49 protein-coding genes, 1 tRNA gene and 2 pseudogenes (1 of these 52 cut by a window edge) are annotated in these 56,302 nt (G+C 67.8%); 34 read left to right on the top strand and 18 right to left on the bottom strand.

Annotation, left to right across the window (positions count from 1 at the left end; genetic code table 11):
• The 4 genes in view from CRT60_RS15030 to CRT60_RS15015 are tightly spaced (at most 10 nt apart) and all read left to right on the top strand, a layout consistent with a single transcriptional unit that may run on beyond the window.
• Positions 1 to 298 carry the 3' portion of a TRAP transporter small permease gene (locus CRT60_RS15030; RefSeq protein WP_098737241.1) on the top strand. It extends 212 nt beyond the left edge of the window, so 298 of the gene's 510 nt are visible here — the last part of the coding sequence; its start codon lies beyond the left edge, outside the window; it ends in the stop codon at positions 296 to 298.
• Between the two features lie 3 nt (positions 299 to 301).
• The gene (locus tag CRT60_RS15025) at positions 302 to 1,603 is read left to right on the top strand and encodes a TRAP transporter large permease (RefSeq protein ID WP_098737239.1); all 1,302 of its coding nucleotides are present in this window, start codon (positions 302 to 304) and stop codon (positions 1,601 to 1,603) included.
• A gap of 10 nt (positions 1,604 to 1,613) precedes the next feature.
• A complete protein-coding gene (gene pxpB, locus CRT60_RS15020) occupies positions 1,614 to 2,333 on the top strand; it encodes a 5-oxoprolinase subunit PxpB (RefSeq protein ID WP_098737238.1) in 720 nt (239 codons plus the stop codon).
• Positions 2,333 to 3,391 (top strand): 5-oxoprolinase subunit C family protein, encoded by a 1,059-nt coding sequence (locus tag CRT60_RS15015; protein WP_098737236.1) that lies wholly within the window; start codon positions 2,333 to 2,335, stop codon positions 3,389 to 3,391. Before pxpB ends, CRT60_RS15015 begins: the two co-directional genes overlap by 1 nt.
• Positions 3,392 to 3,415: 24 nt before the next feature.
• Here the strand turns inward: CRT60_RS15015 and CRT60_RS15010 are convergent, their stop codons facing one another.
• Positions 3,416 to 4,522: a GGDEF domain-containing protein gene (locus CRT60_RS15010; protein ID WP_244592512.1), complete on the bottom strand. Its 1,107-nt coding sequence runs from the start codon at positions 4,520 to 4,522 to the stop codon at positions 3,416 to 3,418.
• Between the two features lie 503 nt (positions 4,523 to 5,025).
• Here CRT60_RS15010 and CRT60_RS15005 point away from each other — a divergent pair.
• From CRT60_RS15005 to uxuA, 3 genes are all read left to right on the top strand, one after another.
• Entirely contained in the window at positions 5,026 to 6,399 is a 1,374-nt protein-coding gene (locus CRT60_RS15005) for an MFS transporter (RefSeq protein ID WP_098737232.1), read from the top strand.
• 151 nt (positions 6,400 to 6,550) lie between these two features.
• Positions 6,551 to 8,074, top strand: a complete 1,524-nt coding sequence (locus CRT60_RS15000) for a mannitol dehydrogenase family protein (protein ID WP_098737870.1) — start codon at positions 6,551 to 6,553, stop codon at positions 8,072 to 8,074.
• Between the two features lie 50 nt (positions 8,075 to 8,124).
• Positions 8,125 to 9,315, top strand: a complete 1,191-nt coding sequence (gene uxuA, locus CRT60_RS14995; protein ID WP_098737230.1) for a mannonate dehydratase — start codon at positions 8,125 to 8,127, stop codon at positions 9,313 to 9,315.
• A gap of 123 nt (positions 9,316 to 9,438) precedes the next feature.
• Here the strand turns inward: uxuA and CRT60_RS14990 are convergent, their stop codons facing one another.
• Complete coding sequence (locus tag CRT60_RS14990; RefSeq protein WP_161958059.1) at positions 9,439 to 10,551, bottom strand: PDZ domain-containing protein; 1,113 nt, start codon at positions 10,549 to 10,551, stop codon at positions 9,439 to 9,441.
• A 539-nt stretch (positions 10,552 to 11,090) separates the two neighbouring features.
• Positions 11,091 to 11,183 (bottom strand) — tRNA-Ser (locus CRT60_RS14980).
• A gap of 282 nt (positions 11,184 to 11,465) precedes the next feature.
• Between CRT60_RS14980 and CRT60_RS14975 the strand changes: the two genes are divergently transcribed.
• A complete protein-coding gene (locus CRT60_RS14975; RefSeq protein WP_098737227.1) occupies positions 11,466 to 11,702 on the top strand; it encodes a hypothetical protein in 237 nt (78 codons plus the stop codon).
• A gap of 49 nt (positions 11,703 to 11,751) precedes the next feature.
• Here CRT60_RS14975 and CRT60_RS14970 read toward each other — a convergent pair whose 3' ends face one another.
• Together CRT60_RS14970 and gatB are read right to left on the bottom strand one after the other, a co-directional pair.
• Positions 11,752 to 13,554 carry a PAS domain-containing sensor histidine kinase gene (locus CRT60_RS14970; protein WP_098737226.1) on the bottom strand — a complete coding sequence of 601 codons (1,803 nt, stop codon included), beginning with the start codon at positions 13,552 to 13,554 and terminating at the stop codon, positions 11,752 to 11,754.
• 165 nt (positions 13,555 to 13,719) lie between these two features.
• Positions 13,720 to 15,171, bottom strand: coding sequence for an Asp-tRNA(Asn)/Glu-tRNA(Gln) amidotransferase subunit GatB (gatB, locus tag CRT60_RS14965; protein WP_098737224.1), 1,452 nt, complete (start codon positions 15,169 to 15,171; stop codon positions 13,720 to 13,722).
• Positions 15,172 to 15,435: 264 nt separating this feature from the next.
• Between gatB and CRT60_RS14960 the strand changes: the two genes are divergently transcribed.
• Positions 15,436 to 16,158 carry a Clp protease/crotonase-like domain-containing protein gene (locus CRT60_RS14960; RefSeq protein WP_098737222.1) on the top strand — a complete coding sequence of 241 codons (723 nt, stop codon included), beginning with the start codon at positions 15,436 to 15,438 and terminating at the stop codon, positions 16,156 to 16,158.
• Here CRT60_RS14960 and CRT60_RS14955 read toward each other — a convergent pair.
• Together CRT60_RS14955 and fliN are read right to left on the bottom strand one after the other, a co-directional pair.
• Positions 16,139 to 17,458 carry a diaminopropionate ammonia-lyase gene (locus CRT60_RS14955; protein WP_244592511.1) on the bottom strand — a complete coding sequence of 440 codons (1,320 nt, stop codon included), beginning with the start codon at positions 17,456 to 17,458 and terminating at the stop codon, positions 16,139 to 16,141. The two genes, CRT60_RS14960 and CRT60_RS14955, sit on opposite strands and share 20 nt — an antisense overlap.
• Before the next feature lie 99 nt (positions 17,459 to 17,557).
• Positions 17,558 to 17,860, bottom strand: a complete 303-nt coding sequence (gene fliN, locus CRT60_RS14950) for a flagellar motor switch protein FliN (RefSeq protein ID WP_014188019.1) — start codon at positions 17,858 to 17,860, stop codon at positions 17,558 to 17,560.
• A 274-nt stretch (positions 17,861 to 18,134) separates the two neighbouring features.
• Between fliN and CRT60_RS14945 the strand changes: the two genes are divergently transcribed.
• A complete protein-coding gene (locus CRT60_RS14945) occupies positions 18,135 to 18,977 on the top strand; it encodes a sulfurtransferase (RefSeq protein WP_098737220.1) in 843 nt (280 codons plus the stop codon).
• A 229-nt stretch (positions 18,978 to 19,206) separates the two neighbouring features.
• Here the strand turns inward: CRT60_RS14945 and murJ are convergent, their stop codons facing one another.
• A complete protein-coding gene (gene murJ, locus CRT60_RS14940; protein ID WP_098737219.1) occupies positions 19,207 to 20,757 on the bottom strand; it encodes a murein biosynthesis integral membrane protein MurJ in 1,551 nt (516 codons plus the stop codon).
• Positions 20,758 to 20,888: 131 nt separating this feature from the next.
• Between murJ and CRT60_RS14935 the strand changes: the two genes are divergently transcribed.
• Positions 20,889 to 21,674, top strand: coding sequence for an alpha/beta fold hydrolase (locus tag CRT60_RS14935; RefSeq protein ID WP_098737217.1), 786 nt, complete (start codon positions 20,889 to 20,891; stop codon positions 21,672 to 21,674).
• Positions 21,675 to 21,821: 147 nt separating this feature from the next.
• Positions 21,822 to 22,250: pseudogene (gene eno, locus CRT60_RS14930) on the top strand (phosphopyruvate hydratase); the annotation flags it as partial.
• Here eno and CRT60_RS14925 read toward each other — a convergent pair.
• From CRT60_RS14925 to CRT60_RS14915, 3 genes and pseudogenes are all read right to left on the bottom strand, one after another.
• Positions 22,246 to 22,516: pseudogene (locus CRT60_RS14925) on the bottom strand (ATP-binding cassette domain-containing protein); the annotation flags it as partial. The pseudogenes eno and CRT60_RS14925 overlap by 5 nt on opposite strands.
• 113 nt (positions 22,517 to 22,629) lie before the next feature.
• Positions 22,630 to 23,856 (bottom strand): ABC transporter substrate-binding protein, encoded by a 1,227-nt coding sequence (locus CRT60_RS14920; protein ID WP_098737215.1) that lies wholly within the window; start codon positions 23,854 to 23,856, stop codon positions 22,630 to 22,632.
• A 40-nt stretch (positions 23,857 to 23,896) separates the two neighbouring features.
• Positions 23,897 to 24,637, bottom strand: coding sequence for an enoyl-CoA hydratase/isomerase family protein (locus CRT60_RS14915; protein WP_098737213.1), 741 nt, complete (start codon positions 24,635 to 24,637; stop codon positions 23,897 to 23,899).
• Positions 24,638 to 24,830: 193 nt separating this feature from the next.
• On the opposite strand from CRT60_RS14915, the gene CRT60_RS14910 reads away from it, so the two are divergent.
• Positions 24,831 to 26,465 (top strand): AMP-binding protein, encoded by a 1,635-nt coding sequence (locus CRT60_RS14910; protein WP_098737212.1) that lies wholly within the window; start codon positions 24,831 to 24,833, stop codon positions 26,463 to 26,465.
• A gap of 73 nt (positions 26,466 to 26,538) precedes the next feature.
• Here CRT60_RS14910 and CRT60_RS14905 read toward each other — a convergent pair whose 3' ends face one another.
• Positions 26,539 to 27,180 carry a TetR/AcrR family transcriptional regulator gene (locus CRT60_RS14905; RefSeq protein ID WP_098737210.1) on the bottom strand — a complete coding sequence of 214 codons (642 nt, stop codon included), beginning with the start codon at positions 27,178 to 27,180 and terminating at the stop codon, positions 26,539 to 26,541.
• A 274-nt stretch (positions 27,181 to 27,454) separates the two neighbouring features.
• Between CRT60_RS14905 and CRT60_RS14900 the strand changes: the two genes are divergently transcribed.
• Genes CRT60_RS14900 through CRT60_RS14880 form a run of 5 tightly spaced genes read left to right on the top strand, consistent with a single transcriptional unit; the run spans position 27,455 to position 31,764 of the window.
• Complete coding sequence (locus CRT60_RS14900) at positions 27,455 to 27,937, top strand: MaoC family dehydratase (protein WP_098737208.1); 483 nt, start codon at positions 27,455 to 27,457, stop codon at positions 27,935 to 27,937.
• Positions 27,934 to 28,881, top strand: a complete 948-nt coding sequence (locus tag CRT60_RS14895) for an SDR family NAD(P)-dependent oxidoreductase (protein WP_098737206.1) — start codon at positions 27,934 to 27,936, stop codon at positions 28,879 to 28,881. Before CRT60_RS14900 ends, CRT60_RS14895 begins: the two co-directional genes overlap by 4 nt.
• 17 nt (positions 28,882 to 28,898) lie before the next feature.
• Positions 28,899 to 30,101 carry an acetyl-CoA C-acyltransferase gene (locus CRT60_RS14890; protein ID WP_098737204.1) on the top strand — a complete coding sequence of 401 codons (1,203 nt, stop codon included), beginning with the start codon at positions 28,899 to 28,901 and terminating at the stop codon, positions 30,099 to 30,101.
• A 37-nt stretch (positions 30,102 to 30,138) separates the two neighbouring features.
• Complete coding sequence (locus tag CRT60_RS14885; RefSeq protein ID WP_098737203.1) at positions 30,139 to 30,585, top strand: acyl-CoA thioesterase; 447 nt, start codon at positions 30,139 to 30,141, stop codon at positions 30,583 to 30,585.
• A gap of 24 nt (positions 30,586 to 30,609) precedes the next feature.
• Positions 30,610 to 31,764, top strand: a complete 1,155-nt coding sequence (locus CRT60_RS14880; RefSeq protein ID WP_098737202.1) for an iron-containing alcohol dehydrogenase — start codon at positions 30,610 to 30,612, stop codon at positions 31,762 to 31,764.
• Between the two features lie 364 nt (positions 31,765 to 32,128).
• Here CRT60_RS14880 and CRT60_RS14875 read toward each other — a convergent pair whose 3' ends face one another.
• Positions 32,129 to 32,842, bottom strand: a complete 714-nt coding sequence (locus CRT60_RS14875; protein WP_098737201.1) for a TetR/AcrR family transcriptional regulator — start codon at positions 32,840 to 32,842, stop codon at positions 32,129 to 32,131.
• Between the two features lie 324 nt (positions 32,843 to 33,166).
• Between CRT60_RS14875 and CRT60_RS14870 the strand changes: the two genes are divergently transcribed.
• Genes CRT60_RS14870 through CRT60_RS14840 form a run of 7 tightly spaced genes read left to right on the top strand, consistent with a single transcriptional unit; the run spans position 33,167 to position 40,869 of the window.
• Positions 33,167 to 34,447, top strand: a complete 1,281-nt coding sequence (locus tag CRT60_RS14870) for an alpha/beta fold hydrolase (protein ID WP_098737867.1) — start codon at positions 33,167 to 33,169, stop codon at positions 34,445 to 34,447.
• A 47-nt stretch (positions 34,448 to 34,494) separates the two neighbouring features.
• Positions 34,495 to 35,370 (top strand): VOC family protein, encoded by an 876-nt coding sequence (locus CRT60_RS14865; RefSeq protein WP_098737200.1) that lies wholly within the window; start codon positions 34,495 to 34,497, stop codon positions 35,368 to 35,370.
• A 40-nt stretch (positions 35,371 to 35,410) separates the two neighbouring features.
• Complete coding sequence (locus CRT60_RS14860) at positions 35,411 to 37,081, top strand: AMP-binding protein (RefSeq protein ID WP_098737199.1); 1,671 nt, start codon at positions 35,411 to 35,413, stop codon at positions 37,079 to 37,081.
• Positions 37,078 to 37,575, top strand: coding sequence for an acyl-CoA thioesterase (locus CRT60_RS14855; RefSeq protein ID WP_098737198.1), 498 nt, complete (start codon positions 37,078 to 37,080; stop codon positions 37,573 to 37,575). Before CRT60_RS14860 ends, CRT60_RS14855 begins: the two co-directional genes overlap by 4 nt.
• Positions 37,572 to 38,726, top strand: a complete 1,155-nt coding sequence (locus CRT60_RS14850; protein ID WP_098737197.1) for an FAD-dependent monooxygenase — start codon at positions 37,572 to 37,574, stop codon at positions 38,724 to 38,726. Before CRT60_RS14855 ends, CRT60_RS14850 begins: the two co-directional genes overlap by 4 nt.
• Positions 38,723 to 40,093 (top strand): MFS transporter, encoded by a 1,371-nt coding sequence (locus CRT60_RS14845; protein WP_098737196.1) that lies wholly within the window; start codon positions 38,723 to 38,725, stop codon positions 40,091 to 40,093. Before CRT60_RS14850 ends, CRT60_RS14845 begins: the two co-directional genes overlap by 4 nt.
• Before the next feature lie 11 nt (positions 40,094 to 40,104).
• Complete coding sequence (locus CRT60_RS14840) at positions 40,105 to 40,869, top strand: maleate cis-trans isomerase family protein (protein WP_098737195.1); 765 nt, start codon at positions 40,105 to 40,107, stop codon at positions 40,867 to 40,869.
• Positions 40,870 to 41,025: 156 nt separating this feature from the next.
• Here the strand turns inward: CRT60_RS14840 and CRT60_RS14835 are convergent, their stop codons facing one another.
• Both CRT60_RS14835 and CRT60_RS14830 read right to left on the bottom strand, forming a co-directional pair.
• On the bottom strand, positions 41,026 to 44,118 hold the full coding sequence (locus CRT60_RS14835) for an efflux RND transporter permease subunit (RefSeq protein ID WP_098737194.1): 3,093 nt from the start codon (positions 44,116 to 44,118) through the stop codon (positions 41,026 to 41,028).
• A complete protein-coding gene (locus CRT60_RS14830; protein WP_098737193.1) occupies positions 44,118 to 45,242 on the bottom strand; it encodes an efflux RND transporter periplasmic adaptor subunit in 1,125 nt (374 codons plus the stop codon). Before CRT60_RS14830 ends, CRT60_RS14835 begins: the two co-directional genes overlap by 1 nt.
• A gap of 157 nt (positions 45,243 to 45,399) precedes the next feature.
• Here CRT60_RS14830 and CRT60_RS14825 point away from each other — a divergent pair, with 157 nt between their 5' ends.
• The 3 genes from CRT60_RS14825 (at position 45,400) to CRT60_RS14810 (ending at position 47,824) form a co-directional block, all read left to right on the top strand.
• Complete coding sequence (locus CRT60_RS14825; protein ID WP_098737192.1) at positions 45,400 to 46,215, top strand: oxidoreductase; 816 nt, start codon at positions 45,400 to 45,402, stop codon at positions 46,213 to 46,215.
• 359 nt (positions 46,216 to 46,574) lie between these two features.
• Positions 46,575 to 47,153 (top strand): TetR/AcrR family transcriptional regulator, encoded by a 579-nt coding sequence (locus tag CRT60_RS14815; protein ID WP_098737191.1) that lies wholly within the window; start codon positions 46,575 to 46,577, stop codon positions 47,151 to 47,153.
• 47 nt (positions 47,154 to 47,200) lie between these two features.
• Positions 47,201 to 47,824 carry a TetR/AcrR family transcriptional regulator gene (locus tag CRT60_RS14810; protein ID WP_244592574.1) on the top strand — a complete coding sequence of 208 codons (624 nt, stop codon included), beginning with the start codon at positions 47,201 to 47,203 and terminating at the stop codon, positions 47,822 to 47,824.
• A 31-nt stretch (positions 47,825 to 47,855) separates the two neighbouring features.
• Here CRT60_RS14810 and CRT60_RS14805 read toward each other — a convergent pair whose 3' ends face one another.
• From CRT60_RS14805 to CRT60_RS14795, 3 genes are read right to left on the bottom strand one after another with little or no spacing between them, the layout of a single operon-like run.
• Positions 47,856 to 48,278: a hypothetical protein gene (locus CRT60_RS14805; RefSeq protein ID WP_193548433.1), complete on the bottom strand. Its 423-nt coding sequence runs from the start codon at positions 48,276 to 48,278 to the stop codon at positions 47,856 to 47,858.
• 40 nt (positions 48,279 to 48,318) lie between these two features.
• Positions 48,319 to 48,660: a DMT family transporter gene (locus tag CRT60_RS14800; protein WP_098737190.1), complete on the bottom strand. Its 342-nt coding sequence runs from the start codon at positions 48,658 to 48,660 to the stop codon at positions 48,319 to 48,321.
• Positions 48,657 to 49,841, bottom strand: coding sequence for an SDR family oxidoreductase (locus CRT60_RS14795; RefSeq protein WP_098737189.1), 1,185 nt, complete (start codon positions 49,839 to 49,841; stop codon positions 48,657 to 48,659). The genes CRT60_RS14800 and CRT60_RS14795 overlap by 4 nt, the downstream gene beginning before the upstream one ends.
• 233 nt (positions 49,842 to 50,074) lie before the next feature.
• On the opposite strand from CRT60_RS14795, the gene CRT60_RS14790 reads away from it, so the two are divergent.
• The 6 genes from CRT60_RS14790 (at position 50,075) to CRT60_RS14765 (ending at position 56,266) form a co-directional block, all read left to right on the top strand.
• Positions 50,075 to 51,202, top strand: coding sequence for an ABC transporter permease (locus tag CRT60_RS14790; protein WP_098737188.1), 1,128 nt, complete (start codon positions 50,075 to 50,077; stop codon positions 51,200 to 51,202).
• 10 nt (positions 51,203 to 51,212) lie between these two features.
• Entirely contained in the window at positions 51,213 to 51,962 is a 750-nt protein-coding gene (locus CRT60_RS14785) for an ABC transporter ATP-binding protein (protein WP_098737187.1), read from the top strand.
• On the top strand, positions 51,949 to 52,950 hold the full coding sequence (locus tag CRT60_RS14780; protein ID WP_098737186.1) for an efflux RND transporter periplasmic adaptor subunit: 1,002 nt from the start codon (positions 51,949 to 51,951) through the stop codon (positions 52,948 to 52,950). Before CRT60_RS14785 ends, CRT60_RS14780 begins: the two co-directional genes overlap by 14 nt.
• Positions 52,947 to 54,392, top strand: coding sequence for an efflux transporter outer membrane subunit (locus CRT60_RS14775; RefSeq protein WP_098737185.1), 1,446 nt, complete (start codon positions 52,947 to 52,949; stop codon positions 54,390 to 54,392). Before CRT60_RS14780 ends, CRT60_RS14775 begins: the two co-directional genes overlap by 4 nt.
• Before the next feature lie 108 nt (positions 54,393 to 54,500).
• Entirely contained in the window at positions 54,501 to 55,190 is a 690-nt protein-coding gene (locus CRT60_RS14770; RefSeq protein WP_098737184.1) for a response regulator, read from the top strand.
• Between the two features lie 38 nt (positions 55,191 to 55,228).
• Positions 55,229 to 56,266 (top strand): ATP-binding protein, encoded by a 1,038-nt coding sequence (locus tag CRT60_RS14765; protein WP_244592510.1) that lies wholly within the window; start codon positions 55,229 to 55,231, stop codon positions 56,264 to 56,266.
• Positions 56,267 to 56,302: the final 36 nt, after the last annotated feature.

Here is a 56,302-nt window from a genome sequence, read left to right as displayed (position 1 = left end):
CGGCGTGCTGGTGGAGCGGCTGCACGGTGCCGCCCGCCGCGTCATGGAGCTGCTGTGCCTGGGCTTCGCCACCGCGCTCAGCGGCTATTTCGCCTGGTACTGGGTGCGCATGACCTATGAGTCCTACGATTTCGGCGATCTCAGCCAGGGCGTGCTGCCGGTCCCGCTGTGGATGCCGCAGGCGCTGATGGCGGTGGGTCTGGTGGTGCTGGTCATCGCCTTGATCGACGATCTGCTGGCCGTGCTGCAGGGGCGCGATGCCTCCTACCAGCATGCCGGCATGCAGAGCGAGGGCTGAGCGATGGATCAGACGACCGCATCCATCGTCGTCGTGGTGACGATGTTCCTGATGCTGGGGGCCGGCGTGTGGGTGGCTCTGGCGCTGGCCGGCGTCGGCTTCGTCGCCATGGCGCTGTTCACCGCAAGGCCCGTGGGCATGGTGATGGCGACCAACATCTGGGGGGCCAGCACCTCCTGGACGCTGACCGCACTGCCGCTGTTCATCTGGATGGGCGAGATCCTGTTCCGCACCCGCATCTCGTCCGACATGTTCAAGGGGCTGGCGCCCTGGACCGGCTGGCTGCCCGGCCGGCTGATGCATGTGAACATCATCGGCTGCTCGATCTTCGCCGCGGTGTCCGGCTCGTCCGCCGCCACCGCCGCCACCATCGGCCGCATGACCATCCCGGAGCTGAACCGGCGCGGCTATGACCCGATGATGACGCTGGGCTCGCTGGCCGGCGCCGGCACGCTGGGGCTGCTGATCCCGCCGTCGATCATCATGATCGTCTATGGCGTCGCCGCCGACGTGTCGATCGCGCGGCTGTTCATCGCCGGCGTCATCCCCGGCATCGTGCTGACCGGCCTGTTCATGCTGTATGTCGGCGGCTGGTCGCTGCTGAATCCCGGCCGGGTGCCGCCGCCCGAACCGCCGCAGAGCTTCGGAGAGAAGATCCGCGACACCGGCGCGCTGATCCCGGTGATGCTGCTGATCGCCGCGGTGCTGGGCTCGATCTATGTCGGCATCGCCACCCCGACGGAGGCCGCCGGCATCGGCGTTCTGGGCTCGCTGGTGCTGGCTCTGGTGACCGGCACGCTGAACTGGACGACCTTCCGCGACAGCCTGTTCGGCGCCGCCCACACCAGCTGCATGATCGGCTTCATCCTGGCGGGGGCCGCCTTCCTGACGGTGGCGATGGGCTACACCGGCATCCCGCGCCTGCTGGCGGAATGGATCACCACCATGCAGCTGTCGCCCGCCGCGCTGCTGATGGCGCTGACCGCCTTCTTCGTGGTGATGGGCTGCTTCCTCGACGGCATCTCGATGGTGGTGCTGACCACCTCGGTCATCCTGCCGATGGTGCAGCGGGCGGGCATCGACCTGCTGTGGTTCGGCATCTACATCATCATCGTGGTGGAGATGGCGCAGATCACCCCGCCGGTCGGCTTCAACCTGTTCGTGCTGCAATCGATGACCGGCAAGGACATCTTCACCATCGGCAAGGCCAGCCTGCCCTTCTTCCTGCTGATGGTGGTGATGGTGGCGCTGCTGTGGGTGTTCCCCGGCATGGTGTCGTGGCTGCCGTCGATGATGATCGGTTAATGAGGAAAACGTGCAAGTCCGCTTCACCAGTGCCGGCGATACCGCCTTCAATGTCGAGTTCGGCGAGGCCATCGACCGGGCGACCAACGCCCACGTCATGGATTTGCACGCCCGGTTGAAGGCCGCCCCGCCGCCGGGGCTGGTGGAGACGGTGCCGACCTTCCGCTCGCTGCTGGTGGTCTACGATCCGGTATCCACCGGGCGGCGGGAGATGCAGGCGGCGGTCGAGGCGGCGCTGGCCGGAAGCGGCACGGCACCGGCGGCGGGGCGGCTGTGGCGGCTGCCGGTCTGCTACGACCCCGACCTCAGCCCCGATCTGGCCGAGATGGCGGACCAGCTCGGCCTGACCGCGGAGCGGGTGGCGGCGCTGCATGGGTCGGTGGAGTATTTCGTCTATATGCTCGGCTTCATGCCGGGCTTCGGCTACATGGGCGACCTGCCGGCGGAGCTGGACCGGCCGCGCCGGACCGAGCCGCGGGTGCGGGTTCCGGCCGGCTCCGTCGCCGTCGCCGGGCGGCTGACCACCGTCTATCCGTGGGAGAGTCCCGGCGGCTGGCACCTGATCGGCCGCTGCCCAGTGCCGCTCTATGACGGTGGCCGGCCCGATCCGGTGCTGCTGGCGGCCGGCGACCGGGTGCGCTTCGAAGCGGTGGACCGCGCGGCGTTCGACGGGATCGCCGAGGCGGCAGCCGCCGGACGCTTCGACCCCGCCAGCCTGAGGGCGGCGTGATGGCGGCATTCCTGACGGTGGTCCGTCCGGGCCTGTTCGCGACGGTCCAGGATTTGGGACGCTTCGGCTTCCAGGAACTCGGCATGCCGGTGGCCGGCGCGCTCGACCCGGTGGCGCTGCGGCTGGCCAATGCGCTGGTCGGCAATCCGCAAGGGGCGGCCGGGCTGGAGATCGCCCTGCTCGGCCCTGCCCTGCGGGTGGATGCGCCGTCGGTCCGCATCGCCGCGGTCGGTCCGCTGGCCCTGACGCTGGAGCGCGACGGCGCTGCGGCGCAACCGCTGGAGCCCCACCGCAGCCATACCCTGCTTGCGGGCGACGTGCTGCGGCTGGGAGCGGTGGACAGGGCGTCGGTCGCCTGTCTGGCGGTGGCCGGCGGTTTCGCGCTGGCGCCGGTGATGGGCAGCCTGTCCACCTATGTGCGCGCCGGCATCGGCCCGCTGGGCGGACGGCCGCTTGCCGAGGGGGACCGGCTGCCGCTGGCGCTGGACGCCGCCCCGGATGGCCCGGACGTGGAACTGCCGCAGCCGCCCGACTATGGCGCCGGGCCGTTGCGCGTCGTCTTGGGCCCGCAGGAGGACCGCTTCACCGCGGCGGCGCTGGAGACCTTCCTGTCCGCCCCCTACCGCGTCGGCAAGCAGGCCGACCGCATGGGGCTGCGGCTGGAGGGGCCGGCGCTGGAGCATCGCGGCTCCGCCGACATTCCGTCGGACGGGCTGGTCACCGGCTCCATCCAGGTACCGGGCAACGGGCAGCCGATCCTGCTGTTGAACGACCACCAGACGGCCGGCGGCTATGCCAAGATCGCCACGGTGATCTCCGCCGACCTGGCCCGCGCCGGCCGCCTGCGCCCCGGCGACAGCCTGTCCTTCCAGCCCGTGGCGGTCGAGGACGCCGAGGCGATCCGCCGCCGTCAGGAGCAGGCCATCGCCGGCTGGATCCGCGCCATCCGCCCGGTGCGCCCGACCGGCGGCATCGATCTGGAGGCGCTTTATGGGGAGAATCTGATCTCCGGCACCGTCGATATCGTGAATGGCGGCAGCGACCTGCCCCTGCTGTGAGGTATCCGAACAGGACCGCTTCTGTCAGGAAACCGGCACCGGTTCCTTGACGGCAGCCTCCTGATGGCGGCAGACCCGGTCCCGGCCGCCCTGCTTGGCCCGATAGAGCGCCATGTCGGCCGCCTTGATCATGGCATCGGCGCGGTCGGTGCCGGCGGAGAGGGTCGACACGCCGATGCTGGCCGTCACATGCAGGACCGCGCCGTCCTGCGCAATGGCGAGATCGCGGACGGCGCAGCGCAGGCGTTCGGCAAGCAGGGACGCCCCGTCGATCGGCGCGTTGGGCAGCAGGATGGCGAATTCCTCGCCGCCGAAGCGCGCGACCATGTCGCTCTGCCGCACGCTGCGCTGGAGCAGACGGCTGAGCGCCACCAGAACCGCGTCGCCGGCATCGTGCCCGCGGCTGTCGTTCACCGCCTTGAAGTGGTCGATGTCCAGCATCAGCAGCGACACCGGCGTCTCGTGGCGCAGCGCGCCGGACACGGTGCGGTCGATGGCGGCGAAAAAGGCCCGGCGGTTCGCCAGACCGGTCAGCGGATCGCTCAGCGCCGCATCCCGCAGCATCTTTTCCGTATCGACGCGGCGGCGTTCGCGTCCCAGCATCGTGCCCAGCATCAGGATGCCCCCCACCGTGAACAGCGCGATGGGAAGACCGCCGTCAACGAAAATTGGCAGCGCCACCTCCCAGGGCAGCACGAAGATGCTGAGCGGATGGAGTGCGGCGACCGGAGCCAGGATGAACAGCGGCCTTGCGGTTCGCCAACCCGACACGGGGACCAGCCGCCGGACCAGCAACCCTGCGGCTCCGGCCGCGAGAATGCCGATCACACCCGACACCATGCCGGCGCCGCCGACTGCCACGCGGCCAGCCGACACCAGCCCGGCGGCCAGCACGGCGGCCAAGGGACCGCCGAAGGGGGCGGCCAGCGCCACCGGCACCGTCTTCACGTCCAGATAGATCCCCGGAAGGATCGGGACGGATTGCAGCATGGCCGCCACGCCGCCGGCGCCGAACATCAAGCCCAGGCAAAGCTGGCGCAGCCGGGGCCGATCTCCCAGGCGGTACAAGACTGTCCCGTAGATCAGGGTCATCAGCGCCAGCAGCCCGATGCCACCGGCAAGTGCGGTCACAATCGTTCCCGTGGCGCTGGATTCCTCCACCTTCGGCCCTTCCCTGTGGTCTGCGGTTGTAATCTATGCGGCCATTGAAATTCTGCCGATCATCCTCTTACGAACATCCTGAGACAGTACATTGGGGTTTGTCCCAAATGCCGTCCAGCCCAATCGAACATACCGAGGTAGGACTGCAGTCGGGCGGTCATCGCCTGACGATATGCCGCAGATGGTGCGGTTGACCAACGAGGGCCGGCGCAACTACCATACCAGCAACTGGAATGGTAGTATGCGACGCCATGAACGGTTGCCAAGCGGCACCGCTCCCGACGATGGCCTGACTGATCCAGGAAACAGTTCTGAAACGTGCGACCGCCGCCGGACGACGCTGTGGGGCTGCCGAAACACCGGCTCCCGCGCGAAGCCATCCGGCGCGCCCAAGCGATGAAGGCTCGATGCCTCAATGGGGCCGGTGTGCGAACACCGGGCGGCGGCGTGCGTCCTGGCTGGAGACGCCTATCATGAGCGAACAGATCATTGCCGACGCCGGACCCGGCCAGTCGGCGGAACCGGCCCACCGGGCCGGCGGCATCGGCCAAGCGGCAGGCAAAGCGGCGGTCACGGTGAGCAAGGCCATCGGCCGCTACCGCTGGACCATCTGCGGCCTGCTCTTCTTCTCGACCACCATCAACTACATGGACCGTCAGGTCCTGGGCCTGCTGAAGTCCACGCTGATGGGCGACATGGGCTGGACCGAGTCCGACTTCGGCGACATCGTCGCCGCCTTCTCGCTGGCCTACGCCTTCGGCTACATCGGCTGCGGCCGGCTGATGGACAAGATCGGCATCCGCATCGGCCTGCCGGCGGCGGTCGCCGGCTGGAGCTTCTTCGCCTGCGTCCATGCCTTCATGGGCAGCGTCTTCGGCTTCAAGATGGCCCGCGCCGGCCTCGGCCTGACCGAAGGCGGCAACTTCCCGGCCTCGATCAAGGCGGTGTCGGAGTGGTTCCCGGCCAAGGAACGGGCACTCGCCACCGGCATCTTCAACGCGGGATCCAACGTCGGCGCCGTCGTCGCACCGGTCCTGGTGCCGATCCTGCTGGTCGCCTATGGCTGGCAGGCCGCCTTCCTGGTCACCGGCGGCATCGGCTTCTTCTGGGTCATCGCCTGGCTGCTGATCTACCGCAAGCCGGAAGAGCATCCGAAGCTGACGGCCGAGGAGCTGGCCTATATCCGCAGCGACCCGGTGCTGCCGCAGGAGAACATTCCCTGGATCAAGCTGCTGAGCTACCGCGGCACCTGGGCGAACATCGTCGGCACCTGCTTCTCGGCTCCGGTGTGGTGGTTCTACCTGAACTGGGTCCCCGGCTTCCTGAACAAGCAGTATGGCGTGAACCTGTTCGGGGCGATGCTGCCGCTGATCATCATCTACACCATGGCCGATTTCGGCAGCGTCGGCGGCGGCTGGTTCTCCTCGCACCTGATCAAGCGCGGCGTGAAGCCCCTGCGGGCCCGCAAGCTGACCTTCCTGGTCTGCGGCCTGTGCGTCCTGCCGGTGTTCTTCGCCTCCACCGTGTCCAGCATGTGGGTCGCCGTCCTGCTGATCGGCATCGCCGCCTCCGCCCACCAGGGCTATTCGGCCAACGTCTACACCATCGTTTCCGACACCATGCCGCGCAACGCGGTGGGGTCGGTGGTCGGCATCGGCGGCTTCTGCGCCTACTTCGTCGGCATGTTCGTGTCGATGGGCGTCGGCCGCCTGCTGGATGCGACCGGCGGCAACTATCAGGTGCTGTTCGGCATCGCCTCGGTGCTCTACCTCGTCGGCCTGGCGATCATGCACTTCATCCTGCCGAAGACCGGGTCGGGCATGACCCCGGCCGGGATCGAGGTCTGACACTTCCACCCCACCACTCCGGGGCACCCTGCCCCGGAGTCCTTCCGAACCGTCCAAGCCTTACCGAATGACGGTGCACCGGCCCCCCGCGACCCTCCGCGACAGCGGAAAAACGGATGACCGCAGCGACCGCCGCGAACCGGAGCTTACCATGCCCGACGCGAACACCGCCCTGCTGGCGGCCCGTCCTTCCCGAACCCGCCTTTCCACCGCCACCCTCGACCGCCTGGCCCCGGCCGTCGAGCGCCCCGCCTACGACCGCGCCGCGGTGACGCCGGGCATCGTCCATATCGGCCTCGGCGCTTTCTGCCGCGCCCATCTCGCCACCTACACCGACGATGTTCTGGCGACCGGTGACAAGAGCTGGGGCATCGTCGGCGTCGATCCGCTGTCACCGGCGATCCGCGACGCGCTGAAACCGCAGGACTGCCTCTACACCCTGCTGGTGCGCGAGGAGAACCGCGACCGGCTGCGCGTCATGGGATCCTTCCTCGACGCCATGGCCACCGCCGACCAGCTGGACGAGGTGCTGGCGCTGATGGCGAAGCCGGAGATCCGCATCGTCACCCTGACGGTGACCGAGAAGGGCTATTGCCAGGACGCCGCCACCGGCGCGCTGGACGAGGCGCATCCGCTGATCCGTGCCGACCTTGCCGATCCCGCCAAGCCGCGCAGCGTGCCGGGCCTGCTGGCGGAGGCGATCCGCCGCCGCCGCGCCGCCGGGGTGGCGCCCTTCACCGTGCTGGTCTGCGACAACCTCGCCCAGAATGGCATCAAGGTGCGCGGCATCGTCGTCCGCTACGCCGAACTGTGCGATCCGGACCTCGCCGCCTACATCGCGGAGCAGGTCGGCTTCCCCTGCACCATGGTCGACCGCATCACCCCCGCCACCCAGGACGCCGACCGCGCCACGGTGGAGGAGGCGACCGGCTGCCATGACGAGTGGCCGGTGGTCAGCGAGCCCTTCAAGCAATGGGTGATCGAGGACCGTTTCCCGCTCGGCCGCCCGGCCTGGGAAAAGGCCGGCGCCATCATGGTCGAGGACGTCCACCCGTTCGAACTGATGAAGCTGCGCTGCCTGAACGGCGCCCATTCGCTGCTGGCCTACCTGTCGGTGGTCGCCGGCATCGAGACCATCGCCGGGGCGATGGCCGACCCGCAGCTGCCGGCCGTCGTGCGGCGCCTGTGGGCGGAGGACCTGATCCCCACGCTGCCCCCGGTGCCGGGAACCGACATCCCCGCCTACACCGCGGCGCTGGAGGCACGCTTCCGCAACCCCGGCATCCGCCACCGCACCCTTCAGATCTCCTCCGACGGATCGCAGAAGCTGCCGCCGCGCCTGCTGGAACCGGCGCGCGAGCTGTTCGCCGCCGGCAAGGTCCCGGCAGTGATCCCGCTGGCCGTCGCCGCCTGGATGCGCTTCCTGGCGCAGAAGGACGAGGCCGGTGCCGCCTATGCGGTCGCCGATCCGATGGCGGCACTGCTGACCGGCATCGCCGGCACCCATGGCGACGATGCCGGCGCGCTGGCGGCGGCGCTGTTCGCCGTGGAGGACATCTTCGACCCCTCACTGGTCGCGGAGGACGCCTTCCGCAGCGCGGTCGTCCGTCATCTCGACAGCCTGATGCGCGTCGGCGTCGCCAAAACGCTAAGCGGCTTCCTCGCGACCCTCTGACCGAAGGGCGGCTTCCGCCCACCCGCACCCCTATTCGAAAGGACATCATCATGCAGGAAACCTGGCGCTGGTTCGGCCCGGACGATCCCGTCACCCTGGAAAAGGCCCGTCAGGCCGGTGCCACCGGCATCGTCACCGCGCTGCATCACATGAACCAGGGCAGCGTCTGGACGCCCGAGGAAATCCAGAAACGCCGCGCCATGATCGAGGCCGCCGGCCTGACCTGGGACGTGGTGGAAAGCATCGGCGTCGGCGAGGAGATCAAGACCCGCACCGGCGACTTCCAGACCAAGATCGACAATTACAAGCAGTCGATCCGCAATGTGGCGCGGGCCGGCATCCCGGTGATCTGCTACAACTTCATGGTCATCACCGACTGGAGCCGGACCAACCTGATGCACCGGCTGCCGAACGGCGGCTATGCCCTGCGCTACGACAGCGTCGATTTCGCCGCCTACGACCTGTTCGTGCTGAAGCGCCGCAATGCGGAGGCCAGCTACGACCCCGCCCATGTCGCCGCCGCCAAGGCGCGGTTCGAGGCGATGACGGCGGAGCAGGTGGCGGAGCTGGAGCGCAACCTGATCGACTGGCTGCCGGCCCGCGACTTCGCCTATGACCGCGACAGCTTCCGCGGCATGCTGGAGCTGTACCAGGAGATCGGCGTCGAGGATCTGCGCGCCAACCTGATCGAGTTCCTGCGCGAGATCACCCCGGTCGCCGAGGAAGAGGGGGTGCGGCTGTGCATCCACCCCGACGACCCGTCCTTCCCCATCTTCGGCCTGCCGCGCGTGATGTCCACCGCGGAGGATGTGCGGGCGCTGTTCGCCGCCGTGCCGCAGGAGGCCTGCGGGCTGACCCTGTGCACGGGGTCCTTCGGCTCCAACCCGAAGAACGATCTGGTGGCGATGGCGAAGGAGTTCGCCCCGCGCATCCACTTCGTCCACCTGCGCAACACCACGCACGAGCCGGACGGCTCCTTCTATGAGGCCGACCATCTCGGCGGCGACACCGACCTGATTGGCGTCGCCACGGCGATCATCGACGAGGAGGCCCGCCGCCGGCAGGCCGGCCGCGCCGACGCCCAAATCCCGATGCGCCCCGACCACGGCCATCTGCTGGGCGACGACATCGGCCAGACGATGAACCCCGGCTATTCCTTCGTCGGACGCCTGAAGGGCTTGGCCGAACTGCGCGGCGTGATGCGCACCATCGAAGCCTTCCGCGACAAGCGGGTCGCCTGACCTGCTGTTGGGCCGGAAGCGGGACCTCTCTCCAGTGCGGGGAGGGAGGTCCCGCCTCCGTCCGGCCTTTCCCATTCATTCCTAATGAGAGACCCTACGGCGGTACCGCTCTTCCGTTCTGCCTCACGGCGTCGGCGGCGACCAAGCCAGTTCCGTCATCGGTCTGCTCTGTCTGAGGGACTCGTACACCTGCGCACCCTCCCCGCGCTCCGTCCGGCACAGCATCATCAGAACTTCCGAATCCGCATTGACCGAACTGCATGCCGTCGCGTCCCCAGTGCAGGTCGGCCGCATCTGTGGCGCCAGCCACCTGCCGGGCTGAGCCTTCTGTGCGGCCTGCAGGAAAGCCGCCATCGTCTTGGCGCTCTCCGCTTCGCTGCCAGTGTTGCGCACAGTGAACAGCGTCGAGCGCACGCCGCCGGCAAGAGCTCCCGAGGTCATCAGTTGAGCCACGCAGAAGCGCTCGCGCAGCGGGGCAGCCATCGGGGCCGGCGCATCGGCATAGACGGCGCCCGCCGGCAGCGCCGGGGTGTTGCTGGCGACCGGCCCCACGACCAGCTCGCGCAGTTGGCGTCCGCGCCACAGCTTGACAAGCACGCTCTGCCCATCCGGCACCAGGCCCAACACGCGGCGCATCTGCATCGGATCGCCCATCGCCACGCCACGGACCTCGAGAATCACATCGCCCGGCCGGATACCCGACACATCGGCCGCCTGCCCCGGCATCAGTTCCATCACCAACAAGCCGCGCGGAGCCTCCAGCCCCACCGCCTGCGCCGTCTGGGCCGTCACCGGGGCCACCGATATTCCCACCCTGCCCTGCGGTTCGCTCGCCGGTGCCGGTGCCGATCCGGGCGACGTGCCGACCGCGGTTCCTCCCAAGCCCGGCGATCCGGCGGCGGTGGCAGGAGGCAAGTGGGGGCTCGCTCCCGCCGACGCACCCGAACCGGAAGCCGGACAGCGCTGTTCCGTCATGACCTGGCGCAAGGCCTGGATGTTTACCGACATCGATTGGCGGTACTCCGGCGGTGTCGATGACAGGCTGTCGGTGTTCGTTTGCAGCAGCATCGCCAGCGCTTCACAGCTCGTGCCGCGATAGTATGACGCCGTCTCCGCCACCTGAGATGCCTGCGACGGCGCGCCAGCCGCGCCCACGGCACCTATCGCCAGCCCGACGGGATCGACTGCACAGCCCGACAGCATGCCGGCCCCCAAAGCCACCACAAGCGCTGCCATCCATACAGGAGCCCCTGTGCGAACACGCTGCATCGAAACGCTCTCCCCCGTGCATTCACTGAAGGTTTTTTGCAGAATCCCTGACCCAGCTGGATTTTCGAGATGGAGTGGCCAACCCGTCTATTCCGGGTTGCAGTGTGCCCGCTCGAAAGCGGTAATAAAAGTGGCGAATGACGCGAGTCACGTGGTCCAGCAGGACCGAAGCCGGCACGGTCAGCTTCATCGACACGACACAGGTTCGCGCAAGTTTCGGGCGAGTCTGGCGGGTCTGGGCGGGGACACAGCAGTCAGGCCCTTCCGCTGCTACGATCTGCGGCATGGCTTTGCGGTGCGGGCGCTTCAGAACGGCTGGGACAGCTGCGCGCTATCAAAGCAGCTGGTTCATAGCAATGTGAAGACACCGGACATTTATCTGGGGTATGTGCCAGACAGGGACAGCACAAAAACCGGCACAGATATAACGGTTCGCCAGGAGTTTCAGATCTCTGCGACCGCTAAGGCTGCCCACTAAGGTAATGATTGTTGTGGAAACCACGCGGTGGCGGAGGGGATGGGATTCGAACCCACGATAGGGCTTTAAACCCTATGACGGTTTAGCAAACCGTTGCCTTCAGCCACTCGGCCACCCCTCCAGCCAGTGCGGTTTCCCGTGGGTCACCGCTGGCGTGGGGAGGGTTCTAACGGCCGGCCGAACCCTTGTCAACGCTTACAAATCCAAAAAAACGCTTTTCCTGAAAATCGCAGAGAAGAGACAAATCTGTATAAAATTTTAGGTACTTTTTAACGGAAGGCGCTTATGATGCCACCATGAGCAATAAAAAGCCCGGGTGCCGAACGACTCGGTCGCGTGGGGACTGATCCCGACCAAGCCCCGCCGGTCAGTGACGCCGCACCCCGTCGCCGTGGAGGATGCCATGACCCTGTCACGCCGTTGCGCCGAAACGCTGATCGACCTCGTCGAGATCAAGCTGAGCTGCCTGGAAATCACCGACCGCGAAGACCAGCGCGAAAAAGAGCTGCTCCAGCGCTGCGTGCAGGAGCTGACCGCCGAGCTGCGCGGCGAGAACGGCGCGCTCGCCAACTTCGCGGCGCCGAAGCGTCGCGGACGGCGGCCCAAGCATCTGCAATTCCACGAACTTCACGTCGCCTGACCGAACCTGCGTCTGATCGGCCGCCCTGCCGCAGGGCTGCGCCACGGGTTCAGCCCAGGGCCGGCTCCGCCGCGACGGCCGGTTGCATCGCCGGGGCTTCGCGGGGCAGCTGGATGGTGAAGCGGGTCCCCTGCCCCGGCCAGGACTGGACGGACACGCTGCCGCCCAGCGGGCCGGTGACGGTGTTGAAGACGATGTGCAGCCCCAGGCCGGAGCCGCCCTGCCCGCGCTTGGTGGTGAAGAAGGGGTCGAAGACCTTGGACAGGTGCTCCGGCGCGATGCCGGCGCCGTCGTCGATGAAGTCGATCCGCACCCGCTCGGCCCCATCCGCCTGCGCGGTGATCCTGATCGTGCCGGCCGGCTTCTCGACCAGGCGGTCGCCGCCCCGATCGCCGCCCCGGTCCCCGTCGCCATAGGCATGCACGACGGCGTTGATGACCAGATTGGTCAGCACCTGCCCCAGCGCGCCGGGAAAGCTGTCCATCGTCAGTTCGTCGTCGCACTCCACCGCCACCCGCAGATTGGTGCGTTTCAGCCGCGGACGCAGCGAGAACAGCAGCTCCTGGATATAGCCGCCCAGTTCGAACACCCGCCGGTCGCCGGAGGACTGGTCGACCGCCACCTGCTTGAAGCTCTGCACCAGTGACGCGGCGCGGTCGATGTTGGCCATCAGCAGGCGGCTGCTCTCGCTGAGACCATCCAGGAACTCCAGGAACTCCGACCGGCGCAGCGCGTTGCCGGTGAAACGGTCCCGCAGGACCTGCGCCTGTTCGCCGATGTGGCTGGCGGCGGTCAGGCCGATGCCGATGGGTGTGTTGATCTCGTGCGCCACCCCCGCCACCAGCTGGCCGAGCGAGGCCATGGTCTCGGCCTGGATCAGGCTCTCCTGCGCCTCCCGCAGGTCGGCCAGAGCCTGCTCGGCCTCTTCCCTGGCCTGGATCATCGCCGACTCGGCGGCCTTGCGGTCGGTGATGTCGTAGAGCCAGGTCAGCAGCGCCGCTTCACCGTCCAGCTCGATGCTGTTCCACGAGGACAGGACCCAGACGACGCTGCCGTCCGGCCTGCGGAACCGGATCTCGGCATTGCGGAAGGCGCCCTCCCGGTCGAATCGGGCGATCAGCGCCGCGCGGTCGGCAGGTTCGGCATAGAGATCGGCCACCGGGGTTCGCATCAGTTCCGAACGGTCGCGGCCCATCAGCCGCACGGACTGGGCGTTGCAGAACAGCCAGCGGCCGTCGCGCGTGGTGACGTTCACCGCGATGGGGGCCGCCTCCATGATCTTCAGCAGCCGTTCCTCGCTGGACCGCAGCCGCTCTTCCTGCCGGCGGGCCTCGGTGATGTCGGTCATGATGCCGGCATAGCGCACCGCCCGCCCGGTGTCGTCGCGGAAGGCGCGGCCCTTGGCGGCGATCCACACCCAGCCGCCCCCCTCGTGCCGCAGGCGATAGCTGTAGGCGTAGGCCGAGGTCTCGCCGGCCAGATGCGAGGCGATGTGGGCGAGAACCCGTTCGCGGTCATCCGCGTGCAGCCGCCTTTCCCAGAAATCGGGCGGCATCGCCGGGCGCGTGCGATAGCCCAGCATGCGCGGGAAGGTGTCCGACCACCAGCAGGTGCCGGCCACCAGATCGGCATCCCAGACCGCGGCCCCGGTGGCCTCCAGCGCCATCTCCAGCCGTTCGCCGATGTCCGGTTCGTGGAGGGCATGCGCCGGCCGGGCGCCGGCAGGATCGGCGGGGTGTGGCGACGATGGATGGCGGACCGCCCGGCGACCGGCATACCGGCCCACCAGCACCCCGAGCAGACCGCCGACAGCACCAGCCGCCAGCGCCAACATCACCGGCTCCGCCGCCATGGTTCCTCCACCGTTTCCAGCACTGTGACGGCGGAAACCGGGAAAATTCAACTGCGGCTTTACCGTAACGGCGGGTGGCACCCAAGAAAAAAGCCCCTCCGCCGAACGGAGAGGCTTTCTTTCGGGCAAGACGGCAATTTCCGTCCGCCGACAGGGACAGGCAGATTAGCCTTTCAGTTTCTTCATCAGGATTTCGTTGACCATCGCCGGGTTGGCCTTGCCCTGGGTCGCCTTCATCACCTGACCGACGAAGAAGCCGAACAGCTTGTCCTTGCCGCTGCGGAACTCCGCCACCTTGTCGGGGTTGGCGGCCAGCACGGCGTCGATGGAGCCTTCGATGGCGCTGGTGTCGGTGACCTGACGCAGCCCCTTCTTCTCGACGATGTCGGCGGCCTTCTCGCCGGTCTCGAACATCGTCTCGAACACTTCCTTGGCGATGCGGCCGGAAATGGTGTTGTCGGCGATCAGGTCGATCAGGCCGCCGAGATTTTCGGCGGACACCGGGCTTTCCTCGATCTCCTTGCCGGCCTTGTTCAGATAGCCGAACAGCTCGCCGGTGACCCAGTTGGAGGCCAGCTTCGGATCGCGGCCCTTGGCGACCGCCTCGAAATAGTCGGCCTTCGACTTCTCCGAGACCAGCACGCCGGCGTCATAGACCGACAGCTTGTAGTCTTCGATGAAGCGGGACTTCTTGTCGTCCGGCAGTTCGGGCAGCGTCTTCTTGATGTCCTCCACCCACGCCGCATCGAGTTCGAGCGGCAGCAGGTCGGGGTCGGGGAAATAGCGGTAATCGTGCGCCTCTTCCTTCGACCGCATGGAGCGGGTCACGAACTTGGTCGTGTCCCACAGCCGGGTCTCCTGGTCGATCTTGCCGCCGTCCTCGATGATCTCGATCTGGCGGCGCGCCTCATACTCGATGGCCTGCATGACGAAGCGGATCGAGTTGACGTTCTTGATCTCGCAGCGGGTGCCGAAGGCGTCGCCCGGCTTGCGCACCGACACGTTGACGTCGCAGCGCATGGAGCCTTCCTCCATGTTGCCGTCGCAGGTGCCGAGATAGCGCAGGATGGAGCGCAGCTTGCGCACATAGGCGCCCGCCTCCTCCGAGGAACGCATGTCGGGTTCCGACACGATCTCCATCAGCGCCACGCCCGACCGGTTCAGGTCGATGTAGGTCTTGGACGGGTGCTGGTCGTGCAGCGACTTGCCGGCGTCCTGTTCCAGATGCAGGCGCGTGACGCCGACGGTGCGGCTGGTGCCGTCCGGCAGGTCGAGCACGATCTCGCCCTTGCCGACGATGGGCTGCAGGAACTGGCTGATCTGATAGCCCTGCGGCAGGTCGGCATAGAAGTAGTTCTTGCGGTCGAAGACCGAGTGCAGGTTGATCTCGGCCTTCAGGCCCAGACCGGTGCGCACTGCCTGTTCGACGGCATATTCGTTGATGACGGGCAGCATGCCGGGGAACGCGGCGTCGACGAAGCTGACCTGGCTGTTCGGCGCGGACCCGAATTCGGTGGCGGAGCCGGAAAACAGCTTCGCGTTCGAAATCACCTGGGCATGGACCTCAAGCCCGATCACGACTTCCCAATCGCCCGTTTCACCCTGGATGTACGACATCGTTCCGCTCTTCGACGTTCACGGCACGGGACGGGACGGGCATCGCCCTGATGAGGACGCCCCGGCCATACCCTTGGAATCCTGTTTCTTCTAGCGCCCTTTGCGGTCGCGCGCACGCTTTATCGCGCCGCATCCGTCCCGCCCCCATTCCGACCCCCGCTCCTCCCCCTCCTACCCCCATTGTGTGGCCCGCCACAGACATGCCGTTAACCCTCGGGCAAGCTTTGACCGCCACGCTGGGTGGAGCGAGCGCGGGAGGATGCGATGTTGGTGCGGAAGCTGCTGCGGAGGGTCGGGTTCGGTGCCGGTTTGGGCGCCCTGCTGATCGCGGGTGCGGCACTCGGCCATGCCGCGACCCAGCCGGACGGCCTGTCGCTCAACCCCGCCGCCTCCGCCCCGGCTGCCATCGGTCCCGTCACCGTCAATCCGGTGCCCGCGGCCCCGTCTTCGGAGTTCCCCGACGCGGCGATGTCCCGCAACGACCAGGGCGACGTCACTGTCCTGCGGCTGGACGGCATCATCACGCCGGGGGCGGAACGCAGCTTCCTCGACGCCCTGCACGCCCTGCCGGCCCGCCGCCCGCTGGTGATCGAGTTGTCCAGCCCGGGCGGCTTCACCGCCGCGGGCTACCGGATGATCGACGCCGTCCTGGCCGAGCGCAAGGGCGGACGGCCGGTCGCCACCCGGGTGCGTGACGGCGACTCCTGCGAAAGCATGTGCGTCGGCCTCTATCTGGCCGGCTATCCGCGCTACGCCGCCCCGCGGGCGGAGTTCATGGTGCATGCCCCGCGCATGGCGGAAAATGGCCGGATGACCCTGCGCTCCACCCAGATGATGGTCGAGCGGCTGGTGTCGCTCGGCGCCTCGCAGAGCTGGATCGAGCGGGTGAAGGCCGAGGGCGGCTTCTCCGGCGCCCGCGACCATCGCGAAACCGCCGACCGGCTGACCGCCGACGGCGCCAACATCGTCACCGACCTGCTGCGCTGAGCAGCCCGTCGGCGACCGCCTCCGCCGAGCGACCGACGATCCGCTCATAGACCTCCGGGTCGGTCGCCCCCTCGGTCCCGAACACCAGCACCCGCGCATCGGGAACGAGGCCCAGCGCCAGCCTCACCTCCTCGTGGGCGGCGGCGCAGAGCAGCCCGGCCAGCCCGGCGACGCCCGACTCACCGCCCACCACCGGACGGCCGCCATGCCCGCCGTCCGCCAGCTTGCGCATGGCGGTGACCGCCCCCTCGTCGGGAATGGTCAGGAAATCGTCGGCACCGCGCTCCAGGATCGCCCAGGCCAGCAGCGAGACCTCGCCGCAGGCGAGCCCGGCCATCACCGTGTCGAGGTCGCCCTCCGCACGCGTCGGCCGGCCGGCGACGGCGCTCCGGTACAGGCAGTCGGCATTGTGCGGCTCCACCACCACGAAGCGCGGGCGCTGGCGTCCCCAGCTTTCCCACAGATGGCCGCAGACCGCGGCGGGCAGCGCGCCGACACCGCCCTGCACGAAGACGTGGGTGGGCCGTTCGCTGGCGGGAAGCTGCGAGATCGCCTCCTCCACCATCACGGTGTAGCCCTGCATCACGTCGCGCGGCACATCCATATAGCCGGTGTAGGAGGTGTCGGAGACGACGAACCAGCCTTGTGCCGCCGCGTCGGCGGCGGCACGGCGCACCGCGTCGTCGTACGGCCCGTCCACCACCACCACCCGCGCCCCGTACGCCTCGATGGCGGCACGGCGGCCGGGCGTACAGGCGGCGGGCACATACACCACGCAATTGCAGCCGAACACCTGTGCGCCCCAGGCGACCGAGCGGCCATGGTTGCCGTCGGTGGCGGTGGTGACGGTCAGCGTCCGCGTCACCTTGGCATAGCGGCCGACGACCAGATCCAACGCTGTCACCGGCACGCCGGGCACCCGCGCCGTCACCTCCCGCGCCAGCAGCCGCAGCACGGCGTACGCCCCGCCCAGCGCCTTGAAGCTGCCGAGCGCGAAGCGGGCGCTCTCGTCCTTGTACCAGAGGCGGTCGATCCCGGTCTCCCGCGCCAGACCCGGCAGGGAGCGCAGCGGGGTGGGCGTGTAGCCGGGCCAGGCGCCGATCTCCGCCATTGCCTCCTCGAAGGCGGCACGGCTGAGGATCGCGCGTTCCGACGGGCCGTAGACCCGCTCATGGTCGGCATTGGGATTGGAAAAATGGCGCGGCAGGCAGGGGGAGACGACGGTGTGGGGCATGGCTTCGCTCTCCGGGCCGGCGACGCCGTCGGCGACGGCAGTTTCCACGACCGGATACAACGACACCAGAAGCCATCGCCCGCCGTCAAGACGCCAGCGCAAGCGGGGCTGCTACCGAATGAAGCATCGATTAAGGGAAGGCGCCGCAACGGAAAAAGGGCGCGGTCAGCGCTTCCATTCGCGGCTGGACTTGATGAAGTCGGTCAGGGTGACGCCGATCTTGTCGTCGATGATCGCAACCTCGCCGCGGGCGACCAGAACGCCTTCGACATAGACGTCGGTCGGGTCCTTCAGATGGCGGTCGAGTTCCACGACGGCACCGCGGCCCAGCTTCAGGAGGTCGCGGACACGGAGCATGGCGGTGCCGATGACGACCTTGATCTCCACCGGCGCGTCGCCGATGGCGAAGGACGAGGCGTCGCCGTCGTTGGGATCGGGCGCGCCGAGCAGGTCGTCGATGTTGGCCATGGCTGTCCAAGCTCCCGCGCCGGAAAGGGGCGCCTTCCTATACGAACGGGACATCCTACACCCCGGACGGGTTGGCCGGCAACGCCACCGACTGGCCGGGATTGCGACAAGATTGGGCTTTTCCCGCACCGCAGCTTCGCCCACACTGATTCGCCCATACTGGCAGCCCGCCCGCCGCGGGGGGCATCCGCCGGCCTGCCGGGCAATCCGTTGCGACCGAGCAACGATCACGGCAGGGCAAGGCAACCGACCAACCGGAACCGGGTTCACCCTGATGACCGACAGCAGCATTTCCCCGCTTGTGGACGCTTCCTGGCTGAAAAGCAGGCTCGACAGCCCCGGCATCGTCGTCCTCGATGTGCGAACTCCGCCCGCCGGCGGCTTCGTTCCGGGAGCGGTTCATTCCGACTACGCAACGGCCGGCTGGCGGACTGTGGTCGGTGGCGGGGCCGGGATGCTGCCGGAGCCGGGGGTTCTGGCGGGATTGATCGGCGGGCTGGGGATCGGCAACGGCGACCATGTGGTGCTGGTCGCGGCCGGTGCCAACGCGTCCGACATGGGCAACGCCACCCGCGTCTACTGGACCTTCAAGATGCTGGGCCATGACGCAGTGTCGGTGCTGGACGGCGGTTTCGCCGCCTGGGTGGCAGCCGGCGGGCCGGTGACGCCCGAACCGGCGGTGCACAAGCCGACCGGCTTCGTTCCTCACCCGCGCGCCGGCCTGCGCGCCACCGTGGAGGATGTCGAGGCCGCCATGAAGGCCGGGGCCGTGCCGCTGCACGATGCGCGGTCGGCCGAGCAGTTCGCCGGCAAGGCCAAGAGCCCGCAGGCCCGTGCTCCCGGCACCATTCCGGGCGCCGTCAATTTGGACATCGCCCCGCTCTTCTCGGCAGCCGAACACCGCTTCGCCACGCCTGACGCGGTGAAGGCGATGGCCGACCGGGCCGGCCTGCCCTTGCACGACCAGCCCATCACCTTCTGCAACACCGGCCACCTCGCCTCGGTGTCCTGGTTCGCGCTCAGCGAGATCGCCGGCGTGCCCGGGGTACGGCTCTATGACGGCTCGATGTCGGAATGGAGCGCCGATCCCGAGCGGCCTTTGCAGACAGAGGGGTGAGGCAGGAGGATACTTGGAGAGGAGCAGGCGTGTTCGGCAAGATCGACACGGATTTCACGGATTAAAACACGGATTTCACGGATCGCTTCACTGCAGCGTGCAGCCCCACCGCCAGCCCGCAGCGAAGCAAGTCAAAAAGAAAATCCGTGTAATCCGTGTCTAAATTCGTGACATCCGTGTAAATTTTGCCCGACAAAGCAACACGACGACAAAGCTCCATCCCCCCAACTCACGCTTTCGCCCGGCGGCGGCGCAGACGGCCAAGGTCGCTGCGCCGCACCAGCCCCAGCAGCACCGCAGCCACGGCATAGACCGTCAGCCCGACCGCCGCCAGCACAACCAGGCCGCCCAGCCGTTCCACCACACCGGCGGCACCCAGCCAGGGGGCGAGCCGCTCGGTCGCCAGCCACAGGGCGCCGGCCATGGCGACGGCGGCGATGGCCATGCGGGGCAGATTGCGGGTCAGCCGCGCATCCGCCCGGAACAGGCCGCGGCGGTGCAGCAGCAGCGCCAGCAGCCCGGCATTGACCCAGGCACCGACGGAGGTGGCGACCGCCAGCCCGACCTGGGCCAGCGGCCCCATCAGCGCCAGCTTCAGCGCCACATTGATGCCGACCGCCGCCAGCGCCACCCGCACCGGTGTCGCCGTGTCGTGGCGGGCATAGAAGCCGTTGACGAGGCTGCGGATCACCACGAAGGCCGGCAGGCCCAGCGCATAAGCTTGCAGGGTGAGGGCGGAGGCCGCGGCATCCGAGGGGCCGAAGGCGCCGCGCTGGAACAGCACCGACAGGATCGGCGTGCCCGCCACCAGGAAGGCGATGGCGGCCGGAAGGGTCAGCACCAGCGACAGCTCGATGGCGCGGTTCTGGCTGTCGACCGCGCCGGCCTCGTCGCCGCTCTTGATCCGCTTGGACATTTCCGGAAGCAGAACGGTCCCGACGGCGATGCCGATCACCCCCAGCGGCAGCTGGTTCAGCCGGTCCGCATAATAAAGGTAGGACACCGCCCCGGTCGGCAGGGCCGAGGCGATCAGCGTGTCGGCGAACAGGCTGATCTGCGTCAGGCCGGACCCCAGCGCCGCCGGCCCCAGAACCGCCAGGAAGCGCTTCACGTCAGGCGACAGGCGCGGCATCACCGGCCGCAGGGTCATGTCCGCCCGTCTTGCATCCCAGGCCAGATAGAGGAACTGCGCGACACCCGACGCCAGCACGCCCCAGGACAGCGCGTGCCCGGCCGTCGGCATCAGCGGCGTACCGATCACCAGCGCCGCGATCAGGCACAGATTCATCAGGATCGGTGCGGCGGCGGCCGAGCCGAAGCGGCTCATGCTGTTCAGCACGCCGCCATAGAGCGACACCAGCGAGATCAGCAGCAGATAGGGGAAGGTGATGCTGGTGAACAGAACGGCGAGCCGGAACTTCTCCGGCTCGTCGGCGAAACCGGGGGCGAAGACCGTCATGAATTGCGGCATGAAGGCCAGCACCGCCAGCAGCAGCACCAGCTGCACGATGACCAGCAGGGTCATCACCTCGTCGGCGAAGCGGCGGGCGGATGCTGCCCCGTCCTGCACCAGCTTGCCCGAGAACAGCGGCACGAAGGCGGAGTTGAAGGCGCCCTCGGCGAACAGGGCGCGGAAATGGTTCGGCAGCCGGAAGGCGACGAAGAAGGCATCGGCGACCGGCCCGGCGCCGAGCAGCGCCGCGGTCAGCACGTCGCGCAGGAAACCGAGCACCCGGCTGGCCAGGGTCAGGCCGCCGACGGACAGGATATGACGGAACACGATGGCAGGGTCGCTTCTGTGATGCGGATGATGCCCGGCGGCATCCTAGCGATGCGGCCGCGTTCGTCATAGGATCGCGGCCCGCATTCGTCCAGAACGCATCTCATTCCTCCACGGTCGAAGGCCCCGACATGCCGCAGCAGCAAGCCCTCCCCCTGACCTACCTGGAAGCCGGCGAAGCCAATGGCGGAACGCCGATGCTGGTCCTGCACGGCCTGTTCGGATCGGCCCGCAACTGGCAGACCCTGGCCCGCCGCTTCGGCGAATCGCGACGGGTCTATGCGCTGGACCTGCGCAACCATGGCGGCGCGCCCTGGGCCGAGGGCATGAGCTATCCGGAGATGGCGGCCGACGTGCTGCGCTTCCTCGACGACCGCGGCTTCGCCCGCGCCACAATCGTCGGCCATTCGATGGGCGGCAAGACCGCCATGGCGCTGGCGCTGGCTCATCCCGACCGGGTGGAGCGGCTGGTGGTCGCCGACATCGCCCCGGTCGCCTACACCCACACCCACGCCCCCTTCGTCGCCGCGATGAAGGCCGCGAAGCTGGAGGGCGCCACGCGTCGGCCGGAGGTGGAAGCCCAACTGGTCGATGCCGTGCCGGAGGCGCCGCTGCGCTCCTTCCTGATGCAGAATCTGGTGCTGGAGAACGGCGCCTTCTCCTGGCGGATCAACCTCGATTCCATCGGCGCGAACATGGGCAAGCTGATCGGCTTCCCCGATTTCGCCGACGCCCGCTATGATGGGCCGGCGCTGTTCATCGGCGGCGGCGCGTCGGACTACATCCGGCCGGAGCATCACGACGCCATCCGCCGCCACTTCCCCAAGGCGGAAATCCGCATGATCAACGGCGTCGGACACTGGCTGCACGCCGAACGTCCGGCCGAATTCGCCGCAATGGTGGAAGGATTTCTCTGATTTCCGGTTCGAATGCGCGCATCCGCGCGGGGTTGTAAGCCGAAGCAGATATTGCATCGCCCGGACGTCGGGGCTATCAAGCCTGCGCGCCTTAAAACGCGGCCTGCGAGACAACGCGGCTGCCATTCCTCGAAGGATCGACCGATCATGAGCGTCATCACCGAGATTCACGCCCGCGAAATCCTGGACAGCCGCGGCAACCCGACCGTGGAAGTCGACGTTGCGCTGGACAGCGGCGCCTTCGGCCGCGCCGCGGTGCCGTCGGGCGCCTCCACCGGCGCCCACGAGGCGGTCGAGCTGCGCGACGGCGACAAGTCCCGCTTCGGCGGCAAGGGCGTGCTGAAGGCGGTCGAATCCGTCAACGGTGAGATCTATGACGCGCTCGCCGGCCTGGACGCCGACGACCAGCGCGGCATCGACCTTGCGATGATCGACCTGGACGGCACGGAGAACAAGAGCCGTCTCGGCGCCAACGCCATCCTGGGCGTGTCGCTGGCGGTCGCCCGCGCCGCCGCCGAGGATGCCGGCCTGCCGCTCTACCGCTATGTCGGCGGCGCCTTCGCCTCGCTGCTGCCGAGATCTGGAAGGAGCGGACCAGCCCCATGCGCGATGTCGGCCGGCTTGGTGCGGGTGATGTCGCGGCCCTTGTAAAGGATCTGGCCGCGCGTCGGTGTCAGGAACTTGGTCAGCAGGTTGAACACCGTGCTCTTGCCGGCGCCGTTCGGGCCGATCAGCGCGTGGATGGTGCCGCGGCGAACCTGGAGGTTCACCTCCTTCACCGCCACGAACCCCTTGAACTCCTTCGTAAGGCCACGCGCCTCCAGGATGATGTCGTCGGTCATCGGCGATGCGGTCTCCTTGCCATTCGTCGGTCGTGCAGCCCCGGCCGCCGATTCCATGCGGGATCGCCGGCCGGGGTGTCCATTTCAGTCTCCGCCCGTCAGCCCTTCGCCCGTCAGCCCTTCACGAGGGGGCACTTGCTTTCGGACAGCGGCAGGAACGCGTCGTTGCCGGGGATGGTGCTGAGAATCTTGTAATAATCCCAGCGCCCCTTGGACTCCGCCGGGCTCTTGACCTCGACGAGGTGCATGTCGTGGACCATGCGGCCGTCGGTGCGGACCTTGCCGTTGCGTGCGAACATGTCCTCGATGGGCATGGTCTTCAGCTGGTCGACCACTGTCAGGCCCTTGTCGGTGCCGCTGGCGTCGATGGCCTTCAGGTAATTCAGAACCGCCGAATAGACACCGGCCTGCACCATGGTCGGCATCTTGCCCTCATGGCGTTGGCCGAAGCGCTTGGCGAATTCCCGCGTCCGCTCGTCGGTGTCCCAGTACCAGCCGGTGGTGATGATCATTCCCTTGGTCACGTCGAGGCCGAGGCTGTCGATGTCGGTCAGGAAGACCAGCATGCCGACCATCTTCTGGCCGCTCTGGGCCAGGCCAAACTCGTTGGCCTGCTTCACCGCATTGACGAAGTCGCCGCCTGCATTGGCGAGCGCCACCACCTGCGCGCCCGATGCTTGCGCCTGAAGCAGGAAGGAGGAGAAATCCGGCGTCGCCACCGGCGCCCGGACCATGCCCAGGACCTCCCCGCCGGCTTTCTTCACCGCGTTCGCCGTGTTGGTTTCCAGGCTGCGGCCGAAGGTGTAGTCGGCGGTGACGAAGAACCACGACTTGTTGCCCTGCTGGGTCAGGGCACGGCCGGCGCCATTGGCGAGCGCGTAGGTGTCATAGGTCCAGTGGACACCGGTCGGAGAACATTTCTCGTTGGTCAGTTCGGTGCTGCCCGCGGTGGAGTTCAGGTGGACCCGTCCGGTCTCGCGCGTCACCTCCTGCACCGCGAGCGCCGCGGCGGAGTTGCCGACATCGACGATCACATCGACCTGTTCGCGGTCGATCCACTGGCGGGAGACGCTGGCGGCTATGTCGGCCTTGTTCTGGTGGTCGGCGAAGACGACCTGGACCGGCGCGCCCTTGACCTTGCCGCCGAAATCCTCCACCGCCATCTGCGCGGCCACCACCGAACCGCGGCCGGCGAGGTCGGCATAGATGCCGGTCATGTCGTCAAGCACGGCGATCTTCACCACATTGTCGGAGATCTGCGCCTGTGCCGTGCCGGCCGATGCGCCGATCGCGGCGAAGGCGGCGATACCCGCGAGCAGAGCGGTCTTGAGCGTCTTCATGCGTTTGTCCTCCCGGTTCCGGTTGATTTGAAGAGTCGTCTCAGCCTTTGGCCGCCGCCGCGTCACGCAGCAGGCGACCGAGCAGGAACTGGTCGCTGTCGCCATGGGCCAGCCTCGTCTGGTCGGCCTGGGCGTCGATGGCCCGCTTGGTCATGCGCAGGGCCAGCGGCGGGACCACCGCCGCGTCGCGCGCCATCCGCAGGCTTTCGCCGACCGCGGCGCCATCCTCCGCGACGAGGTCCGCCAGCCCCCAATCGAGCGCCAGCGCCGGATCGACCCGCAGGTCGGTGAACAGCAGCCGCTTGGCCCGCGCCGGACCGACCAGAGAGACCAGGCGCGGCAACCCGCCCCAGGCGAGGTTGAAGCCGAGCCGAGCCTCCGGCAGCCGCAGATGCGCGCCCCGTCCGAAGACCCGCAGGTCCAGCGCCAGCGCCAGCACGCCGCCGCCACCGACCGCCGGCCCCTCGACGGCGGCGATGGTGAGTTGAGGAACCGCCGCCCAGGCGTCGCACAGGGCGCGTCCGCGCTCGACCGCGGCGTGCTGTTCCAGCACATCCGCACCGGTAGGCCAGAGCAGCGGATCGGACAGGTCGATTCCGCCGGAAAATACCGTGGCGGTGCCGGTCAGCACCACCGCCCGCACCGTGGTGTCGGCACGCAGGCGGTGGGCGACGCCGGTCAATTCCTCCATTGCCGATGCGCTCAGCGCGTTGGCCCGCCCGCCGCGGTCGTAGCGGACCAGCGCCACCCCGTCCGCATGCTCGATTGAAACGAGACTCATCCCGTTTGCTCCTCCCCATCAGGGCTTCGCCAGCCCCGCCGGCCGTTGTCGTCGATGTCTCCTGCCTAACATTCTACTGAGTATGTTGCAATCTTTTGATTGGCGGTGCAAACATATCGACGGCAGCCGCCATCACGGGCGCGAGGCCCGTGGTCCGGACAGGGTTTGACAAGAACAGGGAGGGTTTTCGGCGATGCACGGCGATGATTGGGTGCGGATCCCCACGGCGGACGAGTGCGTGCTGCGCAATCTTCTGGAAGGTCAGGCCGCGCGGCAGCCCGACGCGCTGTTCGTCGCCTTCTGGCGGGGCGAAAGCTGGAGCTATCGCGAGACGCTGGAGCGTGTCCGCCGCCGCGCCGCGGCCCTGCGGGCGCAGGGGGTCCGCCAAGGCGACCATGTTCTGTGCTGGATGGGAAACGGGCCGGATCTGCTGACCGCCTGGTTCGCCATCAACTATCTCGGCGCGGTCTATGTGCCGCTCAACACCGCAAGCCGCGGGCGCCCGCTGGAGCATATGCTGGACAATGCCGGGGCCTCGATCCTCATCGCCCATGCCGCCCTGATCGGCCGTCTGGCGGAGATAGATCGCGGGCCGCTGGTCAGGATCCTGACCGTCGGCGCGGCGGATTCCGACCCGCCGGAACTACCCGGCGTCACCGTCGCGCCGCTGGTCGATGCGCCGGCCGATGCCGATCTGACCCTGGCGCTCGACCGGCCGATCCAGCCCTGGGACCCCCATGCGATCATGTACTCGTCGGGCACCACCGGAGCCGCCAAGGGTGTCGTGACCTCCTACGTGCAGATTTACACAATGGGGCCGGACGCCTTCGACAGCATCGCGGCAGACGACCGCTGCATGATCTGCGGGCCGATTTTCCATTGCGGCAGCACGCTTTACGTCTATTGCATGCTGGGCAAGGGCGGGTCCCTGGCAATGGTTCCGGAGTTCCGGACGCCGGACTTCTGGGGGTCGATCCGCGACTCCGGCAGCACGGTGGTCCTGCTTCTGGGCATCATGGCGAATTTCCTGCTGAAGGCGCCGCCGGATGCGCGGGACCGCGACCATACTCTCAAGAAGGTTTTCATTGTCCCGTTCGGCGAGGACGCGCCCCGATTCGGTGCGCGCTTCGGTGTGGAACTCCACACCGTCTACAACATGACCGAGATCGCCAGCCCCCTGACGGCCGGGCCGCGGACCGCCGGGCCGGACGGGATGGTGCCGGGCCTGTGCGGCCGCGCCAGACCCTGCTTCGAACTGCGGGTGGTCGACAGCAACGACGCCGAGCTGCCGCCGGGCACGGTCGGCGAACTGATCGTCCGCTCGCACCGGCCCTGGGCGCTCGGCTCCGGCTATTACCGGAACCCGGAGGCGACGCTGGCGTCCATGCGCAACGGCTGGTTCCACACCGGCGACGCCTTCCGCATGGAGGCGGACGGCCGCTTCTTCTTCGTCGACCGCCTGAAGGACGTCATCCGCCGCCGTGGCGAGAACATCTCCTCCTTCGAACTGGAGGCGGAGATCTGCGCCCACCCGGCGGTGCGCGAGGCGGTGACGGTCGCCGTGCCCAGCGATGTCGGCGAGGATGAGGTTCTGGCGGTCGTCGCCCCAATCCCCGGCGCTGCGATCGACCCTGCCGAACTGGTCGGTTTCCTGGCAGCCAGGGTGGCGCACTACATGGTGCCGCGCTATGTCCGCGTGGTGGAGGAGCTGCCCAAGACGGCCAGCGGCAAGCTCCAGAAGCACATGTTGCGCGCCGACGGCCTGACGGAGGATTGCTGGGACCGCGAGGCCGCGGGCATCCGCCTCAAGCGCGAAAGGCTCGGCTGAGAGGCGGTCGAACGCATCGGGTTTTCGAGGATGGCGGAGGCCCCTTCCCCCATGATGGGTAAGGGGCTTTCCCTCATGCCGGCGCGTTCAGTCCCTGCATGATCGAACCCACGATCTTGTCTGCGAGGATCTCGCGGTCGTCACGGGTCTCGGCCGGGCGGGGGCGGTACCAGATCGACAGCCAGTTGATGGCGCCCAGCGCCACCTTGACCGCCACCGACACGTCGCTGGTGCGGATCGAGCCGTCCTCGACCCCCTCGTAGGCGACCCGCTTGAACAGGCTTTCGAAGTCGTTGCGCACGGTCATCAGCTCGGCCAGCGTGCGGCGCTGCTCAGGCGTCGTGGCGCCGAAGCGGTGCATCTCGACCCCCTGCACGACCACCGCCTCAAGCGCGAGATTCTCCATCATCGACAGGGCGTGCTGGCGGAACATGGCGCTCAGGCGCTTGGCCGCCGGCTCCGGCCCCTTCATCACCGGGGTGACGGCCTCGAAGTTGCGCCGCATTCCCTCGCGGTGAACGTCGAAGAACAGCTCCGTCTTCGAGCGATAATAATGGTAGATGCGCCCCTTCGTTGCACCCAGACGCCGTGCCACATCGTCGATGCTCGTCGCGTGATAGCCCTGCTCCATGAAGCATTCGGCGGCGGCAATTAGAATATCGATGTTCCCGGTCTTGTCGATGCGGGGTGACAGCTGGCTCTTTTCACTGCTCATCGTCCAGTTCCAACTCGATTATTTCGTCGGCGGTCAACCCGCTCCGTCCACATCGTCCCTTCGCGGCACCCCGGCAATGGCCGCTCACGCGAAGCTAGGACCAATCCATCCCACAGGCAACATTTCTGCCTGGACAGAGCGGGCGGGCTCACATACTACTTGGTAGGTTTTTTGTGCGTGACGCAAGCAAACTTTGCGGCGAGCGCACCCGACCGAAGGCCAGACGGATATGGCCCACACGACCACGGCCCAAACGAACATGGGAACGCGCCCAATGAACGAAGCCATTCCCGCCGGGGATCTGGAACTGCGCGTCGGCGGCGAGATCGGTGTGTCGCGCTGGTTCGCAATCGACCAGACGCGCATCGACTCCTTCGCCGACGTCATCGACGACCGCCAGTTCATCCATGTCGATCCCGAACGGGCAAGCCGCGACACTCCCTTCGGCGGCACCATCGCCCATGGCTTCCTGTCGCTGTCGCTGCTGACCGCGATGGGCGAGGGCGTGCTGCCGACGATCGCCGGAGAGGCGATGGTCATCAATTACGGCTTCGACCGCGTCCGCTTCCTCGCCCCGGTCAAGTCCGGAGCGCGGGTCCGTGCCCGCTTCGTGTTGAGCGAGGCGACCCGCCGGTCGGATCGGGAACTGGTCGCGCGCTATGCGGTGACGGTGGAGATCGAAGGCGGCGGAAAGCCGGCCCTGGCGGCAGACTGGATCATCCTGACCCACTTGAAAGAACAGGTGAACGCAGCATGAGCATTCAATCGAACGGAATCGGTCCCGACGGCATCCGCTTCGACGGGCGGGTCGCCATCGTCACCGGGGCGGGGAACGGGCTGGGGCGCGGCTACGCGCTGGACCTGGCGGCGCGCGGCGCCAGGGTGGTGGTCAACGACCTGGGCGGCGGGCGCGACGGACGCGGCGCCCCCGACAACGCCGAGACCGCCGCCGAAACGGTGGTCGCGGAGATCCGCAGCCGGGGCGGCGAGGCCATCGCCGACGGCGCGAATGTCACCGACCCGGCGCAGGTCGCCGCCATGGTCGAGCGCACCGTCGGCCTGTGGGGCCGCATCGACGTGCTGATCAACAACGCCGGCATCCTGCGCGACAAGAGCTTCGCCAAGATGGAGCTGGAGGATTTCCGCTCTGTCGTCGACGTGCATCTGATGGGGGCGGCCAACGTCACCCACGCGGTCTGGCCGATCATGCGGGCGCAGGGCTATGGCCGTGTCCTGATGACGACCTCGACCTCGGGCGTCTACGGCAATTTCGGCCAGTCGAACTACGGCGCGGCGAAGGCCGGGCTGGTCGGGCTGATGAACGTCCTGCATCTGGAGGGCATCCGCAACGGCATCCACGTCAATGCGGTCGCCCCGACGGCGGCGACCCGCATGACCTCCGACATCCTCGACGAGACGGCGCTGGCCCGGCTGAACCCGGATTTCGTCACCCCGGCGGCGCTGTTCCTGGTGTCGGAGCAGGCGCCGAGCCGCACGGTGATTCTCGCCGGCGCCGGCACCTACGCCCGGCTCGCCATCGTCGAATCGGACGGCGTCTTCCTGCCCGAGGGCGAACGGACGCCGGAGGCCGTGGCCGCCCGCTTCGCCGGGATCGCCTCGCTCGACCGCCAGCACGAGATCGACGCCGGCCTGAGCCATGTCGACCGCATCCTGAAGCGCGCGGCGGACGCCGCCGGCTGACAGTGGGGAGAAGACCGGTGAGAGAAGCCGTCATCGTATCGACCGCCCGCACGCCCATCGGCAAGGCCTACCGCGGCGCCTTCAACGACACCCAGGCGCAGGCGCTGGGGGGACACGCCATCGCCCATGCCGTCTCCCGCGCCGGGATCGATCCCGCCGAGATCGACGACGTGGTGATGGGGGCGGCCCTGCAGCAGGGCGCCACCCACATGAACATGGCCCGGCAATGCGCGCTGCGCGCCGGACTGCCGACCTCGGTTGCAGCGCAGTCGGTGGACCGGCAATGCGCCTCCGGCCTGATGGCCATCGCCATCGCCGCCAAGCAGATCGTCGTCGACGGCATGACCGTCGCGGTCGGCGGCGGGCTGGAATCGCTGTCGCTGGTGCAGACCGACCGCATGAACGTCGAGCGTTGGCGCGATCCCTGGCTGGTCGAGCACCGCCCCGACGTCTACATGGCGATGATCGAGACGGCGGAGATCGTGGCGGCGCGCTACGGCGTGCCGCGCGAGGCGCAGGACGCCTACGCCGCCCGCTCCCAGGCGCGCACCGCCGAAGCGCAGGACGCCGGGCGCTTCGACGCGGAGATCGTGCCGCTCACCACCGCCATGACCCGCCTCGACAAGGCGACCGGCGAGACCACCCGTCATACGGTCACACTGGACCGTGACGAGAGCAACCGGCCGGACACCACCTTGGCCGGGCTGTCGGCGCTGAAGCCGGTGTTCCGCGACGGCCAGCAAATCCGGGAAGGGCGCTTCGTCACCGCCGGCAACGCCTCGCAATTGTCGGACGGGGCGTCGGCCAGCGTGCTGATGGAGGCGGCAGAGGCCGAGCGCCGGGGCCTGCACCCGCTCGGGCTCTACCGGGGCATCGCGGTCGCCGGCTGCGACCCCGACGAAATGGGGATCGGCCCGGTCTTCGCGGTGCCGAAGCTGTTGAAGCAGCACGGCCTGACCGTCGACGACATCGGGCTGTGGGAGCTGAACGAGGCCTTCGCCGCGCAGGCAATCCACTGCCGCGACCGGCTCGGCATTCCCGACGAGCGGCTGAACGTCAACGGCGGTGCCATTGCCGTCGGTCATCCCTATGGAATGTCGGGCGCCCGCCTGGTCGGCCACGCCTTGATCGAGGGCAGGCGCCGGGGCGTGCGCCATGTCGTCGTCACCATGTGCGTCGGTGGCGGCATGGGCGCCGCCGGCCTGTTCGAAGTCGCCTGAGCCCCCGGAAACGAACCAGAGACAGGGAGGAACCCTCATGGACCGCAAGCACGACACCCGCGCCTCCTACCCCCATTTCCAGATCGTGCCCACCCGGTGGATGGACAACGACGCCTATGGCCATGTCAACAACGTGGTCTATTACAGCTACTTCGACACGGTGGTGAACCAGTACCTGATCGAGAACGGCGCGCTCGACATCGAAACCAGCCCGGTGATCGGCTTGGTGGTGGACACCGGCTGCAGCTATTACGCGCCGGTCAGCTTTCCCGACCGGGTCGAAGCCGGGCTGCGCGTGGCGCGGCTGGGCACCAGCAGCGTCCGCTACGAAGTCGGGCTCTTCCGCAACGACGATCCCACCCCGGCGGCCTGCGGCCATTTCGTGCATGTCTACGTCGATCGCGAGACGCGCCGCCCCGCAGCACTGCCGGAGAAACTCCGCACGGTGCTCGGGCGGCTGGTCACGCCGGCCGAAACCGCATGACCCCTTTCCGGTGAGGACCGAGAGATGATGGACTTCGTGTTCGAAACCACGCGCAAGCTGGTGTGCGAGGTGGGGGCGGCGGCCCGGCTGGGTGAGATGGCCAAGGAGCTGGGCATCCGCCGCGCGCTGATCGTCACCGACGCCGGTCTGGTGGCGGCCGGGTTGCTGGAGCCGGTCGAGGCCGGTTTCAAGACCGCCGGCACGGCATGCACCCTGTTCTGCGACGTGCTGGCCGACCCGCCGGAAGAGTCGGTGGCGCTGGCGGTCCAGGCGGCGCGCGCCGCCGGAGCCGACGGGGTGATCGGCTTCGGCGGCGGCAGCTCGCTCGACACCGCCAAACTGGTCGCCCTGCTGGCCGGCACGCCGCAGGACCTGCCGGATATCTACGGCATCGGCCTCGCCAAGGGGCCGCGCCTGCCTCTGATCCAGGTGCCGACCACCGCCGGCACGGGATCGGAGGTGACGCCGATCGCCATCGTCACCACGCCGACCAGCGAGAAGAAGGGGGTGGTGTCCAGTCTGCTCTACCCCGATCTGGCGGTGCTCGACGCCCGTCTGACGCTCGGGCTGCCGCCGCGGGTCACCGCCATGACCGGCATCGATGCGATGGTCCACGCCATCGAGGCCTACACCACCCGCCACAAGAAGAACCCGCTGTCCGACAGCCTCGCGCTGCGGGCGCTGGGCTTGCTGGGCGGCAACATCCGTGCCGTCATCGCCGACGGGCGCGACGTCGCCGCCCGTGCTGCGATGCTCCAGGGCTCGCTGCTTGCCGGCATCGCCTTCGCCAATGCGCCGGTCGGGGCGGTCCACGCCCTGGCCTACCCGCTGGGGGGCCATTTCCACGTGCCGCACGGACTGAGCAACGCGTTGATGCTCGGACCGGTGCTCGAGTTCAACCGGCCGGCGGCCGGGGAGCTCTATGCCGAACTCGCTCCGGCGATCATGCCCGGCCGCTCCTTCGCCACACCGGACGAGGCGGCGGCTGCCTTCATCGACGCCATGCGCGATCTCGTTGCTGCCATGCCGATGGAGCAGCGGCTGGAACAGCTTGGCGTGCGGCAGGACGATCTGCCGATGCTGGCGGCTGACGCCATGAAGGTGCAGAGGCTTTTGATCAACAATCGGCGCGATGTCCGCTACGACGATGCCTTGGATCTCTACAGACAAGCATGGTGAAGAGGCGGTTCCAATCGGGCGGCATTGTCACATCAACTCGATTGCGACAACGAAGGCGTCCAACCTGACCCGCTTTCCCAAGCTGCTGGCGGCGGCATGATTACGTCCGGTTGCTGTTCCGCGAAGTCGGCGGGCGATACCAGTCCACTTATGGCCAGGTGACGGCCAGCCTGACGGGCCGGCCGGCCGGCCGCCGGTGGACTCCGCTCTCACGCCGAATTGCGCGCCAAAGTCAACGGAACCCGTCACGCTCCCAGGGCAATCGCATTTGAGATTTCAAGCGGCGACATCGCGCTGCGAATGCCCTTCTCCCCTTGCGGGAGAGGGGCTTGATCAGCAACCCAATCCAAATGCGATGACCCCGTCACGCTCCCCCATCCTGCCGCTTGTAGAGGAGTTCCAGGCAATCCAGATTCTCGTGCAGCTGGCGAAACAGATTGCCGGGATCGCTGACCGCCTTGCGCTGATCGTCCGTCCGCAAAAGGCTATGCACCGCCAGATCCGCCAGAATCCCGGCGACCTCCCTGGCCGTCTTGCGCCCGCCTTCGTGAAACCACCATGTCGTCCAGCTGCACATGCCGATCAGCGCGAAAGCGGCGACGCGGGGGTCCACCGGACGGAACAATCCCTGCTGGATCCCTCGTGCGATTTGCGTCGTGAAATGGTCGAGCACGGCCCGTTTGGAGCGCTCATGCACCGCGCGCAGGTCGTGGGGCAGTTCCACCTCGGTCCGATCGACGACCCGGAACTGAAGGGCGTGCGAGAGGAGAAGCTCCACATGGCCGCTCACCATGGAGCGCAGGACCTCGACCGGATCGTCGTCGGTCCGGGCTGAGAGCATGGCGGATTGCCGATCGCTGACGACGGTGACCTCCTCCACCAGCGACGCCAGCACCTCTTCCTTGCTTTTGAAATAGTAATAGAGCGCCGTGCGCCCGACGTTCAGCGCGTCGGCTATATCCTGGAAGCTGGTGCCTGCGAAGCCGCGTTCGGCGAACAGCTTTGCCGCCGCGTCGAGCACGCTCTGGCGCAGCAGCGCCTTCCGGCCGGTTTCCGCTTTGGCCGATGTCCTGCCCACCCCGTCCTCCTATCCGGTTTCCCCACGCCGCAGGATGGGAGGTTTTGACGGGAACGTCAAATTTTTGAAGCGTTGCCGGACGAGGCTTCCCAATCCCAAGGGGCATCGAAGGCTTTGAAAACATTGCCCTGAACGGCAATGACCACACCACGGGTGCGACAAAGCGCGCCTTGACAGGAATTTCCACCTATTGACGGTACCGTCAATTATTCGTCACCATGTCAAATATGCAGAGCGGCCGGCATCGATCAATAGCCCTGCCGCCCTGCCTCAAGACCAACATACGGGCGGATCGCGCCGCCCTTCGTAAGGGAGACGATGGACATGCCGGTTTCGGGCACACCCGCGCCTGCCGCACATCAGTCGGCGGATCAGGCGGCGACGGCGGGATTTCTCAACACCGACTGGAACCCACGCGACCTTCCCGACGGCACGCTGACCCGCAACGTGGCGCTGCGCACGGCCGACCGGGCGGCGACGGGGGGCACGCTCTATGTCCGCGGGCGCAGCGACACGGTCGTGTGCATCATGCACCCGCGGGAATTCATGGCCTGCCATTACCTTGTTCCGGACATCGTGGAGGCCGGCTTCGCCGCCTGGTCCCAATCGCCGCGCTCCGTCGGCAACGACAGCCGGCTTGAGCACGAGACGGCTCTGTTCGATGTCGCCGCCGGGCTGTCCTTCCTGCGCGCCCAGGGCTTCCGCCGCATTGTCCTGCTCGGCAACTCCGGCGGCGGCAGTCTCTACACCTTCTACATGCAGCAGTCGCAGTTGGCGCCGGAGCGGCGGATCGCCCGCACGCCCGGCGGGCGGCCGACCAATCTCGCGTCGCTCGACATGCCGGTGGCGGATGGGCTGGTGCTGGTCGCGCCACACCCCGGCCAGGGCATGCTGCTGATGGGATGCATCGACCCGTCGGTGACCGACGAGGATGACGCGCTGTCCGTGAATCCGGCGCTCGACCCCTTCAGCCCGGCGAACGGCTTCGCGGAGCCTCCGGGACCGTCCCGTTACTCCCCGGACTTCGTCGAACGCTACCGCTCCGCGCAGCAGGCCCGGGTCGTGCGGCTGGACGAACGGGCGCATGCCCTGATCGCGGAACGGCTGGCGGCGCGCAGGCGCGCCAAGGAGACCGGCAGCATCGACGACCGGCGGCGCGGCGCCCACACGCCACTCATGACCGTTTGGCGGACCGATGCCGACCTGCGCTGTTTCGACCCCAGCCTCGATCCTTCCGACCGCGGCTATGGCTCCCTGTGGGGGCGGGATCCCTTCGCCTCCAACTACGGCGCGGTCGGCTTCGCCCGCGTCTGCTCCCCCGAGGCGTGGCTGTCGACCTGGTCGGGCCTGTCGTCGAACGCCGCCCTGCACAAGACCGCGGCAGCCATCGAACAGCCGTTGCTGCTGGTCGAGTACACCGGCGATGTCTCGACCTTCCCCTCGACTGCCGCGGCGCTGTTCGACCGCTTCGCCACAGGACGCAAAACCCATCTGCGCATCCGCGGCGATCACCACGGCCGCGCACTGACCCCGGACGAGGAGCCGGGGCGCTACGCCGCCGGCCGGGCGGTCGGCGGGTGGCTGCGCGACCATTTCGGCGGCTGAGCGCCCCAATCAACTGGAATTCAACGATACGAATTCAGGAGACCAGCATGCTTGACCAACCTGCGACCAGGCTCCGCCTGCGCGGCGTGGACCATACCGCCCGCCCGACCTGGAAACTGCGCGAAACCGTGGAGTTCTACCGCGACAAGCTGGGCCTGCCGCTCGTCCATGTCATCTCGGCACGCGGCTGGGGTCCGGCCACCCATCCCGACTTCCTGCATTTCTTCTTCGACAGCGGCAACGGCAGCACCATCGCCTTCTTCTATTATCTCGGGTCCGACCAGCCGGAGGCGCTGGAAGGGCGCGCAGCGATGCCGCCGCTGCCGGACGACCACGTCTTCGATGCGACCCACACCGCCTGGCTCGTCGACAGCGAGGAGGAACTGAAGGACTGGAAGCGGCGCCTGGAAGCCGAAGGTCTGACGGTCTCGGTGGAGACCACGCACGAGGTGATCGAGTCCATCTACGTGCGCGATCCCAACGGCTATTTCGTGGAGATCACCCGCAAGCTGCGGCCGCTGAACGCCATCGATGCCACCGACGCCGCCCTGACCCTGCGGGCCGCCCTGGACGCCGAAGACGCCGCATCCGCCGAAGGCCGGCGCGTTGTCGCCATCGACGAGATCTGGACACGGAAGTCCAGGTTGCTCGATACGGACGGCGGTCCCGCCGCGGCGGTCAGCATCTTCGTGCCGCGGCTGGAGGAATTCGCCAGCCTGACCCGCACGGCCCGCGGGCGCGGCGACTGCACCGTCACCGCGCTGGACACCCACGACCGGATCGACGCCGCCGGGCCGGTCGAGTTCCGGCGTCGTGCACTCGGGCTGAAGCCGGCGGTCTGGTACGGACTTTTCACCGGCGGCATCCGCGGCCGGATCGAGGTCTTCGACCGCGACCGCGTCGTCATCGCCCCCGCTGCTTAAGGCGGCCCGCGCATCAGAACGCATCGAGGGGAGGACAGAGATGACAGGAATCCGCAATCCCATAAGCGGAGTCGTCTACACACCGGCCGATCGGGCCGAACGATACCTTGCCGACGGAGCCTGGATCCCGTCCACCGTCGGAGACGTGCTGCGTGCCACCGCAGCGCGCCATCCTGACAAGCCGGCTCTGATCGGCGACGAGCGGACCGTGACCTTCGCCGAACTGGACGGGTCGAGCGACCGGTTGGCCGCGGCGCTGCTGGCGCTGGGCCTTGCCGCCGGCGACCGCGCGATTTTCCAGATGGGCACGACGATCGAGACGGTGATCGCGCTCGCCGCCTGCTTCAAGGCGGGGATCGTCCCCGTCTGCACGCTGCCGCAGCACCGTGAGGTGGAGATCGGCGAGCTGGCCCGGCAGAGCGGCGCCCGCGGCTACTTCGTCCAGGCGGATTTCAGCCGCTTCGACCTCGTCGGGTTCGCCGTGTCCATGATGGAACGGCACCCCGGCCTGCAACATCTCGTGGTCGCGCGGGGCGGGCGGTCCGCCGGACTGGCGCTGGAGGACCTGATCGCCGCCGTTCCGGCGGAAACGGCGCGCGACCGGCTGGCCGGCATGCCCTTCGGTCCGCAGGACGTCCTGACCTTCCAGCTGTCCGGCGGCACGACCGGACTGCCCAAGATCATTCCGCGCTTCCATGCCGAATATCTCGGTCATGTGCGGCACCTGATGGGGCTCTACGGGATGACGGCGGACAGCCGCATCCTGTGGTCGCTGCCCCTGCTGCACAATGCCGCCCAGGTCTATGCGCTGGTGCCGATGATGCTCGGCGGCGCGACCGTCGTCCTGATGCCGAAGGTCGACATCCGGCGCATGCTGGAGCTGATCGAGGCGCACCGCGTCACCCACGCACTGTCGGTCGGCCCCATCGCACCGCAGCTGATGGGCTACGCGGACATCCGGCGGCACGACCTGTCCTCCCTCCGCCTGTTCGCGACGATGAGCCGTGCCGACACGCTGGAGGAGCACATCGGCGTGCCCTGCTCCAACCTTTACGGCATCACCGAGGGGTTGCTTCTCGGCTCGCCGGCGGACGCCCCGACCGAGCGGCGGCACCGCACGCAGGGCACCTCCGGCTGTCCGTTCGACGAGATCCGGCTGCTCGAACCGGGAACCGAGACCCCGGTGCCTCCCGGCCAGATGGGCGAGCTGTGCTTCCGCGGCCCGTCCAGCCTGCGCGGCTACCTCGACAGCGCGGCGGCGAATGCCGGGGCCTTCACGTCCGATGGCTTCTACCGCACGGGCGACATCATGACGGCCCATGTCGTGGAGGGGCAGACCTGCTACGCCTTCGAAGGGCGCCTGCGCGACAACGTCAACCGCGGTGGCGAGAAGATCGGCTGCGAGGAGGTGGAGGCCTATGTCAGCCGCCATCCCAGCGTCGCCGACGCCAAGCTGGTCGCCATGCCCGACCCTGTCTATGGCGAGAAGGGCTGCATCTTCATCATCACCCGGCCCGGCATGCCGGCTCCGGACGTGCAGGAGCTGGGCGCCTTCCTGACCGGTTGCGGGCTTGCGAAATACAAATGCCCGGAGCGCGTCGAAGTGCTGGACGAGTTCCCCCTCACCCGCGTCGGCAAACTGAACAAGCCGGCGCTGAAAACACTGATCGCCGACATGGTGGCGGCTGAATCCACGGCAGGTGCGGCATGACGCCCAACGACTTCACAGCAACCGAATACATCGTCGGCACCAACCCCCTGGTGATCCGCCGCCGCGTGAAATGGGGGGAATGCGACCCGGCCGGCGTCGTCTATACCGTCACCTTCAGCGAATACGTCATCTCGGCCGCGGAGCTGTTCTACGGCAGCCTGTTCGGCACCACCCCGCAGCGTGCCAAGGACGAGCAGGGGTTCGGCACGCCCACCCGCGCGCTCGACTTCGACTTCCGCCGGTCGCTGCGGCCGGACGAGGAGTTCGAGATGACCGTCACGGTCGGGGAAATCCGGAACCGGACCTACGTGCTGCGGATCTGCGCCCGCACGCTCGATGGCGACATCGCGTTCCTGGCGCATCTGACCCCGGTCTGCGTCGCCCGCGGCGAACGCCGCTCCATCGACATCCCCCCGGCATTCCGGCAGGCGCTGGAACGCTACCACAACGCCTGTGCGGCAGAAGGCTGTGCGGCGGAAGGAGGCCCGGCATGAAGATCACCATCATCGGAGGCGGGCCCGCCGGCCTTTATTTCGCCCTGCTCGCCAAGAAGCACGACCCGGCGCACGACATCCAAATCCTGGAACAGAACCCGCGGGGCGCCACCTACGGCTGGGGTGTCGTCTTTTCCGATGTCGGCCTTTCCTTCCTGAAGGAGGCGGACCCGGATTTCTTCGCCGAATTCACCGCCGGGCACGAATGCTGCGACTACATGGAAATCGTGCACCGCGACACCCGCGTGCAGATCCACGGCAATCACTTCTCCCGCACCGCCCGGCTCGCCATGCTGGAAACGCTGGAGCAGGCCTGCCTGCGGGTGGGTGTGGAGATCCGCCACGGCGAACGCATCACGGACATCGACGCGCTGGCGCGTGACGCCGACCTGCTGGTCGGGGCCGACGGCGCCAACAGCGCGGTGCGCCTGCACTACGCCGAACAGTTCCGCCCCAGCTTCGAACGGCGACGCAACAAGTTCGCCTGGTACGGCACGCGCCAGCGCTTCCATCCCGTCTCGCTGATCTTCCGCGAAACCGCGGCGGGCGTATTCATCGCCCACAGCTACCAGTACAGCCCGGAATTCAGCACCTTTCTGGTCGAGGTCGATCCGGAGACGTGGCTGCGCGCCGGCTTCGACCGGATGAGCGAGGAGGAGAGCAGCCGCGCCTGCGCGGAAATATTCCGTGCCGACCTCGGCAGCAACCCGTTGCTGACCAACCGGTCGCACTGGTTCGAGGCGAACATCGTGCGCAACGAGCACTGGTACCACGGAAACGTCGTGCTGCTGGGCGACGCGCTGCGCACCGTGCACTTCTCGCTGGGGTCCGGCACCCGCATGGCCATGCAGGACGCCATCGCGCTTCACCACGGGATCGTCGACCATCCCGGTGACCTGACCGCCGCCTTCCAAGCCTTCGAAGCGCAGCGCCGCCGGTCCTCCTCCAGCTTCCAGGGAGCCGCCGCCCGCAGCCTGGACTGGTACGAGACGGTCGCCGGCAAGCTCCATCTCGACCCCGTCGGCTTCGCCTACGACTACATGCGGCGCACCGGGCAGGTCAGCCACGAGGATTTGCGCCGCCGCGATCCGCATTTCACCGCCGCCTACGAGGCGCAGAACACCGACGAACCCCTGGGGAGGACGGCATGAACACGGTCAGCGTCTCCGACGTCATCGGGCGCAGCCGGTTGGGCGGCCTGCAGTTGCGGGTCGTCGCGCTCTGCACCCTGTGCATGATCGTCGACGGTTTCGACGTCCAGGCCATGGGCTATGTGGCGCCGGCGATCATCGGCGACTGGGGCATCCGGAAGGCGGACCTCGGCACCGTATTCGGTGCCGCGTTGCTGGGCATGACCCTGGGCGCCCTGGTCATGGGCATGATCGCCGACCGGTTCGGCCGCCGTCCGGTGCTGATCGCCGCCATGCTGTGTCTGGCACTCACCAGCTTCGCGACCGCGCAGGCCGCCAGCGTCGAGGAACTGCGATGGATGCGCTTCCTGACGGGCCTGTGCATGGGTGCGATCGTTCCGAACGCCGTGGCCCTGGCCGGGGAGTTCAGCCCGGCGCGGGTGCGCATCACCCTGATGATGGTCGCCTCATCCGGCTTCATCCTCGGCGGCGCCTTGGGCGGGGTCGTCGCCGGCCTGCTCATCCCGGCCTATGGCTGGCATGCGGTGTTCCTCGCCGGTGCGGCCGCCCCGCTGCTGCTGGGCGTGGCGATGCTGGCCCTGCTGCCGGAATCGCTGCAATACCTGACGGTGAGGGGGCGGAAGCTGGAGCAGGTGCGACGCTGGCTTGTCCGGATCGAGCCGGACCTGCCCATCCACGACGACACGATCCTGGCTGCGGCCGACCGTCCGGCGCGCGGTGCGCCGATCCTGGAGCTGTTCCGCGGCACGATGGCGGTGGCAACGCCGCTGCTGTGGCTGCTGAACTTCATGAACCTGCTCGCCGCCTATTTCCTCGCCAACTGGCTGCCCGTGATCATGACGGAGGCCGGTCATCCCGCCTCGGCAGCGGTGATGGTGGGAACGATCTTCTGGGTCGGCGGGCTGGTCGGCAACCTGCTGCTCGGCTGGCTGGTCGACCGGCACGGCTTCGGCCCGACCCTGGCGATCAATCTGCTGGCCGGCGCACTCGGGGTGGCGCTGATCGGACAGGTCTCCGGCTCGCTGGGGATCGCGGGCGTGGTGATCGCGGTGGCCGGCTTCTGCATCCTGGGAGGACAGTCCGCGTTGAACGCGCTCGCCGCCGCCTTCTACCCGACACCGGTTCGCTCGACGGGTGCGGGCTGGGCGCTTGGCATCGGCCGGCTGGGATCGATCTTCGGGCCGGTCATCGGCGGAGAACTGATGCGGCTGAACTGGTCCACCGCAGACCTTCTGGTGGTGGCCGCCATCCCGTGCCTGATCGCGCTGGCCGGCAACCTGCTGCTCTGGGCGCTTGGCCGGCTGCCGCGCACAGCCGGCAGCACGGCCGGCGCGCTTCCCCCGCAACCCGCCCGATCCCGCAGCTGAGGAACCGCATCATGACCCGCACCCACCGTATCGGGCAGATCGTGCCCAGTTCCAACACGACCATGGAAACCGAAATCCCGGCCATGCTGCGCGCCCGCGAGGCGGTGCTGCCGGAGCGCTTCACCTTCCATTCCAGTCGGATGCGCATGCACCGCGTGGTGAAGGAGGAGCTGGAGGCGATGAATCGTGAAGGCCTGCGCTGCGCCGCCGAACTTGCCGACGCCCGCGTCGACGTGATGAGCACGGCCTGCCTCGTCGCCATCATGGCGATGGGCCTCGGCCACCACCGCACTGTGGAGCGCGAACTGGCCGAAGTCGCCCGCGCGAACCACTGCGCGGCGCCGGTGATGACCTCGGCCGGCGCGCTGGTCGAGGGGCTGAAGGCGCTCGGCGCGCGCCGCATCGCCCTGATGGCGCCCTACACCCGTCCCCTGACCGAGCTGGTGGTGGCTTACATCGAGCATGAGGGGATCGAGGTGATCGACTGGCGCTGTTTCGAGATCGCCGACAATTTGGAGGTCGGCCGCCGGGACCCCATGCGGCTGGTCGAGGACGTGCGTTCGCTGAAGACGGCTGGGGCGGACGTCGTCGTTGCCTCGGCCTGCGTGCAGATGCCATCCCTGCCGGCGATCCGCCCCATCGAGGAGATGCTGGGCATCCCGACAGTCTCCACCGCGGTCTGCACCGTGTACGGCATGCTCACCCGTCTGGGCCTGATCCCCGCAGTTCCTGGCGCCGGGGCGTTGCTGGCGGAAGGCGGATCGATCCCGCGCTGACTGGCTGTGATATGACGCCCTGGGGCACTGTCACACCAAAGATGGCGGCTCGGCGGCTGTGACGGCATTCACATCGAATGAACCGATCACACTCTATCCGTTGCCGGACGAGCCATAAGGTGGCCCCTCTTGTCGAACGACCACCTCGAAAGCCCATCAGATTACTCCCAGACGGGCATGGGAGCTTGACGTGTCGCTGACAGCCGCCGGCTTGATGCGGAACCATGCCGCATAGAGAGCCGGGAGGAACAGCAGGATCAGCACCGTGCCGACCGCCGTACCACCGATCAGCGTGTAGGCCATCGACCCCCAGAAGACGGAATGCGTCAGGGGGATGAAGGCCAGCACCGCGGCAAGGGCGGTCAGGATCACCGGCCGCGTCCGCTGCACCGTGGCTTCGATGACGGCGTGATAATCGTCGAGGCCGGCCGCCTGGTTCTCCTTGATCTGTTCGGTCAGGATCAGCGTGTTGCGCATCAGGATGCCGGCCAGGCCGATCAGCCCCAGGATGGCGTTGAAACCGAAGGGCTGGTTGAAGGCGAGCAGCATGGGCACGACGCCGACGACGCCGAGCGGTGCGGTCAGCAGGACCATCGCCATCATCGAGAAGGACCGCACCTGCAGCATGATGAAGACCAGCATGGCGGCGATCATGACGGGGAAGACCTTGCCGAGTGCCGTGTTGGCCTTGACGGATTCCTCGATCGATCCGCCCATGTCGATGCGGTAGCCGGCCGGAAGCGAGGCGATCAGCGGCTGAAGGGCCGTCATGATCTGCTTGGAGACCTCCGGCGGCTGGGTCGCCTCGTTGTAGTCCGAGCGGATGGTGATGACGGACGTCCGGTCCCGGCGCTTCATCATGGGTTCTTCCAGACGAATCTCGGCATGGCCGATCTGGTCGAGCGGGATCTGCTGGCCGGTCCGGCTCGTCAGCGAGAAGTCGGCCAAGCGCGCCGGGTCCAGGCGTTCGCCGCCGGCGCTGCGCGCCACGATGGGGACATTGCGGATGTCCTCGCGCACCTGGGTGACGGCGATCCCGGTGAGAAGGAACTGGAGCTGCTGCCCGACCTCGGCCGGTGAGAGGCCGATGAGGTTCAGGCGATCCTGGTCGGGCGTGAAGCGGAGCACCGGCGTGCGGTTGCCCCAATCGCGGTTGGCCTGCCGGACATCGGGCACGCTGCGCATGATGGCGAGGGCCTTTTCCGAAATGTCGTAGAGCTTTGCCGGATCGGGGCCCATCACCCGGAATTCGACCGGGAACGGCGTGTAGGGTCCGAACACGAGCTGGGTGACACGCACGTAGGCCTCGGGCGCCAGTCCCTGCGCCACACTCTGCCGCAGCCGGTGCTTCAGGGCCTCGCGCGTCTCGGCGTCCGGCGTCAGCACGACGATCTTGGCAAAGGCCGGATCGGGCAGTTCGGGCGACAGGGCGATGAAGAAGCGGGGAGCGCCCTGCCCGATATAGCTGGTGACGATCTTCGCCTCCGGCTGATCGGCCAGCCAGCGTTCGATCTTTTCGACCGAAGCCGTCGTCGTCTCGATGCTGGTGCCTTCCGGCAGGCGGACCTCCACCAGCACCTCGGGGCGGTCAGAGGTCGGGAAGAACTGTTGCTTCACGCCGCCCATGCCGACGATGGCGGCGGCGAAGGCGAGGCCGACGACCCCGCAGGTCACGAACCTGTGGCGCACGGCGAAGCTGATGATCCCCCGCAGGCGCCGGTAGTTCGGGGTGCCGTAGATCGCCTCGTGACCGCCGGGGACCGGTTTGATCGCCGGCAGCATCCTGACGCCCAGATAGGGCGTGAAGATCACTGCCACGATCCAGGAGACGATGAGGGAAAACCCGACGACCCAGAAGATGTTGCCGGCATATTCGCCGGCGGTCGAACGCGCGAACCCCACCGGCAGGAAGCCGGCGATGGTCACCAGCGTGCCGGACAGCATCGGTGCCGCCGTGTGGCTCCAGGCATAGGCCGCCGCCCTGATGCGGTCGACGCCCTCCTCCATCTTCACCACCATCACCTCGATGGCGATGATGGCGTCGTCCACCAGCAGGCCGAGCGACAGGATCAGCGCGCCGAGCGTGATGCGGTCGAAGAAGCGGCCGGTTTCCAGCATGATCAGGAAGACGACGGCGAGCGTCAGCGGCACGGCGGCGGCCACGACGATGCCGACGCGCCAGCCGAGGCTGAGCAGGCTGACCAGCAGCACCACGCCCAGCGCCATGGCGAATTTGATCATGAACTCGTCGACCGCCGAGGTGATGTTGACGGCCTGGTCGGTCACCTTGTCGAGCGTCATCCCGAGCGGCAGCGACCGCGCGATGCCGGCCGCCCGCTCCTCCAGCGCCTTGCCGAGCGCCAGGCCGTCCCAGCCCTCCTGCATGACCGTCGCCAGCATGACGGTGGATTCGCCCTGGTGGCGGATGATGTAGGTCGGCGGATCCTCGTAGCCGCGGCGGACCTCCGCGATGTCCGACAGCTTCAGCGTCCGTCCGGCGGCGGCGATGGGCGTGTCGGCAATCGCCTGCACCCCGTCATAGGCGCCGTCGATCCGGATGAAGACCTGCGGTCCCTGGGTGTCGATGGAACCCGACGGCGTGACGGTGTTCTGCCGCTGCAAGGCGGCGATGATGTCCTGGGCCGACACGCCGAGGGTCGCCAGCCTGGCATAGGAGAACTCGACGAAGATCCGTTCGGGCTGCTCGCCCAGGATGTTGACCTTCTTGACGCCGGGCACATGCAGCAGGTCCTGGCGGATCGTCTCCGCCTGCCGGGCCAGCTCGCGCATCGGCAGGCCCTTGGCCTTCAGCGCATAGAGGGCGAAGCTGACGTCGGAATATTCGTCGTTGACGAAGGGGCCGAGCACGCCGGGCGGCAGGTTGCGCGTCTCGTCGCCCATCTTCTTGCGGGCCTGATAGAACTCCTCCTGTACCCTGGCCGGCGGCGTGCTGTCCTTCAGCGTCAGCGTCATATAGGCGTAGCCGGGCCGCGTGGTCGTCTCCACCCGGTCGTACCAGCTCAGTTCCTGAAGGCGCTTCTCCAGCGGTTCGGCGACGAGATCCTGCATCTCGCGCGCGGTGGCGCCCGGCCAGACGCTGGTGACCGTCAGGGTCTTGATGGTGAAGGAGGGATCCTCCGCCCGTCCGAGCATGAGGAAGGCGAAAGCGCCTCCCGCCGCCAGCAGGAGGATGAAGAACAGGGTGACGGCCCGTTCACGGACGGCGATGGCGGAAAGATTGAGGCTCATCACTGGACCCCGCTCTCGGAAGCCGTCCTGACAGCGGCCCCATCCTGGAGAAGATGGGCGCCGAGCGACACCACCGGGTCGCCGAGGCCAAGCCCGGAGATCACGGCGGTGTCGCCGCTCACCCGGACCAGCCGGACCGGCTGGAATCGCACCGTCGAGCTGGCGCGGTCCAGGGTCCAGACACCGGTTTTCCGGCCGTCGTCCAGCACGGCTCCCAGCGGCACCTGCATGTTGTCCGTCTGGCCCGTCCGGTTTGCCATCTGGCCGGTCAGCCTGATGGTGACCGTCGCGCCGAGCGGTGCTGAGGCGGCGTCACCGTCGAGCACATAGCGCGCCTCGTAGGTGCGGGTCTGGGCATCGGCGGCGTCCGACAGCTGGCGCAGATGCGCGCCGTAGCGCTGCCCGGCGGCACCATAGAGGCTGGCTTCGGCCGAAGAGCCGATCTGCGGCCGGATGGTTTCCGGCAGCGCCACCACCGCCTCGCGCGGGCCGGCCTGGGCAATCCGGACGACGGTCTGGCCGGCGGCGACGACCTGTCCCGGCTCGCCCAGCGTTTCGACCACCGTTCCATCGCTGTCGGCCACCAGGACCGAGTAGGTCGCCTCGTTCTCGGCGACCCGCGCATCGGCTTCCGCACTGGCGAGCTGCGCCCTGGCGGTGTCCAGCGCGGCCTTCGCCTGTTCATGACGCTGCCGGGTGGCCCAGCCGTCGTTGACCAGACTGGCGTAGCGCCGCTCGTCCGCCTGGGTCTGCACGGCCGTTGCACGCGCCGCGGCGACCGCGTTGCGCTTTGCCGTGAGGGCGAGGCGCAGGTCGGTCTCGTCGATGCGCATCAGCGGCTGGCCGGCCTTGACCGGCTGCCCGACCGTCGCCAGCCGCTCGATGATCTTGCCGGGGACGCGGAAGCCGAGATTGCTCTGCACCCGCGCCCCGACCACTCCGGTAAAGCCGCGCTCCGATTCGGCGACCGGAACCGCCGCGGCAAGCCGGACGACCGGCGCCTCCTGCCGGGGGTCGCTCACCGCCGACGCCTCTTGTGTGTGCATGGAAAGCGTCACGGCGACGGCGGCGCCCAGCGCCGCCGTCAGAACGCCACCCGCCACGACAATGGGTTTCTTTTTCATGCCCGCCGCCCCGATCAATTTAGATTGCGTACGACATCTATATTGGTTATAGAGTTCGAACGCAATCTAAATTGATCGGGGCGCTCTCGCATGGCGGCACCGCCATCGGCGGCGCTTCCGGGGCCGATCACGACACAAGGAAGAAAGAGAGAGTTCGATGGCAAAGATCGATCGCGGCATCGCCCTGGTGACGGGCGCGTCGTCCGGCATCGGCCACGCGGCGGCCAAGGCCCTGCAAGCCGCAGGGTTCGATGTGTTCGGAACCAGCCGTCACGCGGATGCCAAGGGCCCCGAGGGCGTCACCATGCTGACCTGCGACGTCACCGACGACGCCTCCGTGGCCGCCCTGGTCGATGAGGTGCTGGACGACGCCGGCCGCATCGATCTGCTGGTCAACAATGCCGGCGTCGGGCTTTTCGGCGGTGCGGAGGAGTCCTCGGTCGCCCAGGCACGGGCGCTGTTCGACGTGAACATGTTCGGCGTCATCCGCATGACCAACGCCGTGCTGCCGATCATGCGGCGCCAGAAAAGCGGCAGGATCATCAATCTCAGTTCGGCGCACGGCTTCATTCCGGCCCCCTATTTCGCGCTCTACGCGGCGACGAAACATGCGGTGGAGGGCTACTCCCAATCGCTTGACCATGAACTGCGCACGCTCGGCATCCGCGTCACGCTGGTCGAGCCCGCCTATACCCGGACCTCGTTCGACGGGAACCTCATCAAACCGGACCGCCCGCTCGGCGCCTATGCGTCCGCGATTGCCGGCGTGACCGTGGCCGTCGAGGACGCGATCAGGAAGGGTGACACGCCCGAGGCCGTGGCCGAAACCATCGTCAAGGCCGCGACGGTGTCCGAACCGAAGCAGCGCTACCCGGCGGGGAAACTCGCCCGGCAGGTCAGCCTGCTGCGCCGATTCGTCCCGGCCGCCGCCTTCGACAAGAGCCTGCGCAAGATGCTGCGGCTGCCGGTCTGAGCCCGTTTCGGGAGCAAACCCGTCACATCCGCTGCAAGGAAGGAGATCCCATGACCGCCCTGTCCCGTCGGGAGGATCCGGCGGCCCCGGTGCCCGCCTACAAAGTACCGCCTTCATCGGCTGGGCGGCGGTCATCTGGTTCGATGCCGGGCTGTCGACCCTGTTCCAGATCACGGCCCTGGCAGCGGCATCTTACGGACTTCTGACGGCCGCCGCGATGATGGGTGGTGCCTGGGGCCGGCATCACGCGTCCCATCCGCTACCTCGGAGACGTCCTGCGGAGTAGGTCGGGGTGGAGAATTGTGTCGGTCATCCATATCTCCTATAGAGGTTGATCGAAATCTAAAGAGGGGCATATCATGCGTGTGAGTCGCGTTCAGGCTGAGGAGAACCGGCAGACTGTGATCACCGTGGCGAGCCGTCTTTTTCGGGAGCACGGTTTCGACGGCATCGGTCTCAAGGATTTGATGGAGGCGGCAGGCCTGACCCAGGGCGCCTTCTACAAGCAGTTCGAGTCGAAGGAGGATCTGGCGGCTCAGGCTTCGACGCGGGCGCTGGAAAGCGCCTACTGCCGATGGACGGCGGCAGCCACCGCAAATCCGGAGGATCCGCTTGGCCCGGTGATCGGCTTCTATCTCAGCGCCGGGCACCGCGAGGAGAAGACCGACGGTTGCCCGATCGTCGCGCTCGGTTCCGATGCCGCCAGACACGGCGTCGCGGTGAAAGCATCGTTCGAAGCCGGGATCAGGACGCATCTCGACGTCCTCGAACGCCTGATTTCGGAAACGCAGGGCGAAGAGTTCAAAAGCAAGGCGATGGCGATTCTTTCCCTGATGGTCGGTGCGCTGACGCTCTCGCGTGTCGTCAACGATCCCGGCCTTGCTCAGGCCTTTCTGGATACGGCCGCTGCACAAGTTCGAAATATTGCAGCTGCCTGAATGGACGTGACCACAATGGGAACCGGTCGATCGGAGGGTGCTTGACCATGCCAGCAGGTACATCCGTCCGGCGGACCGCAATCCTGACGATTGCCGGCCGGACCTTTCTTCGACAGGGCTATGCCGAGGCATCGATGGATGGTATCGCCGCCGAGGTGGGCGGCTCCAAAAGCACGCTCTATCGTTATTTCCCGTCCAAGGCAGCGCTGTTCGCAGCCTATGTCGAGGAAGTCGGGACTTTGACCTGGGCCGCCCTTGCCGCTGTGCAGGTGGAGGAAAAGGGAACCGAGGCTGTATTGGAGGACACGGCGCGCGCCTATCTGGACTTGATACTGTCCCCTTCAGCGCTTGCCGTGACCCGCCTCGTGATGGCTGAAACCGGTCGTTTTCCGGGGATTGGCCGCATCTTCTACGAGCGCGGAATTCGGCGCGCGGAAAGTCGGATCGCAGCCATATTGCAGCGCTTGGCCGAGCGGAGCGACGTACCCGGCTGGAACCTTCTGGCATTGCCCGGCGCTGCCGCTCATTTCAGGGCTCTCTGTGAAGCCGGACTGCATGAGGGATGCCTATGGGGTGTATACGAATCGGTTTCGCGGGAAGATGTCGCCGCCGTTGCCCAGCAGGCGGTCGCCCGCTTCCTGCGAGGCTGTCAGGGGCAAACTTATCTTTGATTTTCAAAACAAAGAGAAGAAGCGGATAGGATTATCCGGGCGGGCGATTTTTGACAAAATAGTGGATGGTGCCGCTGCGCAGGATCACGGGGTATCCCAGCAGAGCGGGCTCTCCGGTTTCTTCATGCCGGTAGGCCATGGTCCTGGGGGCGACGTAGATCGCCACCCAGGCCGGCAGCCGGGCGGACAGCTTGCGCAGCACCTCCATGTCGGGGAAGGTCGCCCGGCGCACATCCTGAAACGGCCGGCGGTCGATGAAGGACGGCGAAATGCCGGTAAGCCCCTCGGTGCGGACGTAGGTCCACGCAGGATAGCCGCCAAGCAGCGCCGGCGCCGGTCTCTCGACCGGCGGCAGGGGGAGGGACACCTGATACCGGCACGCGACTTTGGGTTCATCGCATTCGCCGCCATGGATGCGCCAGGCGGTCCGCGTGCTGGTGTACCGCGTCTGCATCAGATTTGTGAAGGGACGTGAGCGGTTGCGCCGCAGGCGATCAGGCCGCGGACGGTTCCATCGCGCTTGCGAGGATGAAGACGCCCAGGGCGATGACGGCGATGCCGAGCAGCGCCGACGGGGCGAGCGCTTCGCCGAACAGCCACCAGCCGCCGATGGCGGCACCGGCCATGCCGAACCCTGCCCAGACCGAATAGACGAGCGAGAGGGGAAAACGCTGGAGGGACACGGACAAAAGCCAGAAGGACAGGGCATAGCCGACGGCGACGATCACCATCGGGCCCACCCGCGTCATCCCGTCGGCGGCTTTCAGCGCGATCGTGGCGGTGATTTCCGCCAGGATCGCGAGGCCGAGAAGCCCATAGGCGCCGGCCGCGGTCATGCCGCCACCGAATTCGGCTGAGCCGAATTCTCCTGAACCGAATTTTCCTGATTGACGGGGGCTTCGTCGAACATGCCGAGATCGTCGGCGAACTGGTCGAGAATCGAGAGGTTGGCAGGGGCCGACAGGCAGGCGGGCAGATAGTCCGAAAGCGTCGGCGGCAGGGAAAAGCCCTCCGCGGTCAGCCGCTCGTTGGCGAAGACGACGCCGAGCGTGCTGAACTGGTAATAGGCGCGCATCGCCCGCAGCATCGCCAGCTTGATCGGCTGGTCGAGACCGAAGACCGCCTGGAACCGTGCCCGCAGCGTCTTCCAATCGCCATCGTCGAACCGGCTGTAGCAACGGGGGCCGCCCTGGGGATCGCAGCGCTCGAACGCGGCGGCCAGGCTGTCCCAGCTCGTGCGCTTCGCCTCGCCGGCCGAAAGATGATAGACGTCATGAGCCAGCGTCGGCCTGGCCAGAAGCCCGACCAGAATCTCGGCGGTCCAATCGACCGGAACCACGTCGATGCCGCCCGCCAGCTCGCCCGTCACCAGACGCAGCCGGTCGCCGGCACGGAACATCCAGAAGATGCTGCTGCTGGGGATGCAGCCGAGCGTCCGGTGCCCGGTGACGATGGAGGGGCGCACCATCACGACGGGCAGGTCGGCGAACTCGTGCCTGAGCATGGTCTCGGCCGCGACCTTGGTCCGGGTATAGGGAACGAGGTGCTGGGCCGCTTCGGCCGGCGTGTCGGATTCCCGGACCACCGGCGGCGGGTTGCGTCCGCAGATCATCGCGGTTCCGCCATAGAGGAAGCGATGCAGATACGGCATGCGCCGCGCCCGTGCGGCCAGCGCCCTGGTGCCCTCGACATTGATCAGATGGCAAAGCTCCTGGGCACGGAAGGAGGTGTCGGCGGCGAGATGCAGGATGTGGGTCACGGCATCCAGACGCCCGTCTTCGAGGCTTGCCGGAACGGTGATGTCGCCGACGACGATCTCGACCCGCCGAATGGCCTTGCGGGCGGCATCGGCGCCCATGAAGCGGGCCAGGTTTTCGGCAAGCCGGGCACGGGCCTGCTCCTCCCCCTTGCCCCGCACAAGACAGATCCAATGCCAACCCGGATCGTGGGAGAGGCCATGAGCGAGAGTGGCGCCGCCGATGAAGCCCGTCGCGCCGGTCAAAAGAACAGTGGTCATCCGTATCGAGTCCTTGAGGGAAGATGGCCGCACGCATCGCACCGCGGCGACTGCGGCTTGGCGGTCAACCTTCCATCGCTCCGTGCAGATTTCATGGAGCTTCGATAAAGGCCGGGTCGGCTCGCGCAGTTCACCCCGCTGCTCCCCCGTCTCTGCACAATCTCGACAATCGATGGACGGTTCCTCCACGACCGGATGGCACTTGGTTCGGGCAGATAGCCCGGGGACATTCGATGGTTTCGCTTGCTCGACAAAATCTTGTGCATGAATGGAGGCGGTTCGCCGCGGCGATCCTGACGCTGGCCTTCTCCGGTCTGTTGATCCTGGTCCAGGTTGGCTTGCTGCTGGGCCAGCTCGACGCCTTCACGCTCCCGCTCACGCGGTCCAGGGCCGATCTGTGGATCACCGCCCCGAACATCCAGAGCTGGGACCAGTCGACCGTCGTTCCCGCCCGTGTCGAAGGGCTGTTCTGGTCGCACCCCGCCGTTCTGGATGTTCACGAGATGAGTCTCGGATACACCGACTGGCGGACCGGGGATGGCGCGCGGCAGAACGTCATGATCGTCGGGGTCAACATCCGGCCGGGCGCGCTCAGCGGGCTTGACGGCATTGCGGCGGACACGCTGGCGGTCCTGTCGACTCCCGAGACGGTGCTGGTGGACCAGGCCGACGCGGCCAAGCTGGGGGCAACCGTCGGCGGCACCGCGGAGATCGCCGGAAGGCGCGTGACCATCGGCGGTTTCGTTCGCGGATTCCGCAGCAATCTCATGCCGCTCGTCTTCACCTCGGCCGAATCGCTCCGGCGGATCAACGCGGACTGGACCGGCAGCGGGCCTCCCTATTTCCTGTTGAAGCTCGATCCCCGCTTCGATGTCGAACAGGTCCGGCAGGACTTGGAAGCCGCCGGCGGGGTGCAGACCTATGGCGTCGCGACGCCGGAGGAGCTGGCCGCAAAGTCCGCCCTGTTCTGGCTGGAGGAGTCGGGGGCGGGAACCTCGTTCGGCTTCTCCATGCTGCTGGCGCTTCTGGTCGGCGTCGGCGTGACCGGCCAGACCCTGCGCGGAGCGGTGATCGCCTCGCTGAAGGAATATGCGACGCTGCGCGCTCTCGGCGTCACGGTCGGCCAGCTGCGCGCCATCGTCGTCGAACAATCCCTGTGGGTCGCTCTTGTCGGCAACCTCCTGATGTTCGCTATCGCCGGCCTTCTCAGCGGGCTGGCCTGGTTCATGGGGATCCCGCTGGTGCTGACCTGGTGGCTCGGCGGCATCACCACCCTGTTCGTCACCGCCATCGCCTGTCTGTCGGGACTGGTCGCCCTGTCGGTGCTGTACCGCAGCGAACCGGCCGATCTGCTGCGATAGGAGAACAACGATGCTCGTTTCCTCGGACACGCCGGCGCTCTCCGCCCGGAGCCTTTACAAATCCTACAGCAGCGGCGACAGCCGGATGGACATCCTGAAGGGGATCGACCTGTCGGCGCGGTGCGGCGAGCTGACCCTCCTGATGGGACCGTCCGGCTCCGGCAAATCCACGCTGATGGCCGTGCTGGCCGGCCTGTCGCGTCCCGACCGCGGCACGGTCAGCATTCTGGGCCAACCGATTGCCGATCTCGGCGAGGCCAACCTGACCGCCGTGCGCCTGCGGCAGTGCGGCTTCATCTTCCAGAGTCCCAACCTCTTCGGCGCTTTGAGCGCCCTGGATCAGGTGCGGCTGGTTCTTCAGCTGACCGGCGCCCCGGCGGCGGACATCGACAGCCGCGCATGGGAGAGCCTGAAGGAGGTCGGGTTGAGCGACCGGACCCATCTCAAGCCATCGGCCATGTCCGGCGGCGAGAAACAGCGGGTGGCCATCGCCCGTGCCCTGGTCAAGCAGCCGACCCTGCTGTTCGCCGACGAACCGACCTCCGCCCTGGATCGCACCAACGGCGATCTGGTGATCCGCATCCTGCGCAGGATCGCCCACCGCAATGGGGCGGCGGTCCTGTGCGTGACCCACGACAGCCGTCTGGTCGGCCATGCCGACCGCATCGTCACCATCGACGACGGGCGGATCGTGAGCGACGAACGGCCGGAAACGCCTGACACCTTCCATCATCGGGACATTGAACATGCTGCGTCCTAAGCGCCTGATGCTGGGCGGACTGGCGGCGATCGCCATTGGATCCTGCGTCGTGGCGGCCGTCTCCACCGCAATGACGGATGAACTGCCTGGTTCGGGAGACCAGGAAATTCTGTCGGTGGAGGCGCCGGTCGCGGCGGCCGGACGCGGCCGGATCGACGTCGAAGGCGGCATGATCCAGATCGCCGCCCAGCGGGACGGCGTGATCTCCGCGATCTTCGTGTCGGAGGGCGCCGACGTGCGGGCCGGCGACCTGCTGGCCCGGCAGGACGACCGGGCGGCCCGCGCCACGCTGGACGAAGCCCGTGCCGCCCTTGCCGAAACGGAAGCCCGCTTTGCTGTTCTGCGGGTCCGTGCCGCCGCCGCGCGCCGCGAACGCGACCGGCTCGACCGCCTGCGCCGGGACGGGGCCGAAGCGGTCAAGCTGGTCGACGAGGCCCAGAGCCGCCTGGAGGAGGCCGAGGCCGATCTGGCCGTCCACAAGGCGGCGATCCGCCTCGCCCAGGCACGGCTGGCAACGGCGGACATGGAGATCGCCCAGCGCGAGATCCGGGCTCCGGTCGATGGACGGATCGTCCGGCTCCAGGCCCGGCCGGGCAGCGGTGCCTCGACCCTCAGCGTCTCGACGCTGTTCACCCTGGTGCCCAACGAGCGTTTCATCTTCCGCGTCGATGTCGAAGAGCGGCTGATGCGGCAGGTCCAGTCCGGCCAGCCGGTGACGGTCACGCTCGACAGCACGCCCGAGCCGCTGTCCGGCGAGGTTCTGCGCATCGGCGAGATCCTCGGGCAGAGGAAGATCGACCCGAGCGATGCCCAGCAGCGTGTCGACGAGCGCGTGGTGGAGGTGGTCGTCGCCCTGTCGGCCCGCGCCGGCCAACGCTTCCTGATCGGACAGCGCGGGCTTGCGAAGTTCCTCACCGCCCGCCCACTTCCCGGCGACGCACGGCCGGAGACGCCGTCGCTGCGGACTCCGAAGGAAATCCGGGGATGACCGCTCCGTCGAAGACTCATCGCCGGGCTGCGACCCTCGCCGCCGTCTGCGCCGTTGCCCTGGTGTCGGGCTGTTCGCTGGCCCCCCTCTACGAGCGGCCCGCAGCGCCGATCCCAACCGGCTACCCGGTCGCTGCCCAGTCGCCCGACACCCGGTCGGCCAATCAGCCGGCGCCGGGAGGCGAAGCGGCATCCGTCCTTCGAAGCACGGCCTGGTGCACACAATTCCCCGATCCCGTGCTCAGGCGCCTTGTCGCCTCGGCTTTGGCGCACAACCGCGATCTGAAACTGGCGGCGGCACGGGTGGTCGAGGCACGGGCTCTGCATGGCATCCAATCGGCGTCCCGCCTGCCCACCGTCGCCCTGGAGGGCACGACCACCCATCCGGCGAGAAACAATGAGTCCGCTCATCAGGTGGGCGTCACTCTGGCGGCGTATGAGCTGGATTTCTTCGGCAAGGCCCAGAGCCTGTCGGATGCGGCCCTGCACGAGTATCTGGCGACGGAGCAGGCCCAGCGGGCGGCCAGGATCAGCGTGGTGGCCGAGGTGGTGCGGGGCTATGTGCTGGAGCGCGCGGCGGTGGCCCGTGTCGAGCTTGCGCGGCGTGCCGCCGCGTCGCGGACGGCGGCGGTCGGCTTGCTGACGCGGCGCGTCGCGGCCGGCGTTTCCTCCCCGCTGGAGCTGGAGCAGGCCCGGTCGCTGGTCGGGGCGGCCGACACCGACCTGATCGAGCAGCAGCTGGTCCACGCGCGTGCAGGCCATGCCCTGGCCCTGCTGACCGGCTACGGCGACAGGACGGGAACCGAGGATGCGCCGCCCTTCACCGCCGCCGCCTTCGGTGCTGGATGGGGGGTGGCGCGGGCCGGCCTGCCGTCCGAACTGCTGACGGCGCGTCCCGACATCCTCGCGGCGGAGCAGCGGCTCCAGGCCGCCAACGCGCAGATCGGCGCCGCCCGCGCCGCCTTCTTTCCCTCCATCCGGCTGACGGGAATGGGAGGTGTCGCCTCCGGTCAACTCAACAGCCTCTTCACCCCCGGCAGCGGTGCGTTGCAGGTCGTTCCCCAGGTGAGCCTGCCGATCTTCGACGGCGGGCGGAACCAGGCCAGCCTGGATCTGGCGCGGGCGCGCGAAAGCTCGGCCGTCATCGAGTATGAACGGGCCATCCAAACAGCGTTCCGCGAGGTGTCCGATGCCCTGGCCGGGCAGGCGTCGCTGGAACGCGATGTCGCCGCCCGGACCGCCCTGCGCGAGGTGGAGGCACGCCGTCGCACGATGACGATGAACCGCTATCTGGCCGGTGCTGTCGGCTACCTGGAGGTTCTGGACGTGGAACGCAGCCTGTTCGCCGCCGATCAGGCGCTGCTGGACGCCAAGCGGGCGCGGCTGGAGAATGCCGCATCTCTCTACCGCGCCCTGGGCGGCTGCCCGGCGGTGTCCGGATAAGTCCGGCCCGTCATTCTGCGAACGGCACGACAGTCTCTGCACGTTCTCCACGGAACGTCCATAAAGCGGCGCTACCATGAGCCTCAAGGCCGAAATCTGGAGTTGGAAATGAGCGTGCTGGTGTTGGTCGTGGAGGATGAGCCCGACGTCGCCCGGATCATCACGGGGTATCTCGACCGTGAGGGGCTGCGGACGGTCCGTGCGGAGAACGGGCAGATCGCCCTCGATCTGCATCATCAGCTGCAGCCCGACATCGTGCTCCTCGACGTCAAGATCCCCAAGCTCGACGGCTACGAGGTTCTGGCGGCGATCAGACGGCGCGGCGATACACCGGTCATCATGGTCACGGCGCTCGACGAGGATCTCGACAAGCTTCAGGCGCTGCGGATCGGTGCCGACGACTACATCGTCAAGCCGTTCAACCCGCTGGAGGTGGTTGCCAGGGTCAAGGCGGTCCTGCGCCGCGCCATGGGACGGAGCGACATCGCGGTGCTGCGGGTCGGTCCGCTGGAAATCGACCTGACGGCCCATGCCGTCGTCGTAGAAGGCACCGACGGCCGGGTCCGCATCGACCTGACGGCGACGGAGTTCCGCATCCTGTCGCATATGGCACGCCAGCCCACGCGCGTTTTCAGCCGCGCCGACCTGATCGACGCCTGCCTGCCGGAAGGCAACACGCTGGAACGGACCATCGACACGCACGCCAGCAACATCCGGCGCAAGCTCCATGCCGCCGGAAACGTCACTCTCTTCGAAAGCATCAGGGGCGTCGGCTATCGGCTGTCGACCGTTCCATGAAGTCGGCCAAGTCATTGAACCGGCAGCTGGTTGCATCCATGGCGGGCGTGACCGGGCTGGCGCTCTTCGTCATGTGCGCCGGGTTCTTCCTGTTCTACGAGTTCGTCTATTTCCGGTTTTGGGCACCCGAGGGGTTGGAGGGCCTTCCCGAACCGGACAGCAGCTGGCCGACGCCGCCGGAATGGATCGCCTACCTCGTGCTGTGGGCCATCGGACTGGGAGGGGCGATCGTTGCGGCGATGGGTTTCGCCCGCCGGCTCATCCAGCCGCTGGAGGCGGTCGCGACGGCGGCCCGGCGGGTTGCCGCCGGCGATCTGAGCGCACGCGCCGCGCCGACGAAAGCATCCTTCGCCGAAACCCGCCAGCTGATCGAAGACTTCAACCATATGGCCGGGCAGCTGAACCGGGCGGAAACGGAAATGCGGGCGTGGCACGCCGCGATCGCCCATGAACTGCGCACGCCCCTGACCATTCTGCGCGGCCAGATCCAGGGCTATGTCGATGGCGTCTTCACACCCGACACGCCGTCGCTTCAGGGGCTGCTTGTCCAGGTCGAGGGGCTGAGCCGGATCGTCGACGATTTGAAGGTTCTGACCCTGGCGCAGAACGGCCGCCTTGAGCTGAGGCTGGAGACCATCGACCTTGCCCAGGAAGTCGCCTCGGTGGTGGCCGTCACCGCGCCCATGCTTCAGCTGGCCGGCGTGTCGGTCCATGTCGATCTGGGATCGGTGGTGATCCGCGGCGATGGCGCCCGCATCCGTCAGACCCTGACCGCCCTGCTCGACAACGTCCGGCGCTACGCCGCCCCTTGCGAGGTCCGCATCGAAACCCGCGTGACGCGCGACCATGCCATTCTGCGGGTCTGCGATCACGGCCCCGGCTTGCCGGAGGGGACGGAGTACAGGGTCTTCGACGCCTTCTGGCGGAGCGATGCGTCCCGGTCGCGGGAGAGCGGCGGCAGCGGCCTGGGCCTGGCGGTGGTGCAGGCCATCGCGCAGGCCCATGGCGGCGTCGCGGTCGCCATGGCGTCGGAGCCCCAGGGCGTGACGTTCGAAATCCGCTTGCCCAAACTCTGACCATGGAACCGTGATCGGCGGCCTGCAGGCGCTCGT

It is taken from the genome of Azospirillum palustre (genome assembly GCF_002573965.1).
GTDB lineage: Bacteria > Pseudomonadota > Alphaproteobacteria > Azospirillales > Azospirillaceae > Azospirillum > Azospirillum palustre.
This window is presented reverse-complemented; position numbering and strand designations above follow the sequence as displayed.

Excerpts from the sequence above, each read along its gene's own strand:
- CRT60_RS14840 (WP_098737195.1), top strand. The coding sequence starts at position 40,105 with ATGACCCGCACCCACCGTATCGGGCAGATCGTGCCCAGTTCCAACACG.
- CRT60_RS14795 (WP_098737189.1), bottom strand. The coding sequence starts at position 49,841 with ATGACCACTGTTCTTTTGACCGGCGCGACGGGCTTCATCGGCGGCGCC.
- CRT60_RS14805 (WP_193548433.1), bottom strand. The coding sequence starts at position 48,278 with ATGCAGACGCGGTACACCAGCACGCGGACCGCCTGGCGCATCCATGGC.
- CRT60_RS14920 (WP_098737215.1), bottom strand. The coding sequence starts at position 23,856 with ATGAAGACGCTCAAGACCGCTCTGCTCGCGGGTATCGCCGCCTTCGCC.
- CRT60_RS14800 (WP_098737190.1), bottom strand. The coding sequence starts at position 48,660 with ATGACCGCGGCCGGCGCCTATGGGCTTCTCGGCCTCGCGATCCTGGCG.
- CRT60_RS14815 (WP_098737191.1), top strand. The coding sequence starts at position 46,575 with ATGCGTGTGAGTCGCGTTCAGGCTGAGGAGAACCGGCAGACTGTGATC.
- CRT60_RS14830 (WP_098737193.1), bottom strand. The coding sequence starts at position 45,242 with ATGAAAAAGAAACCCATTGTCGTGGCGGGTGGCGTTCTGACGGCGGCG.
- uxuA (WP_098737230.1), top strand. The coding sequence starts at position 8,125 with ATGCAGGAAACCTGGCGCTGGTTCGGCCCGGACGATCCCGTCACCCTG.
- CRT60_RS14770 (WP_098737184.1), top strand. The coding sequence starts at position 54,501 with ATGAGCGTGCTGGTGTTGGTCGTGGAGGATGAGCCCGACGTCGCCCGG.
- CRT60_RS14825 (WP_098737192.1), top strand. The coding sequence starts at position 45,400 with ATGGCAAAGATCGATCGCGGCATCGCCCTGGTGACGGGCGCGTCGTCC.
- CRT60_RS14915 (WP_098737213.1), bottom strand. The coding sequence starts at position 24,637 with ATGAGTCTCGTTTCAATCGAGCATGCGGACGGGGTGGCGCTGGTCCGC.
- CRT60_RS14775 (WP_098737185.1), top strand. The coding sequence starts at position 52,947 with ATGACCGCTCCGTCGAAGACTCATCGCCGGGCTGCGACCCTCGCCGCC.
- CRT60_RS14870 (WP_098737867.1), top strand. The coding sequence starts at position 33,167 with ATGCCGGTTTCGGGCACACCCGCGCCTGCCGCACATCAGTCGGCGGAT.
- CRT60_RS14810 (WP_244592574.1), top strand. The coding sequence starts at position 47,201 with ATGCCAGCAGGTACATCCGTCCGGCGGACCGCAATCCTGACGATTGCC.
- CRT60_RS14855 (WP_098737198.1), top strand. The coding sequence starts at position 37,078 with ATGACGCCCAACGACTTCACAGCAACCGAATACATCGTCGGCACCAAC.
- CRT60_RS14785 (WP_098737187.1), top strand. The coding sequence starts at position 51,213 with ATGCTCGTTTCCTCGGACACGCCGGCGCTCTCCGCCCGGAGCCTTTAC.
- CRT60_RS14850 (WP_098737197.1), top strand. The coding sequence starts at position 37,572 with ATGAAGATCACCATCATCGGAGGCGGGCCCGCCGGCCTTTATTTCGCC.
- CRT60_RS15025 (WP_098737239.1), top strand. The coding sequence starts at position 302 with ATGGATCAGACGACCGCATCCATCGTCGTCGTGGTGACGATGTTCCTG.
- CRT60_RS14835 (WP_098737194.1), bottom strand. The coding sequence starts at position 44,118 with ATGAGCCTCAATCTTTCCGCCATCGCCGTCCGTGAACGGGCCGTCACC.
- CRT60_RS14905 (WP_098737210.1), bottom strand. The coding sequence starts at position 27,180 with ATGAGCAGTGAAAAGAGCCAGCTGTCACCCCGCATCGACAAGACCGGG.
- CRT60_RS14885 (WP_098737203.1), top strand. The coding sequence starts at position 30,139 with ATGGACCGCAAGCACGACACCCGCGCCTCCTACCCCCATTTCCAGATC.
- CRT60_RS15015 (WP_098737236.1), top strand. The coding sequence starts at position 2,333 with ATGGCGGCATTCCTGACGGTGGTCCGTCCGGGCCTGTTCGCGACGGTC.
- CRT60_RS14900 (WP_098737208.1), top strand. The coding sequence starts at position 27,455 with ATGAACGAAGCCATTCCCGCCGGGGATCTGGAACTGCGCGTCGGCGGC.
- CRT60_RS14845 (WP_098737196.1), top strand. The coding sequence starts at position 38,723 with ATGAACACGGTCAGCGTCTCCGACGTCATCGGGCGCAGCCGGTTGGGC.
- CRT60_RS14865 (WP_098737200.1), top strand. The coding sequence starts at position 34,495 with ATGCTTGACCAACCTGCGACCAGGCTCCGCCTGCGCGGCGTGGACCAT.
- CRT60_RS14910 (WP_098737212.1), top strand. The coding sequence starts at position 24,831 with ATGCACGGCGATGATTGGGTGCGGATCCCCACGGCGGACGAGTGCGTG.
- CRT60_RS14790 (WP_098737188.1), top strand. The coding sequence starts at position 50,075 with ATGGTTTCGCTTGCTCGACAAAATCTTGTGCATGAATGGAGGCGGTTC.
- CRT60_RS14880 (WP_098737202.1), top strand. The coding sequence starts at position 30,610 with ATGATGGACTTCGTGTTCGAAACCACGCGCAAGCTGGTGTGCGAGGTG.
- CRT60_RS14945 (WP_098737220.1), top strand. The coding sequence starts at position 18,135 with ATGACCGACAGCAGCATTTCCCCGCTTGTGGACGCTTCCTGGCTGAAA.
- CRT60_RS14860 (WP_098737199.1), top strand. The coding sequence starts at position 35,411 with ATGACAGGAATCCGCAATCCCATAAGCGGAGTCGTCTACACACCGGCC.
- gatB (WP_098737224.1), bottom strand. The coding sequence starts at position 15,171 with ATGTCGTACATCCAGGGTGAAACGGGCGATTGGGAAGTCGTGATCGGG.
- CRT60_RS14935 (WP_098737217.1), top strand. The coding sequence starts at position 20,889 with ATGCCGCAGCAGCAAGCCCTCCCCCTGACCTACCTGGAAGCCGGCGAA.
- CRT60_RS14975 (WP_098737227.1), top strand. The coding sequence starts at position 11,466 with ATGACCCTGTCACGCCGTTGCGCCGAAACGCTGATCGACCTCGTCGAG.
- CRT60_RS15000 (WP_098737870.1), top strand. The coding sequence starts at position 6,551 with ATGCCCGACGCGAACACCGCCCTGCTGGCGGCCCGTCCTTCCCGAACC.
- CRT60_RS14990 (WP_161958059.1), bottom strand. The coding sequence starts at position 10,551 with ATGGCAGCGCTTGTGGTGGCTTTGGGGGCCGGCATGCTGTCGGGCTGT.
- fliN (WP_014188019.1), bottom strand. The coding sequence starts at position 17,860 with ATGGCCAACATCGACGACCTGCTCGGCGCGCCCGATCCCAACGACGGC.
- CRT60_RS14970 (WP_098737226.1), bottom strand. The coding sequence starts at position 13,554 with ATGGCGGCGGAGCCGGTGATGTTGGCGCTGGCGGCTGGTGCTGTCGGC.
- CRT60_RS14765 (WP_244592510.1), top strand. The coding sequence starts at position 55,229 with ATGGCGGGCGTGACCGGGCTGGCGCTCTTCGTCATGTGCGCCGGGTTC.
- CRT60_RS15005 (WP_098737232.1), top strand. The coding sequence starts at position 5,026 with ATGAGCGAACAGATCATTGCCGACGCCGGACCCGGCCAGTCGGCGGAA.
- CRT60_RS14895 (WP_098737206.1), top strand. The coding sequence starts at position 27,934 with ATGAGCATTCAATCGAACGGAATCGGTCCCGACGGCATCCGCTTCGAC.
- CRT60_RS14780 (WP_098737186.1), top strand. The coding sequence starts at position 51,949 with ATGCTGCGTCCTAAGCGCCTGATGCTGGGCGGACTGGCGGCGATCGCC.
- CRT60_RS14960 (WP_098737222.1), top strand. The coding sequence starts at position 15,436 with ATGTTGGTGCGGAAGCTGCTGCGGAGGGTCGGGTTCGGTGCCGGTTTG.